Source organism: Pseudomonas sp. HMSC057H01 (genome assembly GCF_001836405.1).
GTDB lineage: Bacteria > Pseudomonadota > Gammaproteobacteria > Pseudomonadales > Pseudomonadaceae > Pseudomonas > Pseudomonas aeruginosa.
In genome coordinates, this window is sequence record NZ_KV828379.1 from 90,612 (window position 1) to 134,266 (window position 43,655).

The 43,655-nt window shown below is 67.2% G+C and carries 40 protein-coding genes; 19 read left to right on the forward strand and 21 right to left on the reverse strand.

Translation table 11 applies throughout. From position 1 onward, the window contains the following. Positions 1–534 precede the first annotated feature (534 nt). The 3 genes from HMPREF2581_RS00875 to ybaK all read right to left on the reverse strand — a co-directional run bounded on the left by HMPREF2581_RS00875 (position 535) and on the right by ybaK (position 3,534). Positions 535–1,320, reverse strand: coding sequence for a PhzF family phenazine biosynthesis protein (locus HMPREF2581_RS00875; RefSeq protein ID WP_003138056.1), 786 nt, complete (start codon positions 1,318–1,320; stop codon positions 535–537). A gap of 195 nt (positions 1,321–1,515) precedes the next feature. Next, the gene (glpK, locus tag HMPREF2581_RS00880) at positions 1,516–3,000 is read right to left on the reverse strand and encodes a glycerol kinase GlpK (protein WP_003138054.1); all 1,485 of its coding nucleotides are present in this window, start codon (positions 2,998–3,000) and stop codon (positions 1,516–1,518) included. A 63-nt stretch (positions 3,001–3,063) separates the two neighbouring features. Beyond that, positions 3,064–3,534, reverse strand: coding sequence for a Cys-tRNA(Pro) deacylase (ybaK, locus tag HMPREF2581_RS00885; RefSeq protein WP_003092163.1), 471 nt, complete (start codon positions 3,532–3,534; stop codon positions 3,064–3,066). Between the two features lie 264 nt (positions 3,535–3,798). Between ybaK and glpF the strand changes: the two genes are divergently transcribed. From glpF to HMPREF2581_RS00910, 5 genes are all read left to right on the forward strand, one after another. After that, the gene (gene glpF, locus HMPREF2581_RS00890) at positions 3,799–4,638 is read left to right on the forward strand and encodes a glycerol uptake facilitator protein GlpF (protein WP_003092166.1); all 840 of its coding nucleotides are present in this window, start codon (positions 3,799–3,801) and stop codon (positions 4,636–4,638) included. 39 nt (positions 4,639–4,677) lie between these two features. Then, positions 4,678–6,195, forward strand: coding sequence for a glycerol kinase GlpK (glpK, locus tag HMPREF2581_RS00895; protein ID WP_003092168.1), 1,518 nt, complete (start codon positions 4,678–4,680; stop codon positions 6,193–6,195). A 205-nt stretch (positions 6,196–6,400) separates the two neighbouring features. Then, on the forward strand, positions 6,401–7,156 hold the full coding sequence (locus tag HMPREF2581_RS00900) for a DeoR/GlpR family transcriptional regulator (protein ID WP_003092173.1): 756 nt from the start codon (positions 6,401–6,403) through the stop codon (positions 7,154–7,156). Between the two features lie 278 nt (positions 7,157–7,434). Then, on the forward strand, positions 7,435–8,973 hold the full coding sequence (glpD, locus tag HMPREF2581_RS00905) for a glycerol-3-phosphate dehydrogenase (protein WP_003109717.1): 1,539 nt from the start codon (positions 7,435–7,437) through the stop codon (positions 8,971–8,973). Positions 8,974–9,105: 132 nt separating this feature from the next. After that, complete coding sequence (locus tag HMPREF2581_RS00910) at positions 9,106–9,435, forward strand: GlpM family protein (protein ID WP_003119370.1); 330 nt, start codon at positions 9,106–9,108, stop codon at positions 9,433–9,435. A 16-nt stretch (positions 9,436–9,451) separates the two neighbouring features. Here the strand turns inward: HMPREF2581_RS00910 and HMPREF2581_RS00915 are convergent, their stop codons facing one another. Further along, entirely contained in the window at positions 9,452–10,438 is a 987-nt protein-coding gene (locus HMPREF2581_RS00915; protein ID WP_003098462.1) for an alpha/beta fold hydrolase, read from the reverse strand. Positions 10,439–10,736: 298 nt separating this feature from the next. Between HMPREF2581_RS00915 and metR the strand changes: the two genes are divergently transcribed. After that, positions 10,737–11,657 (forward strand): transcriptional regulator MetR, encoded by a 921-nt coding sequence (gene metR, locus HMPREF2581_RS00920; protein WP_003109716.1) that lies wholly within the window; start codon positions 10,737–10,739, stop codon positions 11,655–11,657. Positions 11,658–11,662: 5 nt separating this feature from the next. Here the strand turns inward: metR and HMPREF2581_RS00925 are convergent, their stop codons facing one another. From HMPREF2581_RS00925 to HMPREF2581_RS00950, 6 genes are read right to left on the reverse strand one after another with little or no spacing between them, the layout of a single operon-like run. Further along, complete coding sequence (locus HMPREF2581_RS00925; protein WP_003138051.1) at positions 11,663–12,913, reverse strand: OprD family porin; 1,251 nt, start codon at positions 12,911–12,913, stop codon at positions 11,663–11,665. 52 nt (positions 12,914–12,965) lie between these two features. Continuing rightward, positions 12,966–14,171 (reverse strand): 3-oxoadipyl-CoA thiolase, encoded by a 1,206-nt coding sequence (locus HMPREF2581_RS00930; protein WP_003098466.1) that lies wholly within the window; start codon positions 14,169–14,171, stop codon positions 12,966–12,968. A 22-nt stretch (positions 14,172–14,193) separates the two neighbouring features. Next, positions 14,194–15,726: a 3-hydroxyacyl-CoA dehydrogenase gene (locus HMPREF2581_RS00935; RefSeq protein WP_003138050.1), complete on the reverse strand. Its 1,533-nt coding sequence runs from the start codon at positions 15,724–15,726 to the stop codon at positions 14,194–14,196. Further along, positions 15,723–16,520: an enoyl-CoA hydratase gene (locus HMPREF2581_RS00940; protein ID WP_011666583.1), complete on the reverse strand. Its 798-nt coding sequence runs from the start codon at positions 16,518–16,520 to the stop codon at positions 15,723–15,725. Before HMPREF2581_RS00940 ends, HMPREF2581_RS00935 begins: the two co-directional genes overlap by 4 nt. 59 nt (positions 16,521–16,579) lie before the next feature. Then, positions 16,580–17,767: a CaiB/BaiF CoA transferase family protein gene (locus tag HMPREF2581_RS00945; RefSeq protein WP_003138047.1), complete on the reverse strand. Its 1,188-nt coding sequence runs from the start codon at positions 17,765–17,767 to the stop codon at positions 16,580–16,582. Between the two features lie 38 nt (positions 17,768–17,805). Continuing rightward, the gene (locus HMPREF2581_RS00950) at positions 17,806–19,533 is read right to left on the reverse strand and encodes an acyl-CoA dehydrogenase family protein (protein ID WP_003138046.1); all 1,728 of its coding nucleotides are present in this window, start codon (positions 19,531–19,533) and stop codon (positions 17,806–17,808) included. Positions 19,534–19,646: 113 nt separating this feature from the next. Here HMPREF2581_RS00950 and HMPREF2581_RS00955 point away from each other — a divergent pair, with 113 nt between their 5' ends. Beyond that, the gene (locus HMPREF2581_RS00955; RefSeq protein WP_003092195.1) at positions 19,647–20,534 is read left to right on the forward strand and encodes a LysR family transcriptional regulator; all 888 of its coding nucleotides are present in this window, start codon (positions 19,647–19,649) and stop codon (positions 20,532–20,534) included. A 218-nt stretch (positions 20,535–20,752) separates the two neighbouring features. Beyond that, the gene (locus HMPREF2581_RS00960; protein WP_003138045.1) at positions 20,753–22,162 is read left to right on the forward strand and encodes an MFS transporter; all 1,410 of its coding nucleotides are present in this window, start codon (positions 20,753–20,755) and stop codon (positions 22,160–22,162) included. Here the strand turns inward: HMPREF2581_RS00960 and HMPREF2581_RS00965 are convergent. The 3 genes from HMPREF2581_RS00965 to HMPREF2581_RS00975 form a co-directional block, all read right to left on the reverse strand. Continuing rightward, positions 22,159–23,232: a bifunctional transcriptional activator/DNA repair enzyme AdaA gene (locus HMPREF2581_RS00965; RefSeq protein WP_003119362.1), complete on the reverse strand. Its 1,074-nt coding sequence runs from the start codon at positions 23,230–23,232 to the stop codon at positions 22,159–22,161. The genes HMPREF2581_RS00960 and HMPREF2581_RS00965 overlap by 4 nt on opposite strands. A gap of 89 nt (positions 23,233–23,321) precedes the next feature. Beyond that, complete coding sequence (locus HMPREF2581_RS00970) at positions 23,322–24,644, reverse strand: APC family permease (RefSeq protein ID WP_003138044.1); 1,323 nt, start codon at positions 24,642–24,644, stop codon at positions 23,322–23,324. A gap of 199 nt (positions 24,645–24,843) precedes the next feature. After that, entirely contained in the window at positions 24,844–25,659 is an 816-nt protein-coding gene (locus HMPREF2581_RS00975) for a carbon-nitrogen hydrolase family protein (RefSeq protein WP_003092205.1), read from the reverse strand. A 127-nt stretch (positions 25,660–25,786) separates the two neighbouring features. Between HMPREF2581_RS00975 and HMPREF2581_RS00980 the strand changes: the two genes are divergently transcribed. Beyond that, positions 25,787–26,572, forward strand: a complete 786-nt coding sequence (locus tag HMPREF2581_RS00980; RefSeq protein ID WP_003092207.1) for a helix-turn-helix transcriptional regulator — start codon at positions 25,787–25,789, stop codon at positions 26,570–26,572. Between the two features lie 27 nt (positions 26,573–26,599). Here HMPREF2581_RS00980 and ykgO read toward each other — a convergent pair whose 3' ends face one another. Together ykgO and HMPREF2581_RS00990 are read right to left on the reverse strand one after the other, a co-directional pair. Further along, positions 26,600–26,752, reverse strand: a complete 153-nt coding sequence (gene ykgO, locus HMPREF2581_RS00985) for a type B 50S ribosomal protein L36 (protein WP_003092209.1) — start codon at positions 26,750–26,752, stop codon at positions 26,600–26,602. Next, the gene (locus HMPREF2581_RS00990; RefSeq protein ID WP_003092213.1) at positions 26,752–27,015 is read right to left on the reverse strand and encodes a type B 50S ribosomal protein L31; all 264 of its coding nucleotides are present in this window, start codon (positions 27,013–27,015) and stop codon (positions 26,752–26,754) included. Before HMPREF2581_RS00990 ends, ykgO begins: the two co-directional genes overlap by 1 nt. Positions 27,016–27,258: 243 nt before the next feature. Here HMPREF2581_RS00990 and HMPREF2581_RS00995 point away from each other — a divergent pair, with 243 nt between their 5' ends. Further along, the gene (locus HMPREF2581_RS00995) at positions 27,259–28,869 is read left to right on the forward strand and encodes an FMN-binding glutamate synthase family protein (protein WP_003092223.1); all 1,611 of its coding nucleotides are present in this window, start codon (positions 27,259–27,261) and stop codon (positions 28,867–28,869) included. Between the two features lie 69 nt (positions 28,870–28,938). Here the strand turns inward: HMPREF2581_RS00995 and HMPREF2581_RS01000 are convergent, their stop codons facing one another. Together HMPREF2581_RS01000 and erdR are read right to left on the reverse strand one after the other, a co-directional pair. Then, complete coding sequence (locus HMPREF2581_RS01000) at positions 28,939–29,310, reverse strand: diacylglycerol kinase (RefSeq protein WP_003092226.1); 372 nt, start codon at positions 29,308–29,310, stop codon at positions 28,939–28,941. Positions 29,311–29,381: 71 nt separating this feature from the next. Further along, a complete protein-coding gene (erdR, locus tag HMPREF2581_RS01005; protein WP_003092229.1) occupies positions 29,382–30,035 on the reverse strand; it encodes a response regulator transcription factor ErdR in 654 nt (217 codons plus the stop codon). A 132-nt stretch (positions 30,036–30,167) separates the two neighbouring features. On the opposite strand from erdR, the gene HMPREF2581_RS01010 reads away from it, so the two are divergent. After that, positions 30,168–31,094: a DMT family transporter gene (locus HMPREF2581_RS01010; RefSeq protein WP_003119360.1), complete on the forward strand. Its 927-nt coding sequence runs from the start codon at positions 30,168–30,170 to the stop codon at positions 31,092–31,094. A 3-nt stretch (positions 31,095–31,097) separates the two neighbouring features. On the opposite strand, the gene HMPREF2581_RS01015 is transcribed toward HMPREF2581_RS01010, so the two are convergent. Next, positions 31,098–31,814: a tRNA-uridine aminocarboxypropyltransferase gene (locus HMPREF2581_RS01015; protein ID WP_003138041.1), complete on the reverse strand. Its 717-nt coding sequence runs from the start codon at positions 31,812–31,814 to the stop codon at positions 31,098–31,100. A 258-nt stretch (positions 31,815–32,072) separates the two neighbouring features. Here HMPREF2581_RS01015 and HMPREF2581_RS01020 point away from each other — a divergent pair, with 258 nt between their 5' ends. The 6 genes from HMPREF2581_RS01020 (at position 32,073) to HMPREF2581_RS01045 (ending at position 36,804) form a co-directional block, all read left to right on the forward strand. Beyond that, positions 32,073–33,164, forward strand: coding sequence for an ABC transporter ATP-binding protein (locus tag HMPREF2581_RS01020; protein WP_003138039.1), 1,092 nt, complete (start codon positions 32,073–32,075; stop codon positions 33,162–33,164). Between the two features lie 4 nt (positions 33,165–33,168). Further along, the gene (locus HMPREF2581_RS01025) at positions 33,169–34,062 is read left to right on the forward strand and encodes an ABC transporter permease (RefSeq protein WP_003092241.1); all 894 of its coding nucleotides are present in this window, start codon (positions 33,169–33,171) and stop codon (positions 34,060–34,062) included. Continuing rightward, the gene (locus HMPREF2581_RS01030; protein WP_003092244.1) at positions 34,055–34,825 is read left to right on the forward strand and encodes an ABC transporter permease; all 771 of its coding nucleotides are present in this window, start codon (positions 34,055–34,057) and stop codon (positions 34,823–34,825) included. The genes HMPREF2581_RS01025 and HMPREF2581_RS01030 overlap by 8 nt, the downstream gene beginning before the upstream one ends. 88 nt (positions 34,826–34,913) lie before the next feature. Continuing rightward, positions 34,914–35,978, forward strand: a complete 1,065-nt coding sequence (locus tag HMPREF2581_RS01035; RefSeq protein ID WP_003138038.1) for a polyamine ABC transporter substrate-binding protein — start codon at positions 34,914–34,916, stop codon at positions 35,976–35,978. A gap of 175 nt (positions 35,979–36,153) precedes the next feature. Next, complete coding sequence (locus HMPREF2581_RS01040; RefSeq protein ID WP_003092248.1) at positions 36,154–36,564, forward strand: quorum-sensing-regulated virulence factor family protein; 411 nt, start codon at positions 36,154–36,156, stop codon at positions 36,562–36,564. An 18-nt stretch (positions 36,565–36,582) separates the two neighbouring features. Then, a complete protein-coding gene (locus HMPREF2581_RS01045; protein ID WP_003092249.1) occupies positions 36,583–36,804 on the forward strand; it encodes a DUF3820 family protein in 222 nt (73 codons plus the stop codon). 123 nt (positions 36,805–36,927) lie between these two features. Here the strand turns inward: HMPREF2581_RS01045 and HMPREF2581_RS01050 are convergent, their stop codons facing one another. Further along, a complete protein-coding gene (locus tag HMPREF2581_RS01050; protein WP_003138037.1) occupies positions 36,928–39,333 on the reverse strand; it encodes a phosphoketolase family protein in 2,406 nt (801 codons plus the stop codon). A 179-nt stretch (positions 39,334–39,512) separates the two neighbouring features. Here HMPREF2581_RS01050 and HMPREF2581_RS01055 point away from each other — a divergent pair, with 179 nt between their 5' ends. Together HMPREF2581_RS01055 and HMPREF2581_RS01060 are read left to right on the forward strand one after the other, a co-directional pair. Continuing rightward, positions 39,513–40,916 carry an MBL fold metallo-hydrolase RNA specificity domain-containing protein gene (locus tag HMPREF2581_RS01055; protein WP_003092253.1) on the forward strand — a complete coding sequence of 468 codons (1,404 nt, stop codon included), beginning with the start codon at positions 39,513–39,515 and terminating at the stop codon, positions 40,914–40,916. Between the two features lie 82 nt (positions 40,917–40,998). Continuing rightward, positions 40,999–42,069 (forward strand): LOG family protein, encoded by a 1,071-nt coding sequence (locus tag HMPREF2581_RS01060; protein ID WP_003092255.1) that lies wholly within the window; start codon positions 40,999–41,001, stop codon positions 42,067–42,069. Positions 42,070–42,090: 21 nt separating this feature from the next. Here the strand turns inward: HMPREF2581_RS01060 and recX are convergent, their stop codons facing one another. Further along, positions 42,091–42,552: a recombination regulator RecX gene (gene recX, locus HMPREF2581_RS01065; RefSeq protein WP_003138036.1), complete on the reverse strand. Its 462-nt coding sequence runs from the start codon at positions 42,550–42,552 to the stop codon at positions 42,091–42,093. Between the two features lie 5 nt (positions 42,553–42,557). Further along, positions 42,558–43,598, reverse strand: a complete 1,041-nt coding sequence (recA, locus tag HMPREF2581_RS01070; protein WP_003092260.1) for a recombinase RecA — start codon at positions 43,596–43,598, stop codon at positions 42,558–42,560. Positions 43,599–43,655 lie beyond the last annotated feature (57 nt).

The following is a 43,655-nucleotide window of genomic DNA, read 5'->3' on the forward strand; positions in this document are numbered from 1 at the left end:
GGCGGATACCGCCTGTGGCGGTATTCGCCCTACGGGACTATATCACTCGCGATTTCTTAGCTACACGGCAGTGATGGGGGACGCCGTTGCTTAGCGCTTGAGCGGGCGTCATGTTTGGTGGTCAGCTGTTTTCTGTGCCTGCCTTGGCCTCTTGTTTCGCCTTCCCAGGCGAGTTCCTTTTGCAAGCGTCCAAAAGGAACCAAAAGACTCGCCCCGGCATCCGGCCCCAGCCGCTTCTCGGCTGGGGTGCCCTCGCTGCATCGTTGCTTCCGGCGGCACGCCGCCACGGTCCTTCGTGGACCGAGGCGGCTCTCGCGGCATCCTGCCACTCGTCCCCCTCCGCAACGATTCCGCTCGGCCTCCTGACGGGGCGGGTTTGCCGCCCCACCACTTGGAGGGCAAGCCTCACTTCGTGCATGCCAGGAACCCGATCCGTAGGGCGGATAACCGCAAGCGGTTATTCACTCTACGGATCAGGGCTTCGGTATGTGGAAGTCTGGCATGCACGAGGTCATCCCCCCTCCTGAAGCGCCCTCAGCCCAATCGAATCCTTCCGCTCGCCACCAGCACCGCATGCCCGGCGATACTCACCCGCTCGCCCTCCAACCGGCACCACAGCTCGCCGCCGCGCGCCGAGCACTGCTGGGCGGTCAGCGACAGTTTGTTCAAGCGCTGGGCCCAGTAGGGAATCAGGCTGCAATGCGCGGAGCCGGTGACCGGGTCTTCGTCGACGCCCATCGCCGGAGCGAAGAAGCGCGAGACGAAATCCTTCTGCATGCCCCGCGCGGTGACGATCACTCCACGCCAGGGCAGCCGCGCCAGGGCCGCGAAGTCGGGACGACAGGCGCGCACCGCCTCTTCGGACTCGAGCAGTACCAGCAGCTTGTCGGTGGAGCCCAGCACGTCCACCGGCGGCAGGCCCAGGGCCTGCTCCAGCTCGACGGTGCTACCGACCTCGCTCGGATACTGCGCGGGGAAATCCAGGACCAGCCGCTCGTCCTCGCGGTTGACCCGCAGCGCACCGGAGCGCGAGATGAATTCCAGGCGCTCGCCCGGCTCGTCATAGACCTCGAACAGTACGTGGGCCGCAGCCAGTGTGGCGTGGCCGCAGAGCGCCACCTCGACGCTCGGGGTGAACCAGCGGATCCGCCAGGCCTCTCCTTCACGAACGACGAAGGCGGTCTCGGAGAGGTTGTGCTCGGTCGCGATCATCTGCATCAGCTCGTCCGCCAGCCAGGCGCCGAGGCGATAGACCACGGCGGGATTGCCGCTGAACGGGCGGGAAGAAAACGCGTCGACCTGGTGGAACTCGAGCTGCATGGCAGACCTCCTGGGAACGATCGCCACAGCATGCCGCCGCAGGCTCCGGGATGGGCGATACAGTGCGATCTTTTCCGATCGTAACAGTGGGACTTCGCCCTGCCTTCGACCCATTGCCCGAGCGGGCGTTTGCGGCGACCTGCCGGCGTTGTGAAGCCGCCGGCAAAAACGCCGCCTTTTTCCGCGAAACGCCGCTCAGGCCTCGCTGCGCACCCGTCGCACCGCGTTCTGCCAGCCGGCGTAGAGTTCGCCGCGGCGCTCCTCGGCCATGTGTGCGGCGAAGCGGCGCTGCAGGTGCCAGTGGCTGGCGATGTCGTCCAGGTCGCGATAGAAGCCTGCCTTCAGCCCGGCCATGTAGGCCACGCCGAGGGCGGTGGTCTCGGTGACTTCCGGGCGCTCCACGGTGACACCAAGGATGTCGGTGAGAAATTGCATCACCCAGTTGTTCACCACCATCCCGCCGTCCACCCGCAGCGCGCTGGGCGGCGTGCCGTCCTGGCGCATCGCTTCGAGCAGGTCGCGGGTCTGGTAGCAGACCGATTGCAGACCGGCGGTGACGATCTCCTTGATTCCGGTGTCGCGGGTCAGGCCGAAGATCGCGCCGCGCGCCTTCGGGTCCCAGTAGGGCGCGCCGAGGCCGGTAAAGGCCGGCACCAGGTAGACGCCGTTGGAGTCGCCGGCCTGGATCGCCAGGGCTTCGCTCTCGTGGGCGTGGTCGATCAGCTTGATGCCGTCGCGCAGCCATTGCACCGCGGCGCCGGCGACGAAGATGCTGCCCTCCACCGCGTAGCTGACCTTGCCGTCCAGACGGTAGCCAACCGTGGTGAGCAGGCGGTTCTTCGAGGTCACCGGCTGCTCGCCAGTGTTCTGGATCATGAAGCAGCCGGTGCCGTAGGTGCTCTTCACCATGCCCGGCTGGAAGCAGGCCTGGCCGATCAGCGCGGCCTGCTGGTCGCCGGCCATGCCCAGCACCGGGATCGCCGCGCCAAGCAGCGACGGCTCGCTGACGCCGAACTCCGCCGCGCAGTCGAGTACCTCCGGCAGCAGGCTGCGCGGGATCTCGAACAGCGCCAGCAATTCCTCGTCCCAGTCCTGGCTGTGGATGTTGAACAGCAGGGTGCGCGAAGCGTTGGTCGCGTCGGTGCGATGGGAGCGGCCGCCGGTCAGGCGCCAGAGCAGGAAGCAGTCGACGGTGCCGAAGCGCAGCTCGCCGCGTTCGGCGCGCTGGCGGGCGCCGGGCACGTTGTCGAGGATCCAGCGCAGCTTGGTGGCGGAGAAATACGGATCGATCAGCAGCCCGGTGCGCGCGCTGACGTTCGCCTCGTGGCCGGCGGCCTTGAGTTCGGCACAGTAGTCGGCGGTACGACGATCCTGCCAGACGATGGCCGGGTGGATCAGGTCGCCGCTGGCGGCGTCCCAGACCAGCGTGGTCTCGCGCTGGTTGGTGATGCCGATGGCGGCGATGTCGCCCGCGCGCAAGCCCTTGCGAGCGAGCGCGTCGCGACAGACCTGGAGGGTGGTCAGCCAGATTTCCTCGCCGTCGTGCTCCACCCAGCCGTCCTTCGGGAAGTACTGCTTGAATTCCTGCTGGCAGCTCGTCACCGGCAAGCCCTGGGCACTGAACACGATGGCGCGGGAGCTGGTGGTGCCCTGGTCGATGGCGAGGAGATAGTGGGACATGGAAAACCTGACAGATTGAAAAGTAAGACGAATGCCGACCGCTAGGCCGGCGGGATTAGCGGCTCATTCGCGGCCGATGGCGGCGAACGAACCCTGGGTCAGCTGGGCCAGCACCTCGGCCGCCAGCTCCACTTCCAGCCCGCGCCGTCCTGCGCTGACATGGATGCTCGGGTACTGCCGCGCGCTTTCATCGATGAAGGTACGCAGGCGCTTCTTCTGCCCCAGCGGGCTGATCCCGCCCACCAGGTAGCCGGTGGCCCGCTGCGCCGCCTGCGGATCGGCCATGTCGGCCTTCTTCGCCCCCGCCGCATGGGCCAGGGCCTTCAGGTCGAGACTGCCGATCACCGGCACCACCGCCACCAGCAGCTCGCCCTTCTCCGTGGCGGCGAGCAGCGTCTTGAACACCCGCTGCGGGTCCAGGCCGAGCTTTTCCGCGGCCTCCAGGCCATAGGAAGGTGCCTTGGGGTCGTGGCTGTAGCTGAGCACCTTGTGCTCGGCGCGGGCCTTTTTCAGCAGGTCGATGGCAGGGGTCATGGTCACTCCCGGAGAAGAACGTTGGCTGAAAACCGGCGCCTACCTTAAGCCATCGCCGCCCCTGCTGCACGGGCGCCGATGCCGCGGCCCGCGTGCCTCGGTAGCGATATTCGATTGGCCGCGAAAACGAAACCGGAGGGTCGTTTTTCGGACAAACGTTCATCTTCGCGCTTTGACAGCATTCCTTTGTGAATATATTTTTTCGAAACTGAACAATTTTCACGGCTGCCCGCCATAATTACAAGAACAGACAAGAGAGGCCCCATGACCACCGCCGCCCCGACCCCGTCCCTGTTCGGCCAATGCCTGGCCGAATTCCTCGGCACCGCCCTCCTCATCTTCTTCGGCACTGGTTGCGTCGCGGCCCTGAAGGTCGCCGGCGCCAGCTTCGGCCTGTGGGAAATCAGCATCATCTGGGGGGTCGGCGTGAGCATGGCGATCTACCTCAGCGCCGGCGTCTCCGGCGCCCACCTGAACCCGGCGGTGAGCATCGCGCTATGGCTGTTCGCCGGCTTCGAGGGGCGCAAGCTGCCGTTCTACATCACCGCCCAGGTGGCCGGTGCGTTCTGCGCCGCAGCGCTGGTCTACACTCTCTACAGCAGCCTGTTCATCGAGTTCGAACAGGCGCAGAACATCGTCCGCGGCAGCCAGGACAGCCTGGCCCTGGCCTCGGTGTTCTCCACCTATCCGCACCCGGCGCTGTCGGTCGGCCAGGCGTTCCTCGTCGAAGTGGTGATCACCGCCATCCTCATGGCGGTGATCATGGCTCTTACCGACGACGGCAACGGCCTGCCGCGCGGTCCGTTGGCGCCGCTGCTGATCGGCCTGCTGATCGCCGTGATCGGCAGCGCCATGGGCCCGCTGACCGGTTTCGCGATGAACCCGGCGCGCGACTTCGGCCCCAAGCTGATGACCTACCTGGCCGGCTGGGGGCCCATCGCCTTCACCGGCGGCCGCGAGATTCCCTACTTCCTGGTGCCGATCTTCGCCCCGATCCTCGGTGCCTGCCTCGGCGCCGGCGGCTATCGTGTACTGATCGCGCGCCATCTGCCGAGCGCCGCGGCGCCCGCCGAAGCCGAGCCGGAGAAGGTTCGCGCTTCCTGACCGCCCGCTCTTTCCTGCCATAGCCACAAGGCCACAGCCATGACCGACAAGCACAACAAGAAATACGTCGTCGCCCTGGACCAGGGCACCACCAGCTCCCGCGCCATCGTCTTCGACCGCGATGCCAACGTGGTCAGCCAGGCCCAGCGCGAGTTCGCCCAGTTCTATCCGCAGGCCGGCTGGGTCGAACACGATCCGATGGAAATCTGGGCCACGCAGAGTTCGACCCTGGTCGAGGCCCTCGCCCAAGCCAGCATCGAGCACGACCAGGTGGCCGCCATCGGCATCACCAACCAGCGCGAGACCACGGTGGTCTGGGACCGTCACAGCGGTCGGCCGATCCACAACGCCATCGTCTGGCAGTGCCGGCGCAGCGCGGCGATCTGCGCGCAGCTCAAGCGCGACGGGCTGGAAGACTACATCCGCGAAACCACCGGTCTGGTCACCGACCCGTACTTTTCCGGGACCAAGCTGAAGTGGATCCTCGACAACGTCGAAGGCGCCCGCGAACGCGCGCGCAACGGCGACCTGTTGTTCGGCACCATCGACACCTGGCTGATCTGGAAGCTCACCGAAGGCAAGGTCCACGTCACCGACTACACCAATGCCTCGCGGACCATGCTGTTCAACATCCACAGCCTCGACTGGGACGCACGGATGCTCGAGGTGCTCGACATTCCCCGCTCGATGCTGCCCGAGGTGCGCAACTCTTCGGAGGTCTACGGCAACGCCCGGATCGGCGGGGTCGGCGGCGGCGAGCTGCCGATCGCCGGGATCGCCGGCGACCAGCAGGCCGCCCTGTTCGGCCAGATGTGCGTGGAACCGGGCCAGGCGAAGAACACCTACGGCACCGGCTGCTTCCTGCTGATGCACACCGGCGACAAGGCGGTGAAGTCCACCCATGGCCTGCTCACCACCATCGCCTGCGGCCCGCGCGGCGAGGTCGGCTACGCCCTGGAGGGCGCGGTGTTCAACGGCGGCTCCACGGTGCAGTGGTTGCGCGACGAACTGAAGGTGATCAACGACTCCTTCGATTCCGAATACTTCGCCACCAAGGTCAAGGACAGCAACGGCGTCTACCTGGTACCGGCCTTCACCGGACTCGGCGCGCCCTATTGGGACCCCTATGCGCGCGGCGCAGTGTTCGGCCTGACCCGTGGAGTCAAGGCCGACCACCTGATCCGCGCCACCCTGGAATCCATCGCCTACCAGACCCGCGACGTGCTCGACGCCATGCAGCGCGATGCCGGCGAACGCCTGCGCGCTCTGCGCGTCGACGGCGGGGCGGTGGCCAACAACTTCCTCATGCAGTTCCAGGCCGACATCCTCGGCACCCGCGTGGAGCGCCCGGTGATGCGCGAGACCACCGCCCTCGGCGCCGCCTACCTGGCCGGCCTGGCCTGCGGCTTCTGGAGCAGCCTCGACGAGCTGAAGAGCAAGGCGGTGATCGAGCGGGTGTTCGAGCCGGAGTGCGACGAGCCCCGGCGCGAAAAGCTCTATGCCGGCTGGAAAAAAGCGGTGGAGCGCACTCGCGGCTGGGACGACGGCGAACTGTGACGAGCTGGCGCCATTCGTCCGCCGCGATGCGGCGAATGGCGTGTTCCCCGGCGCCGCTCTGGCATGCCCTGGGTAACGTTTGCGCGCGGCGGCCGGGTGCCGCCGCGGCGCGCTCTACGACTCATGCACGGCTGACAACGGCCCCCCGCGTGCGGCATTCTTGGCGACTTTCCAGGGTCCCGGCCCGGCAGCACGAGAACAACCCATGAACCTGCCCCCCCGACAGCAAAGCATCATCGAGGAGGTCCGCGAGCGCGGTTACCTGAGCATCGAGGAGATGGCGCAGATGTTCGCGGTCACCCCGCAGACCATCCGCCGCGACATCAACCAGCTCGCCGAACAGGGACTGCTGCGCCGCTACCACGGCGGTGCGGCCTACGATTCGAGCATCGAGAACACCGCCTACACCATGCGCGCCGACCAGATGCGCGACGAGAAGCAGCGCATCGCCGAAGCCGTGGCCAGCCTGGTGCCGGACAACGCCTCGCTGTTCATCAACATCGGCACCACCACCGAGGCCATCGCCCGCGCCCTGCTCAACCACCGTAACCTGAAGATCATCACCAACAACCTGCACGTGGCCGCCACCCTCAGCGCCAAGGAAGACTTCGAAGTGCTGGTCGCCGGCGGCACCGTACGCAGCGACGGCGGCATCGTCGGCCAGGCCGCGGTGGACTTCATCCAGCAGTTCCGCGTCGACTTCGCCCTGGTCGGCATCAGCGGCATCGACGAGGATGGCAGCCTGCTCGACTTCGACTACCAGGAAGTGCGCGTATCCCAGGCGATCATCGACAACGCGCGGCAAGTGTTCCTGGCCGCCGACTCGAGCAAGTTCGGGCGCAACGCGGTGGTCCGCCTGGGACCGATCTCGCTGGTCAACCGGGTCATCAGCGACAGCCCGCCGCCCGCCGCCATCGCCCGCCTGATGGCACAGCACAAGGTTCACCTGGACCTGGTCTGAGGCATTTCCCCTGCCACGGCGCCGTTCGGCGCCGTGAATGTTCGTTTCAGAAAAACCACCTGCCGCCCCCCGTCCATGCGCCGCGATCCTCGGCGGTCGCTTTCCCGCATGCGGAAGAGGGGCTGTTCCCGCGCGGACGGGCAAACCGGTAGCGCCCGGGCAACCCTTCGAAATTGAAAAAGCCTGGCGAATCGGGCTGGTCAATAACTGCGCAATCGACTAAGCTATTTTCGAATTCGAACAAAATTACGTTCACTTTCGACTTCAGGGCCTTTCACATGAGTCAAGCGCACACCCCCTCCGCTCCACTCGCCGAAGTCTACGATGTCGCCGTGGTCGGCGGTGGCATCAACGGTGTAGGGATCGCCGCCGACGCAGCCGGGCGCGGCCTGTCCGTGTTCCTTTGCGAACAGCACGACCTGGCCCAGCACACCTCCTCGGCCAGCAGCAAGCTGATCCACGGCGGCCTGCGCTACCTCGAACACTACGAATTCCGCCTGGTCCGCGAAGCCCTGGCCGAGCGCGAGGTCCTGCTGGCCAAGGCGCCGCACATCGTCAAGCCGCTGCGCTTCGTCCTGCCGCACCGTCCGCACCTGCGCCCGGCCTGGATGATCCGCGCCGGCCTGTTCCTCTACGATCACCTCGGCAAGCGCGAGAAGCTGCCCGCCTCGCGCGGCCTGCGCTTCACCGGCAGCAGCCCGCTGAAGGCCGAGATCCGCCGTGGCTTCGAGTACTCCGACTGCGCGGTGGACGATGCGCGCCTGGTGGTGCTCAACGCAATCTCCGCCCGCGAGCACGGCGCCCACGTCCATACCCGCACCCGCTGCGTCAGCGCCCGTCGCAGCAAGGGACTCTGGCACCTGCACCTGGAGCGCAGCGACGGTAGCCTGTATTCGATCCGCGCCCGCGCCCTGGTGAACGCCGCCGGCCCCTGGGTGGCGCGCTTCATCCAGGACGACCTGAAACAGAAGTCGCCCTACGGTATCCGCCTGATCCAGGGCAGCCACATCATCGTGCCGAAGCTGTACGAAGGCGAGCACGCCTACATCCTGCAGAACGAAGACCGCCGCATCGTCTTCGCCATCCCCTATCTGGACCGCTTCACCATGATCGGCACCACCGATCGCGAGTACCAGGGCGACCCGGCCAAGGTGGCGATCAGCGAAGAGGAAACCGCCTACCTGCTGCAAGTGGTGAACGCCCATTTCAAGCAGCAGCTTGCGGCCGCCGACATCCTGCACAGCTTCGCCGGCGTGCGTCCGCTGTGCGACGACGAGTCCGACGAGCCTTCGGCGATCACCCGCGACTACACCCTGTCGCTCTCCGCCGGCAACGGCGAGCCGCCGCTGCTCTCGGTGTTCGGCGGCAAGCTGACCACCTACCGCAAGCTGGCCGAATCGGCGCTGGCGCAGCTCCAGCCGTTCTTCGCCAATCTCGGCCCGGCCTGGACCGCCAAGGCACCGCTGCCGGGCGGCGAGCAGATGCAGAGCGTCGAGGCGCTCACCGAGCAACTGGCCAACCGCTACGCCTGGCTCGACCGCGAACTGGCGCTGCGCTGGGCGCGCACCTACGGCACCCGGGTGTGGCGCCTGCTGGACGGGGTCAATGGCGAAGCCGATCTCGGCGAGCACCTGGGCGGCGGCCTGTATGCCCGCGAAGTGGACTACCTGTGCAAGCACGAGTGGGCCCAGGACGCCGAGGACATCCTCTGGCGCCGCAGCAAGCTCGGCCTGTTCCTCTCGCCGAGCCAGCAGGTGCGCCTCGGCCAGTACCTGCAGAGCGAGCATCCGCATCGCCCGCGGGTGCATGCGGCCTGATCGCCAGCCAGAAACGTCGAGGCCCGCTTTTGCGGGCCTCGTTCGTTATGGAAGGGTACGGGACGATCCGGGCATAATGCGCGACGCCACCAAGCCGGTGGCGCCGCCGCAGTCGAGAATCCCGTGGACCTGATGTTCAAGGCGCTGATCGGCGCCGCCGTGGTCGTGCTCCTCGCCGTCCTGTCGAAGACCCGCAACTACTACATCGCCGGCCTGGTGCCGCTGTTTCCCACCTTCGCCCTGATTGCCCACTACATCGTCGGCAAGGGCCGTTCGCTGGACGACCTGAAGACCACCATCGTCTTCGGCATGTGGTCGATCATCCCCTACTTCGTCTATCTCGCCGCGCTCTACCTGCTGGTCGAGCGCTTCCGCCTGGAGACCTCGCTGGCCCTGGCGGCGCTGGCCTGGCTGGTGGCGGCAAGCGTGCTGGTGGGCCTCTGGGTACGCCTGCACGCCTGAGACCGCGAGCGCGGCTTCAGAGCTGGACGACGCTGGCCTGCCGATGGGCCTTCAGGTAAGGCACCACCGCCGCCAGCAACGGCTCCTTGAAGGCTTCCTGGAAGCGATGGGCGAGACCGGGGATCAGCTTCAGCTCCGAGCCACGGATATGCGCCGCCACGTGCACGCCGTGCATCACCGGCAGCAGCGGATCGGCGGTGCCATGGATCACCAGGGTCGGCACCTGCAGACGGTTCAGCAGCGGCACCCGGCTGGGTTCGGCGAGGATTGCCAGCAATTGCCGCTGCACGCCTTCCGGGTTGAACGCGCGGTCGTAGGAACGTGCGGCCTGCAACAGGAGCTGCTGGCGATCGTCGCGCACTTCCGGGCTGCCCAGCGCCGCCAGCAGGTCGGCCTGCTGCTCGACCGCCTGCTCGCGGCTGGCCGCCTCGCGCCGCGCCAGCAGGCGCAGCAGCGACTCGCTGGGCGCCGGCAGGCCTTCGGCGCCGGAGCTGGTCATCACCAGGGTCAGGCTGAGCAGGCGCTGCGGCGCCATGTCGGCGATGTGCTGGGCGATCATCCCGCCCATGCTGGCGCCGAGCACATGGGCCTGGGGGATATCCAGCGCGTCGAGCAGATGCAGGGCATCGCCGGCCATGTCGGTGAGGGTATAGGGCGCGCTGACCGGCAGGCCGAGGCGATAACGCACCACTTCGTAGGTCAGCCGCGAGCTGGGCACCGGCACGTTCCAGGCCGACAGGCCGACGTCACGGTTGTCGTAGCGGATCACCCGGAAGCCTTGCTCGCACAGGGCGCTGACCACCTCGTCCGGCCAGTGGATCAGTTGCCCGCCCAGGCCCATCACCAGCAGCAGGGCCGGATCGCTGTCGCGGCCGATGCTCTGGTAGGCCAGGCGCACGTCGCCCAGTTCGACCGTCTCGGTAGGTACGCGTGCGTCGCAACGCGCCGCCGCAAAGGAGGAGAGGCTGCACAACAAGGCGGCCAGGAAGATGAAAGCACGCATGAAGAAAACCCAGAACGCAAAACCCCAGTGGAGCGCGATTCTGATTAAATTTCGTCCAGCGCGCTGCCACAGTAGCGTGACAGTTTGATGAATGCCGCCAGGCGGTCGTGGCGTTGTGGCTCTGCGGCGTTGCGCCGCTGCTCCGGGCCGCCGTCCCGTGTGCCGGGCTATTCTCCCCGTCGCTCCACGATCGCGCGCTCTGCGGGATCGAGGCCATCGCTTGTCGACAGCCCCTGGCGTATGAGACAAACTCAACGAATCTGCACCGCTATCAAGTTTTGCTCATACAGAGGCCGCCATGCTCGAACTTCGCCACCTCAAGACCCTGCACGCGCTGCGCGAAGCCGACAGCCTGGTGGAAGCCGCCGAGCGCCTGCACCTTACCCAGTCGGCGCTGTCGCACCAGTTCAAGGAACTGGAAGAGCGCCTGGGCATGCAGTTGTTCGTGCGCAAGACCAAGCCGGTACGCTTCACCAGCGCCGGGCTGCGCCTGCTGCAACTGGCCGACTCGCTGCTGCCCCAACTGCGCACCGCCGAGCGCGACCTGGCACGGCTCGCCGGCGGTACCGCCGGGCGCCTGCACATGGCCATCGAATGCCACAGTTGCTTCCAGTGGCTGATGCCGACCATCGACCAGTTCCGCGACGCCTGGCCGGAAGTCGAACTGGACCTGGCCTCGGGCTTCTCCTTCGCGCCGCTGCCGGCCCTGGCCCGCGGCGACCTCGACCTGGTGGTAACCGCCGACCCGATCGAGTTGCCCGGCATCACCTACGTGCCACTGTTCACCTACGAAGCGCTGCTGGCGGTGGCCAACCAGCATGCCCTGGCTGGCCGGCCGTACGTCGTCCCGGAGGATCTGGAGCGGGAAACCCTGATCACCTATCCGGTGGAACGCGACCGTCTCGACGTCTTCACCCGCTTCCTCGACCCCGCCGACGTGGAGCCGGCGCAGGTGCGCATAGCCGAGCTGACCGTGATGATGATGCAACTGGTGGCCTCCGGTCGCGGCGTCTGCTGCCTGCCGAACTGGGCCCTGCACGAGTACAGCTCGCGCGGCTACGTGACGGCCCGGCGCCTCGGTGAAAAGGGCCTGTACTGCACGCTCTTCGCCGCCATCCGCACGGACATGTTCGATGCGCCATTCATGCGCGACTTCCTGCTCACCGCCAAGGACACCTCCTTCGCCACCCTCGAAGGGGTCAGCGCCGCCAAGGGCTGAGCGGCTCAGAACAGCGGCAGCTCATAGGTCAGGTACAGGCGGTTCTCGTCGATGTCGCGGCTGAAGGCCGAACGGTAGGTAGCGTTGCGCCAGACCAGCCCCAGTCCCTTCAGCGGACCGCCCTGCAACACGTAGCGCAGGTCGCTGTCGCGTTCCCACTCGCGACTGCCGTCGGCGCCCTTCGGTTTCGCGCCATGGCCGCTGAAATAGCGCGTCATCAGGCTCAGGCCGGGCACCCCGAGCGGCGCGAAGTCGCAGTCGTAGCGCAGTTGCCAGGAGGATTCGCCAGCCTCGGCGAAGTCGTTGTACTGGCCGAAATTGACCAGGTACGGATCGGTCCCCTCCAGGTAGGGGAAACCGTGGTCGCCGCTCATCCGCTGGTAGCCCAGGCCGAAGGCCTGGCCGTTGCGCAGGCGGTAGGTGAGCGACCCGCTGAAGGAACGGTTGTCGATGCGCCCGCCGCGAGCGCCGCCGGTATCCCGGCTGAGCGCCAGGCGCAAGTCGCTCTCCAGGCTATCCGCAGCGACGCCGATGCGCCCCTTGAGACCGAGGAAATGCTGGGCGTAGACCTGCTCCAGTTCGCCATAGTGGTAGCTGCCGGTCCAGTCCGGGGCGATACGGTAGTCCAGGCCAGCCAGGTCGAAACGGTCCGCCTGCGCCGCGCCGGCGAAACGCCGGTTGCGGTTGAACAGCGCCAGGTCGCTGGTGCCCGCCTCGTTGCGCTGGCTGACCTCGGTCAGCCGTCCCAGGTTCAGGCTCAGTCCGCTCAGTTCGCCGGAAGTCAGCAGCGCGCCCTGGAACACCTGGGGGAATAGCCGCCCGTAGTTGGGCTGGATGGTCGGTAGCTTCGGCACCAGGCCGCCGACCTTCAGCTCGCTGCGCGACAGGCGCAGCTTGGCGGTCGCGTCCAGCCGCGCGTAGTCGCCCGCCGCGCTGCCATCGTCGCGAAGCGGAAGCAGGCCGGTGCCGCTACGCCCCGCGCCGGAATCGAGCCGGACGCCGAGCTTGCCCAGCAGGTCGAGACCCACGCCGAGGGTGCCCTCGGTATAGCCCGATCGGTAGTCGAAGAGAAAGCCCTGGGCCCACTCCTCGCTTTTCGCACGCCCCACGCCATCGCGGAAGTCGCGGTTCATGTAGAAGTTGCGCAAGGCCAGGCTGGCCCGCGAGTCTTCGAGGAAGCCCTCGGCCAGGGCGGGAACGCTATCGCCGGCAAGGATCGGCAGCAGGAAAAACGCGCATTTCTTGTTGTTGTTCATACGCACTCCGAACGGGCGCCTGGGCGCCTCTTTTTCTAGGGGGAACGGTGTCTCATCGGCAGCGCTCGATCACCATCGCCACGCCCTGGCCGAGCCCGACGCACAGGCTGACCACCGCGTAGCGCCGCTCGATGCGTTGCAGCCCGCGGGCGGCGGTGAGCACCAGGCGCGCACCGGAGGCGCCGAGCGGATGGCCGAGGGCGATGGCGCCGCCATGGGGATTGACCCGCGGGTCCTCGTAGTCCAGGCCGAGCAGCTTCAGGCAGGCCAGGACCTGCGGCGCGAAGGCTTCGTTGATCTCGATCAGGCCGACCTCGTCCAGGTCGATGCCGGCGCGTTGCAGCGCGCGGAGGATCGCCTGCTGCGGGCCGATGCCCATCAACCGGGGCTCCACGCCGACGCTGGCGCTAGCGAGGATCCGCGCCAGCGGCCGGATGCCCTCGCGCTCGCCGATCGCGCGGTCGCCCAGCAGCACTACCGCCGCCCCGTCGTTGATCCCCGACGCGTTGCCGGCGGTCACTACCCCGCCGGCGAACAACGCCGGCAAGCGCGCCAGGGCCGCCAGGTCGGCCTGCGGCCGCGGATGCTCGTCGCGCTCCACCAGCCGCGTCTCGCCCTTGCGTCCGGCGCGCACCTCCACCGGAAGGATTTCGCCGAGGAAAAAGCCCTCCTCCAGCGCAGCCTGGTAGCGCGCCTGGGAAGAAGCGGCGAAACGGTCGGCATCCTCGCGGGCGATGCCGAAGGCGCGGGCCACGTTGTCGCCGGTCTCCGGCATGCTGTCGTTGCCATAGCGCTCGACCAGCCTGGGGTTGGCGAAGCGCGCGCCGATGGTGCTGTCGAAGACCTCCAGCGTGCGGCTGAAGGCGCTCTCCGCCTTGCCCATGACGAACGGCGCCCGGGACATGCTTTCGGCGCCGCCGGCCAGGTACAGCCGGCCCTCGCCGCAACTGATCGCGCGCGCCGCGTCGATCACCGCCGACAGTCCGCTGGCACACAAGCGGTTGACCGTCTGCCCAGGCAGCCGCGCCGGCAGGCCGGCTGCGAGCAGCGCGTTGCGCGCCAGGTTGCGGCTGTCTTCGCCGGCCTGGTTGGTGCAACCGAGGATCACATCCTCCAGGTCGTCGACGGCGAACCCGGAGGTTTCCGCGAGACGCGCCAGCAGCAGGCCGGCCAGGTCGTCCGGACGCACCGTCGAGAGTGCACCGGCATGCCGGCCGAAAGGCGTACGCAGGCCGGCGTAGATATAGGCATCGAGCATGGTGTGTTTCTCCGCGAAGGGATCAGGAGGCCAACGGGCTGTCCGGCTGGCGCAGGGAAAGGCCCAGTTGGGCGCGCCGGCGCAGCCAGGGACTGGGGCGATAGCGCGGGTCGCCGCTGAGCGCATGCAGGCGTTCGAGGATGCGCAGCACGCGCCCGGCGCCCAGTCGGTCGCCCCACTCCAGCGGCCCCAGCGGATAGCCGAGACCGAGGCGCACCGCCAGGTCGATGTGCTCCACCGAAGCGATACCCTGCTGGGCGATGTCGCAGGCGAGATTGACGATCGAGGCGAGGGTGCGCTGGACGATGAACCCGGCGCTGTCGCGAATCAGCGTGACGCCCACGCCGTCCCGTGCGAACAGGGTGCGAGCGGCCTGCTGCAGCTCCGCTCGGGTCGCCGGGCAGGCCATCAGGCAGCGGTGTCGCTCCAGGTCCGACAGCACGTCGATGGCCAGGCTGCGCGTCGGATCGACGGCGAACCGCCGCGCTGCGGCGCTGACGTCGGCGCCCAGCGGCGCAAGCAGGCACAACGCCGCCCCGGAAGGACGCTCGCCACTCTCCACCTCGGCGCCCAGACGTTGTAGCAACGTCAGCAATGGCGCGCGGTCATGTTCGTCGTCGACGCCCAGCCACACCGGCGGCAACGCCGCGCCTGGCGCAACCGCCGGGGCGGCGGCGGGCACCTGCCCAGCGCCGTCGTAGCGGTAGAAGCCCTGGCCGCTCTTGCGCCCCAGGCGGCCGGCGGCGAGCATCTGGCGCAGCAAGGGATGCGGACGATAACGCGGCTCCTCGTAGTACTGCCGGTAGATCGACTCCATCACCGGCAGGCTGACGTCCAACCCGACCAGGTCGAACAGCTCGAACGGGCCCATGCGGAAGCCGGCGCCCTCGCGCAGGACTTCGTCGATCGCCGCCACCGGCGCCACGCCCTCGCCGAGGATACGCAGCGCCTCGGTGCCGAAGGCCCGTCCGGCATGGTTGACGATGAAGCCGGGGCTGTCCGTGGCACGCACCGCCTGGTGGCCGAAGGTCGCCACCAGGGCGCACAGTCGCTCGGCGATGCCGGTGCGGGTGGCGAGACCGTCGATCACCTCCACCAGACGCATCAGCGGCACCGGATTGAAGAAGTGCAGACCGGCGACCCGGCCGGGATCGCGACAGGCCGAGGCGATCGCGGTAACCGACAGCGAGGAGGTATTGCTGGCGAGGATCGCTTCGTCGCCGACCACCTCTTCCAATTGGCGGAACAACGCCTGCTTGGCCTCCAGGTTCTCGACGATCGCCTCGATCACCAACTGGCAGCCGCGTAGGACCCGCAAGTCCTCGACCACCCGCAGATTGCCCATCGCGCGCTCGACAGCCTCCGCCTCCAGCCGGCCCCGCTCCACCTGCCGGGCAAGGACCGTGGCGATCTGCTCGCGCGCTTGCAGCGCCGCCCCCTGGCGGCTGTCGTAGAGCAGCACCGACAGCCCGGCACAGGCAGCGAGCTGGGCGATGCCCTGGCCCATGGCACCGGTACCGACGATACCGATGAGAACGATCGATGGCTCGCTCATTTTCCCAGGTACTCCGCTGTGCGTTTTTCCAGGAAGGCACGCATGCCCTCCTTCTGGTCGTGGCTGTCGAACAGCAACTGGAAGGCCTTGCGCTCCAGCGCCAGGGCCTGGTCCAGCGGCAGGTCGGCGCCGGCCAGGACCACTTCCTTGATCTGCGCCAGCGCCAGCGGCGGCAGGCCGGCGATCTGGCGAGCCAGTTCGAGGGCGCGATCCAATGCCTGGCCATCCGCCGCCACCTCGCTGACCAACCCTATGGCCAGGGCCTCCGGCGCCCGTACCGTGCAACCGGTAAACAGCATGCGCAGCGCCTGGAACTTGCCCACCGCTCGCACCAGGCGCTGGGTGCCGCCGGCGCCGGGCATCACGCCGACACGGATTTCCGGCTGGGCGAAGCGCGCCGAGGCACCGGCGACGATCAGGTCGCAGTGCATCGCCAACTCGCAGCCTCCGCCCAGGGCATGGCCCTCCACGGCGGCGATCAGCGGCTTGCGGCAGGCGGCGAGCGCCTGCCAGTGGCGCTCCACCCCGCGCTGCTGGATCTCCAGCGCGGACGCCTCCGCCAGTTCGTTGAGATCGGCGCCGGCGGCGAACGCCGTGCCATTTCCGGTGAGGACGATGACCCGGGTATCGGCGCACTCGTCGAGGCGCCGTACGTACTCCGCCAGAGCCTCGCGCAGGCGCATGTTCAGGGCGTTGAGTACTGCCGGGCGGTTCAGTCGCAACAGGGCCACGCCCTGCTCCGGCCGGTCCAGCAGCACGAGTTCGGGGCTCACCGCCCCAGGGGAGGAATCCATGGCCATCTCCAATTGCCCGGGGATTGAGTTGCACGGCGCAGGCCGTGCCATGCGGGGTTTCAGGCGCGGACGATGCCGCGCCGGACCAGCGCGTCGATCGCCTCGGCGCTCAATCCCAGTTCCGCCAGGACTTCCCGGGTGTCTCCGCCCAGTACCGGCGGCGTGGCGCGGTAGCTGGCCGGGGTGCGCGAAAGCTTCACCGGCGAGGCGATGCCGCGATAGCCCTCGAGTTCGACGACCATCCCGCGATGGCGGGTGTGCGGGTGTTCCACCACCCGATCCACCGTGGCGATCACTCCGCAGGGCACGCCGAGACGGATCAGCAGCTCGGCCAGCTCGCGACCGTCGTGGGCCGCCAGGTAGTCCTCCAGGGCGCGCTTCAGCGCCTCGCGGTTGACCGAGCGCTTGCCGTTGTCGGCGAAGCGCGGGTCCCCCGGCAGTTCATCGGCTCCCAGGTACTCGCACAGGCGGGCGAACTGGCGGTCGTTGCCGACGGCGAGGAAGATCGGCTCGGTACCGGTGCGGTAGCTGTCGTAGGGCGCGATGTTCGGATGGGCGTTGCCGCTACGCCGGGGCGTACGTCCGGAAGCGAAGTAGTTCGGCAGGTGCGGGTGCAGCAGGGAGATACCGCAGTCGTACAGGGCGATGTCCACCGACTGCCCGCGCCCGCTGACCTGGCGCTCGTGGAGGGCGAGGAGGATGCCGGCCATGGCGTTCAGCCCGGTGACCATGTCGACGATCGGCAGGCCGATGCGCAACGCGTCGCCGCCGGCCTCGCCGTTCACGCTCATCAGTCCGGCCATAGCCTGGATCGCCGCGTCGTAGCCGGGCAGGCCGCCGAGCGGGCCGTCGGCGCCGAAGCCCGATACCGCGCAGTGGACCAGCCGTGGGAAGCGCTGGCGAAGCACCTCCTCGTAGCCGATCCCCCAACGCGCCAGGGTGCCGGGCTTGAAGTTCTCCAGCAGTACGTCGGCGTCCTCCAGCAAGCGCAGCAGCAGCTCGATGCCCTCCGCCGTCGCCAGGTCGACGGCGATGCCCTTCTTGTTGCGGTTCACGCCCTTGAAGTAGGACGCCGTGTCGCCCTCGAAGGGCGGCCCCCAGCCACGGGTCTCGTCGCCGCCGAGGGGTTCCAGCTTGATCACCTCGGCGCCGTGGTCGGCCAGCGCCTGGGAGCAGTAGGGTCCGCCGAGGACCCGGCTGAGATCGATGATTTTCAGGCCACGCAGGGCGCCCGTCTGATTGGTCATGGCGACTCTCTGGTTGTTGTGAGCGGGAATGCGGGCAGTCAGGCCGGCAGCAATTGCATGGCTTCGGCCTGGCTCAGCGGCACCTCGCCGACCACCCTGGCCAGCAGTTCGGCCTGGTCGGTCCAGCCCTCCAGGTGCAGCGGGTCGCGCGGCAGCAGCTTGTGCCGGGCGACCAGGAAGGCCAGGGCCAGGCGGCGCTGGTCGGGTGCCTGGCGGCTGGCTTCCCAGGCCATGAAGATCGCCGTGCACAGGTGGTAGAGGGCGCTGCCGGCCTGGCGCACCTGCTCGTCCTGGCGGCGCTCGGCGACGTCGGCCATGGTCGCGACCACTCGCACCAGCAGTTCGTCGAAGAGGTCGCGGGCGTCCCCTGGCAGATCGCTGTCATCCAGCAGCCGGCGCAGGTGGCGCTGCAAGGGTTCGAGCGCCTGTTCGCGGCTCACCGCACGGGCGACGTCCAGCGCCACGATGTTGCTGGTGCCCTCCCAGATCGACCCCAGGTGGGCGTCGCGCACCAGGCGCGGGTCGCTCCACTCCTCGATGTAGCCGACCCCGCCGCGCACCTCCATGGCGTCGCCGGTGACCCGTCGCGCATCGCGGCAGGCGCGGAACTTGATCAGCGGGGTGAGGATCCGCACGCATTTCTGCGCCTCGACCTCGCCGCCATCGGCGCGCGGCAGCAGCGTGGCGATCTGCATGAACATCGAGCGCGCCTGTTCGGTGGGCAGCATCATCTTCAGCAACTGCTTCTGCATCAGCGGCATGTCGATCAGGTGCTTGCCGAAGGCGCGCCGATGGCGGGCGACGAACAGCGCCTCGCTCAGCGCCCGGCGCATCAGCCCGGCGGCGCGCACGCCGTTGGACAGGCGCGACATGTTGACCATGTCGGCCATCTGCTGGAAGCCGCGGCCGATCTCGCCGATCAGGTAGGCGCTGGCGCCTTCCAGGCGGACTTCGCCGCTGGCCATGGAGCGGCTGCCCAGCTTGTCCTTCAGGCGGACGATGCGATAGGCGTTGCGCGTACCGTCCTCGCGGACCTTCGGCAACAGGAACAGGGTCACGCCCTTCATTCCTTCCGGCGCGCCTTCGGGGCGGGCCAGGACCATCGCCAGGTCGGCGTCCGGGTTGGAGCAGAACCACTTGTCGCCGTAGAGCTTCCACTCGCCGCCCTCCTCCCGCGCCACGGTACGGGTCCGCGCCACGTCGGAGCCGGCGGCCTGCTCGGTCATGAACATGGCGCCCTGGAACAGCTCGTCGAAATCCCGCGAGGCGAGGGACGGCAGATAGCGCTCAACCAGTTCCGGCGCGCCGAACCTGCGCAGGGTGCGGGTAAGCGAGTCGGTCATGCTGACCGGGCAGCAAAGGCCGAACTCGGCCTGTACGAACAGGTGGGTGAGCGCATACTTGACCAGCGGCGGTGGGCCGTCCGGGCGATGGCTCATGGAAGCCAGGCCGAGTTCGGCATAGGCCACCCGTTCGAGGGCGACGTAGTCCGGATGCTTGCGAATGCTCTGCAAATCCTCGCCGCGGCGGGTGCGCGGCGCCAGCACCGGCGGGTTCTTGTCCGCCGCCAGCGCCAGCACGTCCAGCTCGCCGCCGGCACGGGCGCCGAGCCGTTCGAGGAGCGGCCGCCATTCGGCGAGCAACGCCGGCGGCAGGTATACCTCCAGCAGCCGCTCCAGGGCCGGATCGCAGGTGTAGAGATTCAGCCCACGGCTGTCGGGGATGTTCAGCGTATCTTCGCGAGGTACTTCGGGCATGGCGGTCATGGCGCGGCTCCTGCTTGTCTTGCGCCGAGACTAGGCGAGTGGTTCGATAAGCATCCAATACAAAAAAAATCATCGACGATAAGAAAAACAGATCGTAGAACCAGGTGCCTGCCATGGATCTCAGACAGCTTCGCTACTTCATCGCGGTCGCCGAGGAACTGCATTTCGGACGCGCCGCGGCTCGCCTGTTCATCTCCCAGCCGGCGCTGAGCTTCGACATCAAGAAGCTGGAGGAACAGCTCGGAACCCAATTGCTGCTGCGCAACAACAAGTCGGTGAAGCTCACCGGCGCCGGCCAGGTCCTGCTGGTGGAAGCGCGCAACCTGCTGCTGCAGGCAGAGAAGGTGAAACGCCTGACCCAGCTATCCGCCGAGGGCGACGTCGGCCAGCTGCGCGTCGGCTTCGTCAACTCCATGCTCTACCGCGGCCTGCCCAGGGCCATGTCCCGCTTCGAACGGGAGCACCCGAACATGGAGGTGGTGCTCGGCGAAATGAACAGCGCGGAGCAGGCCCAGGCGTTGCAGCGCGGGCAGATCGACCTGGGCTTCGTGCACTGGGGCAGGCTGCCGGCGGAAATCGTCTCCGAACCCTTGATCAGCGACCCGTTCCTCTGTTGCCTGCCCGCCGGGCACCGCCTGGCAGGCCAGGCGCGTCTGGACCTCGCCGAACTGCGCGACGAAGACTTCATCCTCTTCCCGCGCCATGTCTCCCCGCACTACCACGACCTGATCATCGCCCGCTGCGTGGACGCCGGCTTCAGCCCGCGCATCCGCCACGAGGCGCGCCTGTGGCAGACCGTCGCCGCCATGGTCGGTCTCGGCATGGGCGTCGCGCTGATCCCGGAGACCCTCTGCCTGGCCTGGCGGAACGAGGTGCGCTACCTGGAGATCGAGCCGGCCGGCGCGCGTTCGGAGATCCACGCGATCCTTCCGGCCAGCGAACCTTCCCGGGCGGCGCAGGCGTTCCTGGCGACGCTGAAGAGCGGCCTGGATGACGCCTGAGCGAGGGCTGACGGAAAACGTCGATATGGAATCCCTTATCGAGCCATAAGATTAAAAGACTATTGATTTGCGGGGGTGCCACCTAGACTCCGAGGCACCCGGGTCAACACCGACGCACGCTCTCCCTCCACGGAAACCAGCGTTTCCGCCCCGCCTTTCAGCGAAGGGCGGTAGGGAGCGGCGTGTCGGCGAGAACAACAATAAACAGGACTCGACCCATGCCGCGCACGCCCTCTCCCGAAGACGCCGACCTGCACAAGAAAGCCCGCAGGGCCGGTATCGCCTCCTTCATCGGCACCACCATCGAGTGGTACGACTTCTACATCTACGGCCTGGCCGCCGCCCTGGTGTTCGGCAAGGTATTCTTCCCCGCCGACATGGATCCGGGCCTGGCCACCCTGCTGTCCTTCGTCACCCTCTGGTCGGGCTTCATCGCTCGTCCGCTGGGCGGGATCATCTTCGGCCATCTCGGCGACCGCATCGGCCGCAAGACCACCCTGGTGATCACCCTGATCATGATGGGCATCGCCACGACCTGCATCGGCCTGTTGCCGGTCTATACGCAGATCGGCATCTGGGCACCGATCTCCCTGGTGGCGCTGCGTATCGTCCAGGGCATCGCGGTCGGCGGCGAGTGGGGCGGCGCGATCCTGATCGCCAGCGAAAGCGCGCCCAAGGGCAAGGGCATCCTGTACGCCGCCTTCGCCCAGCAGGGCTCGCCCACCGGCAACCTGCTGGCGACCCTGGCGTTCTTCGCCCTCAGCGCCCTGCCCGCCTCGGACTTCATTCTCTGGGGCTGGCGCGCGCCGTTCCTGCTCTCCGCAGTGCTGGTCATCGTCGGCATGGTGATCCGCCTGAAGCTGGAGGAGTCGGAAGACATGAAGCGCGTGCTGGCGCAGAAGCGCACGGTGAAGCTGCCGCTCGCCGAGGTGCTGGGCAAGCATTGGAAGATCGTCCTGCTCGGCGCCGGCGTGCTGCCGATCATCCACGTCACCTACTTCAAGGGCACCTTCGCCCTCTCCTGGGCGACCAAGACCCTCGGCTACAGCCAGGGCACCTTCCTCAGCATCATCGTGGTCGCGCTGGTGGTGCAGTTCCTCAGCCAGCCACTGGGGGCGCTGCTCACTTCGCGCATCGACATGCGCAAGGCGGCATGCCTGATGGTGCTGCCGGAGTTCATCCTGATGCCGGCGATGTTCTTCGCCGTGGAAACCAAGGTCTACTGGATCGCCGCGGCCGGCATGTGCCTGGCCACGGTGCCGCACGCGATGTTCTACGGCGCGGTGGGCGGTATCCTCGCCCGAGCCTTCCCGGCGCGGGTGCGCTACACCGGCCTGTCGCTGGCCTACCAGCTCTGCTCGCTGCTGGTCGGCGGCGGTACGCCGGTACTGGCCCAGTGGATTCTCAACAGTACCGGCAGCATCGTCGGCGTGGCCCTGGCCTCGGCCTGCTACGCGCTGGTCTCGCTGGCCTGTACCCTGGCCCTGTTGCGGATCACCGGGTTCCACGCCAGCGACCTGTCGACCGCCGAGCGCGCCGACGCCGAGGACTTGCAGCGGCCCGCAGCGGTCGAGCGGGAACCGGTGTTGCGCGCCCCCGCCCGGCTTCTGGGCGGCGATCCCGGCTAGCCGGCAGCGCCCATGCGCCGCTCGTGCTCCAGCAACCAGCGCTTGCGCCACAGGCCACCGCCATAGCCGGTCAGGGAACCGTCCGAACCGATGACGCGGTGGCAGGGAATCACGATGGCGATCTGGTTGGCTCCGTTGGCGCGGGCCACGGCGCGCACCGACGACGGCGAGCCGATGGACCTGGCCAGCCCGGCGTAGCTCTGCGTGCTGCCGCACGGTACCTCGCGCAGCGCCTGCCAGACCGTGCGGGTGAAGGCCGAGGCGTTCAGCGCCAAGGGGGTCTGGAAGCGCACTGGAGTACCGCCGAAGTAGTCGGCGAGTTCCGCCTCGATCCTGTCGATGGAGGCGAAACGGCCGAAACCGATGCTCGATCCGCTGCTCTTCTGCAGGCGTTTCAGCTCCCCGCTCAACGCCGGGCGGTCGAAGAATTCCAGCAGGTGCAGGGCCTGCGCATCGGCCACCGCGAGCATGGCGCCGAGCGGGGTCTGCAGCCAGTCCGCCTTGAGCAGCTCGCGCCCGCGCAACTGCGACGGCGGCTCGCCCAGCAGGCGCGCGAAGGCGCTACGGAAGCCGCTGTCAGAGTCGAAGCTGGCATCCAGTTGCGCGTCGATCACCCGCGCGCCCGAGGACAGCCGCTCGGCGACCTGGCCAAGACGGCGCAGGCGAGCCATTTCCAGAAAGGTCACGCCGAACTCGCGCTTGAAAGCACGGCGCACGGTGGACGGGTCATAGCCCAGCGCCGCCAGGTCGTCTTCGAACCAGCGCCGCTGCGGTTGCCGACCGAGGCGCTGGAGCAGGTCGCTGACCAGCGGCCCCTGCGTGCCGAGCCGCTCCAGCGGCCGGCAACGCAGGCAGGGTCGGAAGCCGGCCTCGACGCAGCCCTTGATCGAATCGAAGAACAGGGTGTTCTCGCGCTTCGGCTTGCGCGCCGGGCAGGTCAGGCGGCAGAACACCCCGGTGCTCTTCACCCCGACGAAGGCGAAGCCATCGTAGGCGGGGTCGCGCGCCAACAGCGCGGCATACAGGGTGTCGTCATCGGGAAGGGGAAGGAACAACGCTGCGTCGGACATGGCCGGCTCCGGAACCAGGGAGGCGATGGATAGCCACTCTAGGCCAGGAGCCTGCGCCTTGCCGCCGCGAAACGGGCGTCGATTCTTTCTCAGCCCTCCTCGAAACGCATCTCCGGCGGCTGCTCGCGGAAACCGTGGGTGATCGCCGCCAGGTACACCGCGCCCAGCGCCAGCCAGCAGAGGCCGAGGATGATCGCCAGATGGTCGAGGCTGGCCATCAACCACAGGTCGGCGACCAGGCCGATGCCAGGGAATACCAGGAACAACAGGGTTTCCCGTGGGCCGCGGCGCTCGGCGCCAAGGTAGTAGTGGAAGACCACCGACAGGTTGACCAGGCTGAAGGCGAGGAAGGCGCCGAAGTTGATGAACGAGGTGGAGGTGGTCACGTCCATCTGTAGCGCCAGCAAGGCCACCACACCGCACAGGACGATGCTGTTCACCGGCGTCTCGAAGCGCTTGCCGAGACGCCCGAAGAACGGCCGCGGAAGGACGCCGTCGCGGCCCATGGCGAAGAGCAGGCGCGAGGCGCTGGCCTGGGCCGAGAGACCGGAGGTGAACTGGCCGACGATCAGGCCGACCAGGAAGAAGGTCACGAACAGGTCGCCACCGATGTTGCGGGCGATCTCGTAGGCCGCCGAGTCCGCGCTGTCGAAGGCGAACGACGGGTGCGCCAGTTGCACGAAGTACGAGGTGACGATGAAGATCAACCCGCCCAGCAGGGTGATCAGCAGGATCGCCCGCGGGATGTTGCGCCGCGGGTCGCGGGTTTCCTCGGTCAGGGTACTGACCGCGTCGAAACCGAGGAACGAGTAGCAGGCGATCGCCGCACCGCTCATCACCAGCGGCACCTGCAGGTCGCCACCGAGCAACGGTTGCAGTGACCATAGCGGCTTGCCCGGGTCGCCCAGCACGTAGTGCACGCAGAGCGCGACGAAGGCGCCGAGGACCAGGAACTGCACCAGCATCAGCAGGCCATTGACGTTCTTCGCCAGGCGCAGGCCGACGATGTTGATCGTCGTGGTCACGCCGATGAACGCCAGCACCCAGACCGCGTTGGGTACCGCGGGAAAGGCCGAGTGCAGGTAGGCGGCGCCGATCAGCCAGATCGCCATCGGCAGGAACAGGTAGTCGAGCAGCACCGCCCAGCCGGCGATGAAGCCGAGCCGGGAATCGATGGCCTTGCGCACGTAGGTATAGGCCGAGCCGGCCACGGGGAAGGCCGCGGCCATGCGCCCGTAGCTGAGGGCGGTGAAGAGCATCGCCAGGGAAGCGGCGATGTAGGCGGCGGGGACGTGTCCCTGGGTGGTCTCGGCGAGGATGCCGAAAGTCCCGAGGACGATGATGGGGGTCATGTAGGCGATGCCGAACAGCACCACGGAACCCAGCGACAGGGTGCGCTTGAGTCTGGCCATTACTGCTTACTCCGGAATTATCGTTTGTTATGGCAGTGGCCCGCAGCCGGCCGGGCCGCGGGGCGCAGGGGCCTCCCCTCACCCGGGAGACCGGCGGACGCTCGGGCGCCCATCGTTGTGCTACGGCTTTCCGGGCCGATCCTCGCCCGCTCGCTGGCGGACGGAGGACGACGCGACGCTCCTGTCGCGCCGCGTTGAATCAGGGAATCAGCAGTTCGCGCAGGCCGTCCGGGTGCTCGCGGCGCTCGCCGGGCAGGACCAGGCGACGCTCTTCGAGGTAACGGTAATCCCGACGCGCATCCTGCAACCGGCCGAGGTCCAGTTCGACGATCTGCCGGCATTCTTCGCGCCCGGCCTCGCAGAGCAACTGGCCGTAGGGATCGACCACCGCGCTGCCGCCGGCGAAGACCAGCCCGCCGTCGCCATGCCCGACGCGGTTGACCATCACCGCGTAGGCCTGGTTTTCCATGGCGCGGGCCATGATCGCGGTGCGATGGGTGGGGCCATAGGGGTCCATGTTGCCATTGGTCACGATGATCAGTTCCGCACCCAGTTGGCCGAGGGCCCGCGCGCTTTCCGGGAACTCGATGTCGAAGCACACCAGCAGGCCGACCCGGATGCCGTTCCACAGGGCGGTGGCGTAGCGGTCGCCAGGCGTGAAGATGCCGCGGTCGGAGGCCCACAGGTGGGTCTTGCGGTATTTCAGGGCGATGCCGTCGGGAGCGATCAGCAGGGTGGTGTTGTAGTAGCGGCCGGCGTCCGCCTCGGCGATGCCGATCGCCACCGAAACGTTACGTTCACGGGCGACGCGCTGCACCGCGCTGACCGTCGGGCCGTCGAGCGGCTCGGCAAGGGCGGCGATGTTGTCTTCGCTGGGGAAGCCGGTCAGGTGGGTTTCCGGGAACACCACCAGTTCGGTGTCCGCCGCACAGTCGGCGATGGCCGCCAGGGCGCGTTCCAGGTTGTGCGCGGTGTCGCCATCGCGACCGGCGATCTGGACGAGTTCGACTTTCATCGGAATTCCTTGTTGTTCTCGGCGCTGTTCGGCACGCGCGCTGTTCGTATGCAGGGGTCGGCACAGTATGCTTGGCGTTCCCCGCGCCGATAATTACGTCCGAGGGTTAACCCAACAGGGGTAGAAGATGAGTTTCACCTTGCAGGACATCGCCTGGCACCGCTCCGTCGGGCAACTGGTCGAGGCGCTGGATGCGCCGGACTTCTGGATTCGCCTGGTACGCCTGCTCGAACAGTACGTTCCGTTCGACAGCTGGGTGGCCCTGCTGTTCAGCCAGGGCCGGCCACAGGTGTTCGCCGAATGCCCGGGCGCCGACGGCGGGCCGGATCCGCTGTTCCAGGACTACCTGCGAGGCCTCTACCTGCTCGACCCGTTCTACATCGCCAGCCGCGAGAACCCGTGCAGCGGCCTGTTCCGTCTGGCCGACGTGGCACCGGAATGCTTCGAGCAGACCGATTACTACCAGCGTTACTTCCGCCTCAACGTGGTGGCCGATGAAATCCAGATCAACGTCCAGCTCTCCGGCGAACGCACCCTCTGCCTGTCGCTCGGCTCGCGGCGCCGCTTCACCCCCGAGCAACTCGCCGTGCTCGGTCTGGTGCGGCCCTGGGTGGCCGGGCTGATGCGCCAGCGCCTGGCCTTCGAGGACGAAGTGTTGAACAGCCCTGCGGCGCCGGAGCCGGGCTGGCAGGGTTCGCTGGAGAAGGTCGCGGAGCAGATGGGCACGCCGCTGACGGCGCGCGAACTGGAGGTCGGCAGGCTGATGCTCAGCGGCTGCTCGAGCAAGGAGATCGCCCGCAAGCTGGCGATCTCGGCGGAAACCGTGAAGGTCCACCGCAAGCACATGTACGGCAAGCTCGGCATCAAGTCGCAGTCCGAGCTGTTCGGCCTGTTCCTCCAGGCCCAGGGCTGACGGGACGGGCGACCGTCCCGTCGCCGCTCAGCGGCGCTTGATCTTCGGCTTCGGCCGGCCCTGCACGCACTTGAAGCGCGGATTCGACTTGCAGATCACGTAGAGCCGGCCACGGCGCTTCACCACCTGGCAATCGCGATGGCGCAGCTTGGCCTGTTTCAGCGAGGCGAGGACTTTCATCAGGCCCCCTTGCCGCCGACGAAGCCGGCGAAACGCTTGTTGAACCCGGCCACGCGGCCTTCGCTCTTGGTCTTGCGCTGTTCGCCGGTGTAGACCGGGTGCGAGGCGCTGGAAACGTCCAGCGTCACGTAGGGATAGGTCTTGCCGTCGGTATGGGTATGGGTCTTGTCGGTCTCCGCGGTGGAGCCGATCAGGAAGTACACGTCGGCCGAGGTGTCATGGAACAGGACGGGACGGTATTCGGGATGGATGCCGGGTTTCATGGGGATGCCTCCTACATAATGTTATATAGTTACATATTACTCCGATAAGAATAATTCGCAACTCCGGAAAGAGTTCCCGGCGACCATTCGGCTGCTCGACCATCCAGACACAATTATTAGCTTGCTTTCTATCCCCGTTTGTTTCCCATAATCAGCGCTTGGTTAGCGCGGGGGGAACCCGTCGTAGACGCCTCGAAGAAGGTGACTACCATTTTGAACCGAAGCCTGAAGATTGGAGACATGATGAATCTGTCGCTACTCAGTCGCTATGCGTTTTTCGCCTGTATCGCCCTGTTCACCTTGCTCAGCCTGCCGTTCCTCGGCAGCACCGAATGGCTCTGGCCGTTCACCCTCCTGGGCGTGGCCCTGAGCCTGCTCGGCCTGTTCGACCTGATCCAGACGCCCCACGCGGTGCGCCGCAACTATCCGATCCTGGGCAACATCCGCTATCTGGTGGAAGGCATCCGCCCGGAGATCCGCCAGTACCTGCTGGAAGCCGACGGCGACGCCCTGCCCTTCTCCCGCGCCCAGCGCTCGCTGGTCTACTCGCGGGCGAAGAACGAAAGCTCGGAGAAGCCCTTCGGCACCCTGATCGACGTGTACACCGCCGGCTACGAATTCATCAGCCACTCGATGCGTCCGGCGCCGCTCAGCGATCCCTGCGAGTTCCGCGTCGACATCGGCGGGCCGCAATGCAGCAAGCCGTACTCCGCTTCGCTGTTCAACGTCTCGGCGATGAGTTTCGGCGCCCTCAGCGCCAACGCCATTCGCTCGCTGAACCGTGGCGCGCAGATGGGCAACTTCTACCACGACACCGGCGAGGGCAGCATCAGCCCCTATCACCGCGAGAACGGCGGCGACCTGGTCTGGGAACTGGGCAGCGGCTACTTCGGGTGCCGCACCCGCGATGGCAAGTTCGACCCTGAGCGCTTCGCCGCCCAGGCCCTCGACCCGCAGGTGAAGATGATCGAGATCAAGCTCAGCCAGGGCGCCAAGCCGGGACACGGCGGTATCCTGCCCAAGCACAAGGTCACCCCCGAGATCGCCGCCACCCGTGGCGTGCCGATGGGTGAGGATTGCGTTTCGCCGTCGCGCCACAGCGCCTTCTCCACGCCGATCGAGCTGATGCAGTTCATCGCCCAGCTGCGCGAACTGTCCGGCGGCAAGCCGGTCGGCTTCAAGTTCTGCCTGGGCCATCCATGGGAGTTCATGGGCATCGCCAAGGCCATGCTGGAGACCGGCATCCTCCCCGACTTCATCGTCGTCGACGGCAAGGAAGGCGGCACCGGCGCGGCGCCGCTGGAGTTCACCGACCATATCGGCGTGCCGCTGCGCGAAGGCCTGCTGTTCGTCCACAACACCCTGGTCGGCCTCAACCTGCGCGACAAGATCAAGGTCGGCGCCAGCGGCAAGATCGTCAGCGCCTTCGATATCGCCAGCGTCCTGGCCACCGGCGCGGATTGGGCCAACTCGGCGCGCGGCTTCATGTTCGCCATCGGCTGCATCCAGTCGCAGAGCTGCCATACCAACAAGTGCCCGACCGGCGTCGCCACCCAGGACCCGCTGCGCCAGCGCGCGCTGGTGGTGCCGGACAAGGCCGAGCGGGTGCGCAACTTCCATCGCAACACCCTCAAGGGCCTGGCCGAGATGCTCGCCGCGGCGGGCCTGGAACATCCCTCGCAGCTCGAAGCCAAGCACCTGGTGCGACGCATCACCGACACCGAGATCCGCCTGTTCTCGCAGCTGCACTACTTCCTCAAGCCGGGCGAACTGCTTTCCGGCAAGATCGAGGGCGAGTTCTACGAGCGCATGTGGAACATGGCGCGGGCCGACAGCTTCGACGCGGCGGCCTGAGCCGCCGCCCTCGCACGCAAGAAAAAGCCGGAGGCATCGCTGCCTCCGGCTTTTTCATGTCCGCGTAGATCAGCCCAGCAGGATGGTCGCCCAGGTCACGGTGATCACGGTGAGGGCCACGAACTGCGCGGCGCTGCCCATGTCCTTGGCATTCTTCGACAGAGGGTGGCGTTCCAGCGAGACGCGGTCGACGGTGGCCTCGATCGCCGAGTTGAGCAGCTCGACGATCAGCGCCAGCAGGCACACCGCGATCATCAGCGCGCGTTCGCCGCGGCTGACGTCGAGGAGGAAGGCCACCGGGATCAGCACCACGTTGAGCAGCACCAGTTGGCGGAAGGCGGCTTCACCGCGGAAGGCGGCGAGGAAACCTGCGAGGGAATAGCCGGTGGCGTTGAGGATACGCTTGAGGCCGGTCTGGCCTTTGAAGGGGGAAGGCGACACGTCGGGTTCTCATCGATTCGGAAGGCCGGCAGTCTAGCCGCCGGCTGGTCAAAAAAGCGTTAAGCCGTCTCTCAATGAGAAGCGGGAACCGTCTCCATTTGTTGCAGCAGCAGCGCGGCCTGGGTCCGGGTGCGCACGTTGAGCTTGCGGAAGATCGCCGTGACGTGGGCCTTCACCGTCGCCTCGGAAACGTTCAGGTCGTAGGCGATCTGCTTGTTCAGCAACCCTTCGCAGACCATGGTGAGTACCCTGAACTGTTGCGGGGTGAGGCTGGCGAGCCCGGCGCTGGCGGCCTTGGCCTCCTCGCTGAGGGCTTCGGCGGCGGCATCCTGCGGCGGCCACCAGGTGTCCCCGTCGAGCACCGCGCGCACCGCCTGCTGCAGGGTTTCCAGCGGGCTGGACTTGGGAATGAAGCCGCTGGCGCCGAACTCGCGGGAGCGCTGCACCACCGCGGCCTCCTCCTGTGCCGAGATCATCACCACCGGCACCTGCGGGTATTGCCCGCGCAACAGCACCAGGCCGGAGAAGCCATAGGCCCCCGGCATGTTGAGGTCCAGCAGGACCAGATCCCAATCGGCCTTCTCGTTCAGCCGCGCTTCCAGTTCGGCGATGCTGGCGGCTTCCACCAGGCGCACGTCGGGACCCAGCCCGAGGGTGAGGGCCTGGTGCAAAGCGCTGCGAAACAGGGGGTGATCGTCGGCGATCAGGATCTCGTAAGAAGCCATGACATGTCCTAGTTTGTTCGGCCCAGCCGAGGCGGCGCTCAGGATGCCGACCGAGGGCGGACCGGTCAAGCCGAATGAGGGATACCTCGTACACCGCGTTCGTCTTTTCAAACACCCCGGCTTGCTGGCAGAGTGGCGGACCCTCCCCGCCCCGTCGAGCGAGCCATGCGAAGCCAAGCCCTGCGTGCCGATGTCCTGATGCTGATCACCGCCATGATCTGGGGGGTGTCGTTCGTCGCCCAGCGCCTGGGGATGGACGCCATCGGGCCGTTCCTCTATACCGGCCTGCGCTTCGTCCTCGGTGCCCTGGTGCTGGTGCCACTGCTGATGCTGCGCTCGCGACGCGACGGCGCGCAACCCTTCAATCGCGGACAGTTGCTCGCCGGTGTGATCCTCGGCGTCGCCCTGACCACCGGGATCAACCTGCAGCAGGTCGGCCTGCTGTTCACCAGCGTGACCAACTCCGGCTTCATCACCGGGCTCTACGTGATCGTCGTGCCGTTGCTCGGCCTGCTGTTCGGCCAGCGCACCGGCGCGGGCACCTGGCTGGGGGCGTCGCTGGCGGTGCTCGGCATGGCCCTGCTGAGCATCGGCCCAGGCTTCCAGGTCGCCTCCGGCGACTGGCTGCAACTGGCCGGCGCGGTGGTCTGGGGCGCGCACGTCCTGCTGGTAGGCCTGTTCGCCAGCCGCTACGACCCGATCCGCCTGGCCTTCCTGCAGTTCGCCACCTGCGCGGCGGTCAGCCTGCTGCTGGCACTGGTCTTCGAGGAAATCCACTGGGACGCCATCGTCCAGGCCGGTCCCGCCCTGCTATACGGCGGCCTGCTCGGCGTCGGCACCGGCTTCACCCTGCAGGTGGTGGCGCAGAAGCACGCCATCGCTTCCCATGCGGCGATCATCCTGTCCCTGGAAGCGGTGTTCGCCGCCATCGCCGGCGCCCTGTTCCTCGCCGAGACCCTGCACCTGCGCGGCTATTTCGGTTGCGCGCTGATGCTGGCGGGCATGCTGGTGGCGCAGTTGTGGCCGCGCAAGCTCGCCGCCGAAGCGCGCCCGGCCTGACACTCAGCCACGGAACGGCGCCAGGGCACGGTGCGCCGGGCTGGCCTCGTCCAGCGGAATGTGCCGCTTGGCGCCCAGATAACGCTCGCTGAACACCTCCAGGTAGGCGCCGAGCGCCTCGCCCGCGGCCTCGTCGCCAGCCAGCTCCAGGCACAGCGCCGCCACTTCGGCGGTGCACAGGTGCTCGCCACGGGTCGAGCGACGCAGGCGATAGCGCGAGAGCTGCTCGGGCAGCAGGCTGAGCACCGGGAACGGCTCCAGGTAGGGACTCTTGCGGAACATCTTGCGCGCCTCGGTCCAGGTCGCGTCGAGCAGGATGAACAGCGGTCGCTTGCCTTCCACCTGCGGGGCGACCTCGTTCACCACCCGCTCCGCCGCCACGTATTCGCCGGGGAACACCAGGTATGGCTGCCACTGCGGGTCGGCCAGCAACTCCAGCAAGCGCGGGTCGACCTCGGTGCGCGACCAGCCGAAGGCGAAGGTGTCGGCCACGGTATCGGCGATCAGCCAGCCGGTGTTGGTCGGTTTCAGCGCCTCGATGTCGTGCATGACCAGGCACATGCCGGCGCGCGCCTCGACCCGCGGCCGCCAGGCGCACATGCAATAGCTCGGCAGCAGCCGACAGCCTTCGCAGCGCGGCATGCGCGAACCGCGCGCGACGAAGGGTTTCAGGCTGCGCGCCAGGCGCTCCTGGCGCAAGCGGGAAACGGCATGGCTCATCGGGCAGGATCCCGGTACGGAAAGGACGGGCGAAGGAACATCGAAGACTCGAGGAAACGGGCTGGAAAGCGACCGCGAAATTCTATCAGAGCCCGCGTGGCTCCTGCTTTGTCGGACAACTTCCGAGGCCGCGAAAAAAAATTCTTCACAGGGGCCTCAGACGTCTAGTTAGAGCGGGATGCGATCCCTATAATCCGCCCCCTTTTTCGACACCGGGCAGCCGGCTCCGCCCGCTGACCTTACTGCCTCTCCAGACGAGTGACGCCCCCCTTGCTCGAGATCCGCAACGTGACCCGCCGCTTCGGCGACTTCACCGCCGTCGACAATGTCAGCCTGACGATCAACACCGGCGAATTCTTCACCCTCCTCGGCCCTTCCGGGTGCGGCAAGACCACCCTCCTGCGCATGCTCGCCGGCTTCGACCAGCCGGACAGCGGCGAGATCCGCCTCAACGGCCAGGACCTCGCCGGCGTCGAGCCGGAGAAGCGCCCGGTGCATACGGTGTTCCAGAGCTACGCGCTGTTCCCGCACATGAGCGTGGCGCAGAACATCGCCTTCCCGCTGAAGATGGCCGGAGTGGCGAAGAGCGAGATCGACGCCCGCGTCGAACAAGCCCTGAAGGACGTGCGCCTGGCGGACAAGGGCGGGCGCATGCCGACACAGCTTTCCGGCGGCCAGCGCCAGCGCGTGGCGATCGCCCGCGCGCTGGTCAACCGGCCGCGCCTGCTGCTGCTCGACGAACCGCTGTCGGCGCTGGACGCCAAGCTGCGCGAAGAAATGCAGATCGAACTGATCAACCTGCAGAAGGACGTCGGCATCACCTTCGTCTATGTCACCCACGATCAGGGCGAAGCCCTGGCGCTGTCGCACCGCATCGCGGTGATGAACCAGGGCCGGGTGGAGCAGCTGGACGCCCCGGAAACCATCTACAGCTTCCCGCGCAGTCGTTTCGTCGCCGACTTCATCGGCCAGTGCAACCTGCTCGACGCCACAGTCGAGGCGGTCGACGGCGAACGCGTGCGCATCGATCTCCGGGGCCTGGGCGAGGTCCAGGCGCTGAAATCCTTCGACGCCCAGCCCGGCGAGGCCTGCGTGCTGACCCTGCGGCCGGAGAAGATCCGCCTGGCGCAGAGCGTCACCGCCGACAGCAACGAGGTGCACTTCCGCGGCCGCGTCGCCGAACTGCTCTACCTGGGCGACGTGACCCTGTACATCGTCGAGCTGGAGAACGGCGAGCGCCTGGAAACCCTGCTGCCCAACGCCACGCCCGGCCGGACCAAGTTCTTCGAGGTGGGCGACGCGGTGGAAGCCGCCTGGCGCTTCGATGCCGGCCACCTGGTCAGGGCCTGAGACGATGAGAAAGAACCTCGGCAAGTGGCTGCTGGTCTGGCCGCCGCAAGCGTATCTGCTGTTCTTCTTCCTGGTTCCGGCGCTGATCATGCTGTTCGCCTCGTTCCGCTTTCCCGGCGACTACGGCGGCCTGGCGCCCTGGATGTACAGCGAGGACGGGCAGACCGTCTACGACCTCAGCGTGGAGAACTACACCCGGCTCACCGAGAGCTGGGTGTACCTGCAACTGTTCGTCAAATCCTTCGGCTACGCCCTGGTCACCACCCTGGCCTGCCTGCTGCTCGCCTACCCGGTGGCGACCACCCTCGCCCGGGCCCCGGCGAAGTGGCGCAACCTGCTGATCCTGCTGGTGATCCTGCCGTTCTGGAGCAACCTGCTGGTACGCGTCTACGCCTGGATGATCATCCTCTCGCCGTCCGGTGCCCTGACCCGCGGGATCAACGCCGCGCTGGACCTGTTCGGCGCGCAGCCGATCAGCCTGATGTTCACCCCGTTCGCGGTGATCCTGTGCATGGTCTACGTGCACCTGCCGTTCATGATCCTGCCGCTCTACGCCAACCTGGAGAAACACGACCCGGCCCTGCTGGACGCCGCCCAGGACCTCGGCGCCGGTCGTTGGCAACGCTTCTGGCGGGTGACCTTCCCGCTCTCGCTGCCGGGCGTGGCCGCCGGCGCGGCACTGGTATTCATCCCGGTGCTGGGAATGTTCGCCATCCCCGACCTGGTCGGCGGTACCGACGGCATCATGATCGGCAACCTGATCAAGAGCCAGTTCCTCGACTCCCGCGACTGGCCGTTCGGCAGCGCGCTGTCGATCGCCCTGACCGGCTGCATCCTGCTGCTGGTCGCCCTCGGCATGGGCGCCGCGCGCGCCCGCAAGGGAGGCGCCCATGCGTAGGCCCTACCTGCTCTGGAGCGCCACCGCGCTGGTGTACCTGTTCCTCTACGTACCGCTGGTGATCGTGGTGCTGTACTCCTTCAACGACTCGCGGCTGAACGCCGAGTGGGTGGGCTTCACCCTGGACTGGTACCGCAAGCTGTTCGGCAACCGCGACATGCTCCAGGCCGCCGCCAACTCGCTGGTCATCGCGCTGGTTTCGGCCAGCGTGGCGACCCTGCTCGGCACCCTCGCCGGGGTCGCCCTGCATCGCTTCAAGCTGCGCGTGCTGCCCCTGCTGGTGCTGACCCCAATCGCCATTCCGGAACTCCTGATGGGAGTCTCGCTGGTGATCTTCTTCATCGGCCTGAACATGAGCCTGGGCATGCTCTCGGTGACCCTCGCGCACATCACCTTCTCGGTCGGCTTCGTCGCCCTGGTGGTGCAGGCGCGCATGTCGGGCATGGACGAAAGCCTCACCGAGGCGGCCCGCGACCTCGGTGCCACGCCCTGGCAGAGCTTCCGCCTGGTGACCCTGCCGCTGATCATGCCGGGCATCGTCGCCGGCGCGCTGATGGCCTTCACCCTGTCCATCGACGACTTCGTGATCACCTTCTTCACCGCCGGCGGCGGCTTCGCCACCCTGCCGACGCAGATCTACACCATGATCAAGATCGCCGTGACGCCCGAAGTGAACGCCGTCTCCACCCTGCTGATGCTGCTCACCCTGGTGCTGATCGTGATCGCCTCGAAACTCTCCCCCAGCGCCATCAAGGGCCATTGATCCGCCGAAACCCGCGGGCCTCCCGGAGAGGCCCGCGGCCTTGCCCTGCTCCGGTTTCCGGAGCCCTGCCACCCCGTAACAAGGAACCATGATGAAAAAGCTGTTGCTCGTCGCAACCCTCATGGCAGGAGCCGCCCAGGCCACCGCCGCCGAGAAGCTGTATCTGTTCAACTGGAATGACTACATCGCCGAGGACACAGTGAAACGCTTCGAGCAGCAATGTGGCTGCGAGCTGGTGCAGGAGTTCTATTCCGGCACCGAGGAAATGATGGCCAAGCTGGCCGCCGGGGCCAGCGGCTACGACGTGATCATCCCGACCCAGAACGCGGTCGAGGCGCTGATCCGCAAGGGCGACCTGCTGGAGCTGGACAAGAGTCGTCTGGCGAACCTGAGCAACGAGGCCGCGGGCTACCTCGACAAGGATTTCGACAAGGGCAACCGCTATTCCCTGCCCTACGCCTTCACCACCACCCTGGTCGGCTACAACAAGACCGAGCTGGACAAACTGGGCATCGACCCCGCCGACTGGTCGGTGATCTTCGACCCGGCGGTCCTGGAGAAGATCAAGGGCAGGGTCACGGTGATGGACGACCCGCAGGAACTGTTCGGCGCCGCCCTGAAGTACCTCGGCCACTCCGCCAACGACACCGACCCGCAGCACTGGAAGGAAGCCCAGGCGCTGATCCTCGCGGCCAAGCCGTACTGGGCCGCGTTCAACTCGTCGAGCTATATCAAGGAGCTGACCCTGGGCAACATCTGGGTCGCCCATGGCTACTCCAGCGACATGTACCAGGCCAGGGCCGACGCGGAGGCTGCCGGCCGCGCCTTCAAGGTCGACTTCGCCCTGCCCCGCCAGGGCGCGGTACTGGCCATCGACAACATGGTGATCCACAAGGGCTCGAAGAACCCCGACCTGGCCTACCGCTTCATCGACTTCATGCTCGACGGTCGGAACGCTTCCGAGCTGACCAACCAGATCGGTACCGGCACGCCCAACGCCGCCGCCCTGCCCTTCATCAGGCCGGAAATCAAGACGCTCGCCGCCCTGTTCCCGGACGCCACCACCCAGGCCAGGCTGGAGCCGCTGAAGGACCTGAACTCGCGCCAGCGACGCGCCCTGAACAAGCTCTGGACCGAGATCAAGCTGCGCTGATCCGCACCGCTATCGACGAAAGGGCGACCCTCGGTCGCCCTTTTGCGTTTCCGTGCCCCGCCCCGAACGCGGTAACATGGCGCCCATTCGCCACCGTCCGTCCCGGGAATGGGCCGACGGAAACAATTCGCCCCCTCCATCGGTCGAATCCGCTTATTGCCCCAGGAGATCTTCGATGTCGCGCTTCATGGCCCTTGCCCTTTGTTTCGTCCTGCCCACCGCCGCCCATGCCGCCTCGCTCAAGGATTTCGAACTGAGCAAGATGCTGGAGAAAGTGGCCAAGGAAAGCAGCGTAGGCACTCCCCGCGCCATCAACGAAGACATCCTCGACCAGGGCTACACCGTCGAAGGCAACCAGTTGATCAATCACCTCAGCGTACGCGCCAGCCACGCCGAGCGCATGCGCTCCAACCCGGACAGCGTGCGCAGCCAGCTCGGCGATAGCGTGTGCAGCAACACCGGCTATCGCCAGTTGCTCGCCCGCGGCGCGATCCTCACCTACAGCTTCACCGAGTACAAGACCAACCAGCCGGTCGCCACCGAACGCTTCGATGCCGGCAGTTGCCGCATCCAGGGCAAGAAGTAAGCGCGCCGCGCGGTCGCCATGCTGGACAAGCAGCATCTGCTGAAGATCGCCAGAACGCCGATGCCGTTCGGCAAGTACCAGGGACGGATGCTGGTCGACCTGCCGGAGGAGTACCTGCTGTGGTTCTACAAGAAAGGCTTCCCGCCCGGTGAACTCGGGCGGCTGATGCAGTTGACCCTGGAGCTGAAGATCGACGGGCTGGACGGGCTGCTCAAGCCGCTTCGTCCCCCCGCTCCGTAGGCGAATGACGTCGCCGACGCTATCCGCCGATACCCCGCCCACACCCTGCCTTCGCCAGACACCCGCCCCCGTTCGGCAGGGCGAATAACGCCACAGACGCTATCCGCCGATACGCAGCCGAACTCAGCGCAACAACGCCGGATCGCCCTTGCCGGCCACCGCCGCCGCCTCCTCCGGGGTTAGCAGCGCGGTGCGCGGCACCTCCATCAAGCGGGCGCAAGCCGCCAGCACGTTGCCCCAGCAGGCGCGGTTGGCGAACTGCATGCCCGCCTCGTCGAGGGTGCCGCCGCGGTTGCGATAGCCGAGTACCGAGGTGCGCCGGGCATCCGGCAGGATCGGCCAAAGATGACCGCGCGCCACTTCCGCGCGCATATGGGTGAGTAGCACGCGGCGCTCATGGCTATCCGGGAACAGTCGTTCCACCAACGCCTCGTCGGCCACCGCCTCGACCTCCCAGCGATCGCGCGGCGCGCGGAAGCGTCCCGGCTCCTGCAGGTAGACCAGCCGGTAGGCCTGCCCGGCCTCGGCCAGACGCTGCGCGGCGCGGCGCATCTGTTCGAGCTGGTAGCTGCCGTTGGCGATCAGCAGCAGTGGATCGGAGCCGCAGCGCTCCTCGACCAGGATCGCGCCGTCGCGGGCCAGGCGCTCGGCCTGGACGGCGTCGAACACCATCGGCCGGTCGCGCTTGGGGATCACCAGGCAGGCCAGTTGCCCCCGGCTGCGGTAGATCGTCGGTAGCAGCGCCAGGGCGCTGTTGTGATCGGCCGGGAAGAGCACCCGGACCATGTCACTCATCTCGCCAAGCAGGGCCTCGCAGAAGGTGGTGTCCTGGTGCGACTGCTGGTTCTTGCCATTCTCCCAGGTATGCGAAGTAGCGACCAGCGGCCAGCCCAGCCAGCCGGCCGGACGCCCGACTTCCTTCTGCTGGCGGGCGAAGATCAGGGTCTGGCGCACCGCGCCGAGCATCTTCACGCAGAACGCCTCGTAGCTGGCAACCAGGTTGAGTCCGCCCTGGTTGGCCAGGCAGGCGGACACCACCGCCTCCTCGTTGAGCGCGGTGATGACCCGACCGCTCACCGATTCCAGTTCGCTCTCCGGCTCGCTGACCCGATGCTTGAGCGCCTTGAGCACGCCGCCGAGGCGGTTGCTGGCCAATTCGTCGGGATTGCCGACCCGGGCGCGCAGGTCGGGGTTGGCCTCCACCAGTTCGGTATAGAAGCGGTCCAGCGCGGCCATCGGCGAGCAGGGATCGTCGCGATAGCGCAGCGGCGGGATGATCGGTTCGATGGGATGGCGCAGGGCCAGCGGGTTGTCCCGTTCGAGGGGACGCTCGCCGCGCTGCTCGGCGAACAGCCGGCGGGCCAATTCGAGAGCCTCAGGCTCGACCCAGAGTTCGTTTGCATGCTGGTTGAACAGTTGCCGGGCCTGTTCGTCGTTATGCGGATTGCCCGGCAGCGGCAGGTTGTGCGCGGCGTTGCTGCCGGCGCCATAGAAGCCGAAGCCCTTGACCGTCTCGGCGATGCCGTAGGGAATCGGCAGCGGGTAGCGGAGGATGCCGCTGTTCTTCTCCTGCACGCGCCGCTCCAGGCGCTGTTCCATCTCCCAGAGCGTACAGACGAAGGCGGCCGGGTCGCGCCCATCGAAGCTGATCGGATCGAAGCCGCAGCGGCGCAGATGCAGCTTGAAGCCCTCCAGCCCCTCATGGGTGCCCAGTTCGGTGCGCTGCTCGATGCGCCGGCCATTGGCGATCATCACCGGCAGCGCCGCCCCGCAATCCTCGGCTCGCCACCAGCGCGGAATCCAGTCGCTGCCGCGCTGTTCCTCGGCGGCACCATCGGAGAGGAACGCCACCAGGGTCTCGCCGGGCAGCGGCATGTGCGCATACTGCAATTCGGCGAAGCCGAGGTAGCCGCCCTCGGCGATACCGCCGGCGGTATGCGGATTCACGTGGCTGCCCAGTGGCGCCGCCGGTGCGCCGTTGGGGGCCTGGGCGTAGCCGTAGAAGTCCTGCAGCAAGCGGTTCAGCCCTTCCTCGCCGTCGGCATAGGCGCGCTCCTGCTCCGGGTGCAGGTTGCCGGTGAGGACGTTCAGCGCGTCGATGGCGACCACGCAATGGCCCTGGCCCATCAGCCAGGCGCGAGTCTTGCCGGTCAGGACGTTGAGTGCCAGATAGCCGGCGTAGGCCGGGACCATGTTCAGGGCTCCGCCGGTGTGGCCCTCGGGCTGTGTCTTGAAATCCTCGGCCTGCAAGGGCTGGCCGTCCAGGCGGATGCGCCGGGCGTAGGTCATGTGCACGACGATGCGCAGGGCGCTGGCGGTCAGCCGGTCGAGGGCGCGGAACAGCTGGTAGACGCTGGCCAGGTCCGGTTGCAGCCCGGCTTGGACCAATTGATGAGCGGTGCGGAACACGGCGGCGCGGGTCTCTGCGCTATGCTGGAGCGGACCATGGCCTTGCAGCCACGCGGCAAACGCCGGCTCGGCCGCCGCATGGGCAAGCAACTCGTCCTGACTGGGCAGAATCTGACTCATGGTGGGTAGCCTCCCTAGTGGTGCCTTGCAGTCTAGGCAGCACACGGCAAAGGGCGCTGACCTGCATCAAGCTCCCCGCCCCCGATTCGTTCACCCTGGCCCTGTACGAAGGTTCCATGGCATTCCACGATCCCCGAAAGGTATCGGGGTGTCGACAGAGCTCTGACGGAGGAGGCTCGATGGCATCACTGACGTTTCTAGGCGCCGCCCAGGAGGTCACTGGCTCCTGTTATCTGCTGGAAACCCTCGATGGCGTGAAGGTCCTGCTCGAATGCGGCATGCGCCAGGGGCGCCGCGAAGCCGACAACGGCAACCGCGCGCCCTTCCCCTTCGATCCCGCGAGCATCGACGCGGTGGTCATCTCCCACGCCCACCTGGACCACAGCGGTCTGCTGCCGCGCCTGGCGGCCGAGGGCTTCAAGGGCCCGATCTTCGCCACCGAGGCCACCTGCGAACTGCTCGAACTCATGCTGCTGGACTCCGCACACATCCAGGAAAAGGACGCCGAGTGGGAGAACCGCTGGCGCAACCGGATCGGCAAGCCGAGCATCAAGCCGCTGTATACCCAGGCCGACACCGAACGCGCGCTCAAGCTGCGCCGGCCGATCAGCCTCGGCAGCACGGTGGCGGTCGCTCGTGGCGTGCGGGTGACCTTTCACAACGCCGGCCACATCCTCGGCTCGTCGATCGTCGAAGTGCAGTTCCACGACCAGGTGCAACCGCGCCGCCTGGTGTTTTCCGGCGACCTCGGCAACACCTGCTCGCCGTTGATGCGCGCGCCCTCGCCGCTGAGCCGGGCCGACGTGGTGATGCTCGAGTCCACCTACGGCGATCGCGATCACCGCGACAGCAACGAAACCCTGGAGGAACTGGCGGCGATCCTCGAACAGGCGCATCGCGACGGCGGCAACGTGCTGATCCCGTCGTTCGCCGTCGGCCGCACCCAGGACCTGCTCTACTACCTCGGCCGCTTCTACCAGGAGGGCCGCCTGCCGCAACAGGCGGTGTTCCTCGACAGCCCGATGGCCGCCCGCGCCAACGGCATCTACCTGCGCCACAGCAACGAGTTCGACGACCGCGACCGCGAGTACATTCGCGGCACCGGCACCACCCGCCTGGAGGAATGGCTGCCGGTCCTTCGCGTCACCCGCAGCGCCGACGAGTCGATGGCGATCAACCGGATCAAGAGCGGCGCGGTCATCATCGCCGGCAGCGGCATGTGCACCGGTGGCCGTATCGTCCATCACTTCAAGCACAACCTCTGGCGCCCGGAATGCCATGTGGTATTCCCCGGCTTCCAGGCGCGCGGCACCCTGGGCCGCAACATCGTCGACGGCGCCAGCGCGGTTCGCGTGTTCCACCAGCGCATCGCGGTCAAGGCGCAAATCCATACCCTCGGCGGCTTCTCCGCCCACGCCGGGCAATCGCAGTTGCTCGACTGGGTCGCTCACTTCGCCCACCGTCCCGCGCTATACCTGATACATGGCGAGCGGGAAAAGATGGAAGCGTTGCGGGGCGCGATCCGCGAGCGCCTCGACTGGGATGCCGAGATACCCGAGCCCGGCGAACGCATCGAGATCTGAGCCGCCGTCCGCAACTGTCACGCAGTCCGTGGCAGTATGCGGATGACCGCCTGTCCAGGGTGGTTGTAGAAGGAGTATGCGAATGCCCTACGAAGCCGATGACTATCTTTCCCGGCACTTCCAGACCAGCGGCACCGACCTGGCGCGGAAGGTCGACGAACTGGCGGCCCTTGCGGCTCCCGGCGACAGCCCCAATCTCGCGCTCTACCGCGAGATGCTCTTCACCGTGACGCGCATGGCCCAGGCCGACCGCAACCGCTGGGACGCCAAGATCATGCTGCAGACCCTGCGCGAGATGGAGCATGCCTTCAGCGTCCTCGAGCAGTTCAAGCGGCGACGCAAGGTCACCGTGTTCGGCTCGGCGCGCACGCCGGTCGAACATCCGGTCTATGCCCTGGCGCGCAAGCTGGGCGAGGAACTGGCCCGCTACGATCTGATGGTGATCACCGGCGCCGGCGGCGGCATCATGGCCGCCGCCCACGAAGGCGCCGGGCTGGAGAACAGCCTGGGCTTCAACATCACCCTGCCCTTCGAGCAGCACGCCAACCATACGGTGGACGGCAGCGGCAACCTGCTGTCGTTCCACTTCTTCTTCCTGCGTAAGCTGTTCTTCGTCAAGGAAGCCGACGCCCTGGTGCTCTGCCCCGGCGGCTTCGGCACCCTCGACGAGGCGCTGGAAGTGCTGACCCTGGTGCAGACCGGCAAGAGCCCGCTGGTGCCGATCGTGCTGCTCGACCAGCCGGGCGGCCGCTACTGGGAACACGCCCTGGAGTTCATGCAGGAACAGTTGCTGGAGAACCACTATATCCTGCCGGCCGACATGCGCCTGATGCGCCTGGTGCATTCGGCCGAAGACGCGGTGAAGGAAATCGCCCAGTTCTACCGCAACTTCCACTCCAGCCGCTGGCTGAAAGGCACGTTCGTGATTCGCCTGAACCACGCCCTGAACGAAGCCGCGCTGGCGCACCTGCACGAACACTTCGCCAGCCTCTGCCTGAGCGGCGGCTTCCAGCAGCAGGCCTACAGCGAGCAGGAACAGGACGAACCGGAGTTCCGCAACCTGACCCGCCTCGCCTTCGTGTTCAACGGGCGCGACCAGGGGCGTCTGCGGGAATTGCTGGACTACATCAACCTGCCGGAAAACTGGGACTGAAGCTGCCGCTCCGGCACGCGCTCAATCGTCGCTGCGACTGTTCAACAGGCGGCTGATCGACTCCATGGAGTAACCCCGGTACGCCAGGAAGCGGCCCTGCTGGGCCTTTTCCCTGGCGTCCTGCGGCAGGCGGGCGAACTTGCGGCGCCAGACCTCGCGCAATTGCGCACTCCAGTCGACCTCGCAGGCACCCAGCGCCCTTTCGATATCGGCGCGCGGCAGACCGCGTTGCGCCAGTTCCTCACGGATGCGCAACGGCCCATGGCCGCTACGGGCGCGACTGGCGATGAAGCTTTCGAGATAGCGGGATTCGTCGAGCAGACCTTCCTCGGCCAGGCGGTCGAGGGCAGGGTCGATCAACTCGGCAGACGCGCCACGCTGGCGCAACTTGCGGGAAAGCTCGGCGCGCCCGTGCTCACGGCGCGCCAGCAGATCCATGGCCGCCCGCCGCACGGCGACGGGCGTATCGAGCACGGTCGCCATTGGCCTCAATCGGCTTCGGCGTCAGCCACTTCTTCGGCGTCGGCCTTCACCGGACCGCTCTTGGCCAGCAGCTGGTCGCGGATGGTCTTCTCCAGTACCGAACCGATTTCCGGATTGTCTTCCAGGTACTTGGCGGCGTTCGCCTTGCCCTGGCCGATCTTGCTGCCCTGGTAGCTGTACCAGGCGCCGGACTTCTCGACCAGGCCCAATTGCACGCCCAGGTCGATGATCTCGCCGGTACGGTAGATGCCCTTGCCGTAGAGGATCTGGAACTCGGCCTGGCGGAACGGCGGGGAAACCTTGTTCTTCACCACCTTGACGCGGGTTTCGCTACCCACCACCTCGTCGCCTTCCTTCACCGCGCCGGTACGACGGATGTCCAGGCGGACCGAGGCGTAGAACTTCAGTGCGTTACCGCCGGTGGTGGTTTCCGGGTTGCCGAACATGACGCCGATCTTCATGCGGATCTGGTTGATGAAGATGACCAGGCAGTTGGCGTTCTTGATATTGCCGGTGATCTTGCGCAGCGCCTGGGACATCAGGCGTGCCTGCAGGCCGACGTGGGCGTCGCCCATCTCGCCTTCGATCTCGGCCTTGGGTACCAGCGCGGCCACGGAGTCGACGATGATCACGTCGACCGCGTTGGAGCGCACCAGCATGTCGGTGATTTCCAGGGCCTGCTCGCCGGTGTCCGGCTGGGAGACCAGCAGGTCGTCGACGTTGACGCCCAGCTTGCCGGCATAGTCGGGATCGAGCGCGTGCTCGGCGTCGACGAAGGCACAGGTGGCGCCCTGTTTCTGGGCCTCGGCGATCACCGAGAGGGTCAGGGTGGTCTTGCCCGAGGATTCCGGACCGTAGATCTCGACGATCCGGCCCTTGGGCAGGCCGCCGATGCCGAGGGCGATGTCCAGGCCCAGGGAGCCGGTGGAGATGGCCGGGATCGCCTGGCGCTCATGGTCGCCCATGCGCATGACCGCGCCTTTGCCGAATTGGCGTTCGATCTGTCCCAGGGCCGCGGCCAGGGCGCGCTTCTTGTTCTCGTCCATTGAAGTCCTCGCGAAGTCAGGGCGGCCGGACGGCCACGAACAACTGTATAAGTAGAC

Coding starts and splice junctions, on each gene's coding strand:
- HMPREF2581_RS00875 (WP_003138056.1), bottom strand. CDS start 1,320: ATGCAGCTCGAGTTCCACCAGGTCGACGCGTTTTCTTCCCGCCCGTTC.
- glpK (WP_003138054.1), bottom strand. CDS start 3,000: ATGTCCCACTATCTCCTCGCCATCGACCAGGGCACCACCAGCTCCCGC.
- ybaK (WP_003092163.1), bottom strand. CDS start 3,534: ATGACCCCTGCCATCGACCTGCTGAAAAAGGCCCGCGCCGAGCACAAG.
- glpF (WP_003092166.1), top strand. CDS start 3,799: ATGACCACCGCCGCCCCGACCCCGTCCCTGTTCGGCCAATGCCTGGCC.
- glpK (WP_003092168.1), top strand. CDS start 4,678: ATGACCGACAAGCACAACAAGAAATACGTCGTCGCCCTGGACCAGGGC.
- HMPREF2581_RS00900 (WP_003092173.1), top strand. CDS start 6,401: ATGAACCTGCCCCCCCGACAGCAAAGCATCATCGAGGAGGTCCGCGAG.
- glpD (WP_003109717.1), top strand. CDS start 7,435: ATGAGTCAAGCGCACACCCCCTCCGCTCCACTCGCCGAAGTCTACGAT.
- HMPREF2581_RS00910 (WP_003119370.1), top strand. CDS start 9,106: ATGTTCAAGGCGCTGATCGGCGCCGCCGTGGTCGTGCTCCTCGCCGTC.
- HMPREF2581_RS00915 (WP_003098462.1), bottom strand. CDS start 10,438: ATGCGTGCTTTCATCTTCCTGGCCGCCTTGTTGTGCAGCCTCTCCTCC.
- metR (WP_003109716.1), top strand. CDS start 10,737: ATGCTCGAACTTCGCCACCTCAAGACCCTGCACGCGCTGCGCGAAGCC.
- HMPREF2581_RS00925 (WP_003138051.1), bottom strand. CDS start 12,913: ATGAACAACAACAAGAAATGCGCGTTTTTCCTGCTGCCGATCCTTGCC.
- HMPREF2581_RS00930 (WP_003098466.1), bottom strand. CDS start 14,171: ATGCTCGATGCCTATATCTACGCCGGCCTGCGTACGCCTTTCGGCCGG.
- HMPREF2581_RS00935 (WP_003138050.1), bottom strand. CDS start 15,726: ATGAGCGAGCCATCGATCGTTCTCATCGGTATCGTCGGTACCGGTGCC.
- HMPREF2581_RS00940 (WP_011666583.1), bottom strand. CDS start 16,520: ATGGATTCCTCCCCTGGGGCGGTGAGCCCCGAACTCGTGCTGCTGGAC.
- HMPREF2581_RS00945 (WP_003138047.1), bottom strand. CDS start 17,767: ATGACCAATCAGACGGGCGCCCTGCGTGGCCTGAAAATCATCGATCTC.
- HMPREF2581_RS00950 (WP_003138046.1), bottom strand. CDS start 19,533: ATGACCGCCATGCCCGAAGTACCTCGCGAAGATACGCTGAACATCCCC.
- HMPREF2581_RS00955 (WP_003092195.1), top strand. CDS start 19,647: ATGGATCTCAGACAGCTTCGCTACTTCATCGCGGTCGCCGAGGAACTG.
- HMPREF2581_RS00960 (WP_003138045.1), top strand. CDS start 20,753: ATGCCGCGCACGCCCTCTCCCGAAGACGCCGACCTGCACAAGAAAGCC.
- HMPREF2581_RS00965 (WP_003119362.1), bottom strand. CDS start 23,232: ATGTCCGACGCAGCGTTGTTCCTTCCCCTTCCCGATGACGACACCCTG.
- HMPREF2581_RS00970 (WP_003138044.1), bottom strand. CDS start 24,644: ATGGCCAGACTCAAGCGCACCCTGTCGCTGGGTTCCGTGGTGCTGTTC.
- HMPREF2581_RS00975 (WP_003092205.1), bottom strand. CDS start 25,659: ATGAAAGTCGAACTCGTCCAGATCGCCGGTCGCGATGGCGACACCGCG.
- HMPREF2581_RS00980 (WP_003092207.1), top strand. CDS start 25,787: ATGAGTTTCACCTTGCAGGACATCGCCTGGCACCGCTCCGTCGGGCAA.
- ykgO (WP_003092209.1), bottom strand. CDS start 26,752: ATGAAAGTCCTCGCCTCGCTGAAACAGGCCAAGCTGCGCCATCGCGAT.
- HMPREF2581_RS00990 (WP_003092213.1), bottom strand. CDS start 27,015: ATGAAACCCGGCATCCATCCCGAATACCGTCCCGTCCTGTTCCATGAC.
- HMPREF2581_RS00995 (WP_003092223.1), top strand. CDS start 27,259: ATGAATCTGTCGCTACTCAGTCGCTATGCGTTTTTCGCCTGTATCGCC.
- erdR (WP_003092229.1), bottom strand. CDS start 30,035: ATGGCTTCTTACGAGATCCTGATCGCCGACGATCACCCCCTGTTTCGC.
- HMPREF2581_RS01015 (WP_003138041.1), bottom strand. CDS start 31,814: ATGAGCCATGCCGTTTCCCGCTTGCGCCAGGAGCGCCTGGCGCGCAGC.
- HMPREF2581_RS01025 (WP_003092241.1), top strand. CDS start 33,169: ATGAGAAAGAACCTCGGCAAGTGGCTGCTGGTCTGGCCGCCGCAAGCG.
- HMPREF2581_RS01030 (WP_003092244.1), top strand. CDS start 34,055: ATGCGTAGGCCCTACCTGCTCTGGAGCGCCACCGCGCTGGTGTACCTG.
- HMPREF2581_RS01035 (WP_003138038.1), top strand. CDS start 34,914: ATGATGAAAAAGCTGTTGCTCGTCGCAACCCTCATGGCAGGAGCCGCC.
- HMPREF2581_RS01040 (WP_003092248.1), top strand. CDS start 36,154: ATGTCGCGCTTCATGGCCCTTGCCCTTTGTTTCGTCCTGCCCACCGCC.
- HMPREF2581_RS01045 (WP_003092249.1), top strand. CDS start 36,583: ATGCTGGACAAGCAGCATCTGCTGAAGATCGCCAGAACGCCGATGCCG.
- HMPREF2581_RS01050 (WP_003138037.1), bottom strand. CDS start 39,333: ATGAGTCAGATTCTGCCCAGTCAGGACGAGTTGCTTGCCCATGCGGCG.
- HMPREF2581_RS01055 (WP_003092253.1), top strand. CDS start 39,513: ATGGCATCACTGACGTTTCTAGGCGCCGCCCAGGAGGTCACTGGCTCC.
- HMPREF2581_RS01060 (WP_003092255.1), top strand. CDS start 40,999: ATGCCCTACGAAGCCGATGACTATCTTTCCCGGCACTTCCAGACCAGC.
- recX (WP_003138036.1), bottom strand. CDS start 42,552: ATGGCGACCGTGCTCGATACGCCCGTCGCCGTGCGGCGGGCGGCCATG.
- recA (WP_003092260.1), bottom strand. CDS start 43,598: ATGGACGAGAACAAGAAGCGCGCCCTGGCCGCGGCCCTGGGACAGATC.